This is a genomic window from Vibrio spartinae (assembly GCF_024347135.1).
GTDB classification, from domain to species: Bacteria; Pseudomonadota; Gammaproteobacteria; order Enterobacterales; family Vibrionaceae; genus Vibrio; species Vibrio spartinae.
On record NZ_AP024907.1, the window covers coordinates 2,879,674 to 2,937,344 of the forward strand.

Below are 57,671 nucleotides of genomic sequence, written 5' to 3' on the forward strand. Positions count from 1 at the left end.
ATCTACATGAAAATCGACCAATTTTTTGAGACTTCCGTAGTCTACTTCTCCATCGCTATCAAAAGGGGTAATTAGTGCGACTATACTTCCAGAAAACATGTCTTTCTCCATAAGTTGAATCTCACTGCATGGTACTGTAAGGATACTGAGAAACACAAGTGAATAAGTTCGCTTATTTGAGTAAAACAAGAGAATCTATCCAAATGATTTATCGGGGTTGTTGCTTGATGTTTCGGGGAATATTTGTCCGGATGAATCGAATTTCAGTTTTCGTGCAGTCTGACTTGAGTCTCTCTGACTCTCAGGGTATAAAAACCCGAGAATATTAGAGTGCGACGACTAGACAGTACCATTTGTTATTGATAAACAGACACACACTAACAATATAAAAACGCACAAAACAGGACGTAGCTAACGATACGACCTAACCATACGGTGCCATATCACTTAAATTGAGAGAGTAAGGACAAAAATCATGACAATCGAAGCTGGACAAACTGCACCAGATTTCACCCTGAATGACCAAGACAACAACCCTGTGACGCTCTCCGAGCTGCAAGGAAAGAAGGTCTTGATCTACTTCTACCCACGCGCTTCAACACCTGGCTGTACCGTTCAGGCGCAAGGGCTGCGTGATACGAAAGCAGAGCTAGATGCCCACAACGTTATTATTCTTGGGGTCAGCCCAGACACACCGAAAAAGCTGACTAACTTTATCGACAAACAAGCGCTTAACTTCACCTTGCTCGCTGATGAAGATCATGCTGTTTGTGAAAAATACGGGGTTTGGCAACTCAAGAAGTTTATGGGCCGTGAAAACATGGGCGTCGTCAGAACAAGCTTCTTGATCAATGAATCAGGTGAACTTGAGCATGTATTTAACAAGTTCAAGACGAAAGATCACCATCAAGTCGTATTGGATTACCTCAATAGCAAATAATCGTCCATCCGCTTTTAACGGTCTGCTGACCGACTTGAATGCAGACTTGTTGGTGCATTCAAGTCGCAGGTTTACTTATGATTCACGGGGGCGGCATCAGTTTTACTCCCCCAAATTACCATTAGGTTATATTGGATTATCGGGTCTGAATCCGATGTAAAAATGCCAGCCTGACGGCTGGCATTATGCTTGGCAAATCTCATCATTCAATCAAGATCAAACAATAAACTGGTTCAACAGTTTTTCCTGTTGATGAACCTTATCAACCTGTAACTGCGTGGCATTGCTTGCCCCTTTGGCAGAGTCAGCAACGTCACCACTGATATCTTTAATTTTCACCATGTTATTGTTGATTTCTTCAGCAACTAGACTTTGCTCTTCCGCTGCCGAAGCGATCTGCATATTCATATCACTAATCTGTTGAATAGCTTGACTGATGCGCTGTAATGCCTGATTGGCAATATGCGATTTATCAACCGCTTCAGCCGCCTTCCCTTTACTCTCGCTCATCGCGGCAGATACAGAAGACGCACCGGATTGCAATTGCTCAATCATGGTTCGAATCTCGGTTGTTGATTTCTGCGTCCGCTGTGCCAGCGTGCGCACTTCGTCAGCAACAACAGCAAATCCACGTCCGGAGTCTCCCGCTCTGGCCGCCTCAATCGCAGCATTCAATGCCAACAGATTGGTTTGATCCGCAATCTCATTAATCACTTCCAGAATCGTTTCAATATTCGTTGTCGCAGACTCCAATTGTGTGACTTCTTCAACTGCTTGATCAATTCTTGCTGAGAGTTCATTAATGGACTGCGTGGTATAGCTGACAACCTCAGCCCCTTCATTTGACGCATCATCTGCTTCTTTTGCTGCCGTCGCTGCATTTTGTGCGTTATGAGCAACTTCAGACGCGGTTGCAGCCATCTCATTCATCGCTGTTGCAAGCTGATCCACTTCCAGCATCTGGGATTGCATACCTTCAGCTGAGTGACTCGAATGAGTGGCAATCGTTTTGATACCATCGAGAATATCACTACTAATTTCTTTCGACTGGCTGATTTGATGCTGTAGCTTTTCGGTAAACTTGTTGAAACCAATCGCTAACGTCGCAAATTCATGATCCAAATCGGTTTCCAGTCGTTTGGTTAAATCGCCCTCACCGGAAGCAATATCGTCAATTGCTGTATTCAGGATACCGAGTGGACGAATGAGTCGTTTAATCAGAAGGGATAGCAAGATCAAGCTGATAATCACACCAGCCAGCGTATATAGAATAGAGCTGTTTCTTAATGAAGAAAGTGTACTAAAAGCGATAGATTCATCAATCACAGCACCAACATACCAATGCTCACTCGGCACTTCAGTAAAGTTAATCAGGTAATTTTTACCATCAATTTCCACACGCTGCATACCAGTTTTCAACTGGGCACCGGGTAGATAATCGGTAAATTTCTTCCCATTATATTCTCGGTTCGGATGGGCAATAGTTTCCCCTTTTTCAGTCACAATAAACAGGTGACCGGCATCGAAAAGGTTGACGGAGTTCACCACATTCGAGAGACCTGAGAGGTCCAGATCATAATACATCCCGCCAACCCACTGACCATTTTTATAAATAGGTGTCGCGATAGAAATAATGATTTTCTTCGACGTGAAGTCTATATAAGGTTCGGTGACGTACATTTTCCCTTGTTTTTTAACATCAACGTACCAAGGCCGTTTCCTCGGATCATAATCCGGTGTTGGTTCCCAGTTATCATCGTTCTCGATCACTGCACCGTCATCGGCATACCCCACTCCAACAGCGACGAAATCTGATTTGAGCGTGGGGGTTTCTAACACATTCTTGACGTAATCCCGATTATTGGGATCCAATTGAATAATTTCTGTCATTGAATGAGCCATTGCTTCTTTCGCTCGCATATCAGTCGTGATGCTACTCTTCACGCCTGAAACTAACTCTTGTAAACTGCTGTAAACTAAGGACTCAAAGCTACTTCTAACCGTTCTTAATTGTTGCAAGGACAACAACAAAATCGTCACGATCAAGAGTAACGATGACGCTGCTACTATCTTTTGGCTAAACCTCATAGCAAACCTCTCTGACACCATAATAAAAAACCACATTTATCAACACGACAAATGTGAAAACAAATCTTAAATATCCAAAAAATACGGTCTCTTTAATTATTATATGTATAAATACCGATTTTTATAATTTTATGACACAGTTTGTGAAGGTTCATCCTCTAATTCACCAGAGGGTAAGGCATGCCAAACTGCTTTCACTAAAGTCGCCAGAGGGATGGCAAAGAACACACCCCAAAAACCCCACATCCCACCAAAAACCAGCACTGCGACGATAATCGCAACCGGATGAAGATTAACCGCTTCAGAAAACAAAACCGGAACAAGCACATTACCGTCAAGCGTCTGAATCACACCGTAAACAACCAATAACCAATAAAATGGTGGTGTAAACCCCCATTGAAAAATACCGACAATCGCAACCGGGATCGTCACAGCGGCCGCACCGATATAGGGAATAAGCACAGAAAAACCGACAGCTACAGAAAGTAGTACAGAGTACCGTAAATCCAAAATGGCAAACGCAATGTAGCTCACTCCACCAACAATCAGGATTTCCAGCACTTTGCCACGAATATAATTCGAAATTTGTTCATTCATTTCGAGCCAGACTTTGGTTACCAATTTCCGATTTCTGGGCATGATATTGCTGGCCGTGTTGAGCATCTCACCCTTATCTTTCAGGAGAAAGAAAATCAGCAGCGGGACTAATATCAGGTACACCGCTAATGTCGCAATACTCACCAAAGAGGCCAACGAACCTTTAACGACACTTTCACCAAAATGCAGAGCTTGATTCTTAATGTTGTCCATCATCGGTTCGACAATCGCCAGATCAGCCAGCTCCGGGTATTTTTCCGGCACGGTACTGATCAGATGTTGTAACTGACTATACATGTTCGGAATATCATTAATCAGGTTGCCGACTTGGTTCCAAATCGTTGGAATCAGCACGAAGACAGCGACCAACATCAAACTAACGAAGACAGCAATCACCAGAATCACACTCAACGTTCTTGGTATCCCCAGCCGAACCATCTGCATGATTGGCCACTCCAGCAGATAAGCCAGCACAATGGCAACCAGAAGCGGCGCAATTAAATGCCCCATAAAATAGATAATCAGAAACCCGAAGAATAACATCGCAAAAAGGCTAACGGCATGAGGATCAGAAAAGCGCCGTTTGTACCACCGATTCAACATATCGAACATGTAATGACGTCCTTTTTATTACTTGAAGTTGAGAATAATCATCGAATTTCTTATATTCCGCGGATATATGCACATAGGCCAATGTGATCTGAGAATATTCTAAGCTGTTTTTTTATTGATATTATCAGATATAAGAAAGCCAGCTTCATCACTAAAGTATTGCTTTCTGGCATTGATGTTAAACCATAAAACAAAGAAGATAAGGCTGCACTATGTGTGTCAATCGGAAGGAAATAGCGTTTCATGCTTTCACTTGATGCTTACTATAGGGTTGTTATTGTATAGTGTTTTACAACGTATGCCACCGTTAATCATGCCGTAGAATAGGAAAATGGATCGCATAAAATCGGTCTGCTGCCGATATCGGCACGTCGGGGAAACCAATAACGGAAGAAAAGGTCCTATAGTCAGGACTGCAAAGGAAAAATAGTATTAATATGATGAGTCTACCAATCAGAAGTTTACTCTGTTCATGCCTGTCTGTATCGATATTGTTATCTGCATCAGTCTCGGCTGATACCAATGATCTTCCTGATATCGGCACGGTCGCTGGTGCGACACTGAGTATTGATCAGGAAGAACAATATGGCGACGCTTACATGCGGATTCTCCGTAGCAGACAACCCATTATCAATGACCCAGTGTTAAATGAATACATTAATACACTGGGACACCGCTTGGTTTCACATGCCAATGATGTGAAAACGCCATTTACTTTTTTCCTGATTCGCAACCGCGAAATCAATGCGTTTGCTTTCTTCGGCGGCCACGTTGCTCTGCATTCAGGACTATTTTTACATACCCGGACAGAAAGTGAGCTAGCCTCGGTCATGGCGCATGAAATTGCCCACATCACCCAGCGCCATCTCGCCAGAAGCATGGAAGCAGAAGCCAAACGCTCTCCGGCAACCATTGCGGCACTTGCAGGCTCGCTCTTATTAGCGATTGCTGCTCCCGAAGCGGGGATCGCGGCAATCACAGCGACAACTGCGGGCTCAGTTCAGAGTCAGATCAACTATACCCGGGCAAATGAAAAAGAAGCCGATCGTTTTGGCATTGAAACCTTGGCAAAATCGGGATTTGATCCCTACGCCATGCCACGATTTTTTGGCAAATTATCCGCAGAATATCAATACTCCAGCCATCCGCCTGCCATGCTGCTGACTCACCCTTTACCGGATAGCCGGATCACCGACAGCCGAGCCAGAGCACAACACTATAAACATGCGAATCTCCCTTACGCGAAGGACTATCAATTAGCCCGCGCCAGAGTCGTCGTGCGCTATGCGGGAATCGACGACAAAGCAGCACTGGATTGGTTACAACGCCAACGGAAAAAGAACGACCCGGTTATTCAAGCTGCCTGTGATTACGGTACCGCACTGGTCTATCTCGACAATAAACAGTACGATAAAGCGGCGCCTATTCTGGAACGCCTGCTCAAGGCCGATCCGCAAAATAACTTTTATCTTGATGCCGCATCCGATCTCTATATCGGGCAGGGAAAAGCCAAGCAATCGATTCAATTACTCGCACAAGCACTGAAACAGTCGCCTCACAATTCCGTCCTGACGATTAACGATGCCAATGCTTTAATGGCGGACAAACAATATCAGCGTGCAGTACAGACACTACAACGCTATACCCACAATCATCCAGATGATCCGAATGGCTGGTCTATACTCTCACAAGCCAGTAATCATGTGGGGAATCAACAGGAAGAATACGCAGCTCGCGCTGAATTGTTTGCGCTGAAAGCAAACTGGGATCAAGCGATCCAGTATTATACCCGGGCCAGCCAACTCGCCAAATTAGGCAGTTTGGAGCAAGCCCGCTACGATGCAAGAATCGACCAACTCATTACCCAGCGGGAACAATTCCTCGCTTTACAAAAATAATCCGTTCAAGGAGTCATTATGTCAGTCGTTATTTATCATAACCCCAAGTGCTCAAAAAGCCGGGAAACGCTTGTCCTTTTGGAAAGTAAAGGGATTCAACCTCAGGTCATCAAATATCTGGAAACCGAACTCACGCCCGCTCTCCTGAAAACGCTTTATGCGCAACTCGGCGTTGACAGTGTCAGAGACATGATGAGAACCAAAGAAAGTATTTATAAAGAACTCGATTTAGCCCGCGACTCACTCAGTGATGATGACTTGTTTCTGGCAATGATCGAACATCCGAAACTCATTGAACGCCCGATCGTCGTTGCCAACGGCAAAGCCCGTCACGGCCGCCCGCCCGAGCAGGTACTCGATATTCTATGAACCATAGAATTATTGTGCTTTATTACAGCCGCCATGGTTCCACGCTGGCTCTGGCGAGACAAATCGCACGGGGAGTCAATGCGGTTTCTGGCTGTGAAGCATTACTGAGAACCGTCCCAGATATTCCACCGTCAGCAGAACCGCCATCTGATCCTTATCTGACATATGATGAATTAAAAGAGTGTGATGGTTTGGCAATGGGAAGTCCGGTCTGGTTCGGGAATATGGCCGCGCCACTCAAACACTTTTGGGACGCAACCACCCCCCTCTGGATCAGTGGTGCATTGATAGATAAGCCAGCGTGTGTCTTTACGTCGTCGTCGTCGCTACACGGTGGTCAGGAGTCAACACTGCAAACGATGCAATTGCCCTTGCTCCATCATGGGATGCTTATTGTCGGCATTCCCTACAGTGAACCGGCATTACATACCACTCAAAGCGGGGGCACACCATACGGTGCCAGCCATCATGCCGCGGTATCCGGTCAATTGAGCGCAGAAGAAAAAACACTGGCGCAACGACTTGGTCAGCGTCTTGCCGCATTATCGATTCGACTCAATCCTGCCACAACAAATACATAAACCGTCGCGTTCAAAAAAATAAGGGCCTGAATAGCCCTTGTTTTCACATCTATTTTAATGACATATATCGTTACGGTGTATCTTGAGGCATCTGACCCTGGGACACCGTATCTCCTGAAGCCTCTGCCTGAGAATCATCATCTGATTGCTCGGTCACAGGGTGCTGACGCCACTGATATTGCAATGAAGATCGGCCAAGGTTTACTGGCGGATTGACCATCACCTGAGAATCAACATCATTCACGGACTTATTTCCCGTCGAATTCTTAAGCGCGTCCCCTTCGGGCGATGGTTGAGATAGTGGTTGCTCAGACAATTTTTTCTCAGACAATGGTTGCTCAGGCAGCGCTTGGTCAGTCACTGTTCCGTTAACGGCTGTCTCTTCAGATAAAGAGTGTTGCTCCGCTTGAGAAGGCGTAGCGGGTTGTTCATCGAATCCCATCTCGCCATCGGGCTTAGGCAGTTGTTCAATCAAATTGAGTGAAGCAAGCTCTTGTTCAAATTCTTCCTGAGTGGTTAACAGATGAACCCGGAATGTTACCTCATCCCCTTGAATTTGGATGACATCGACACTCGCTACAGAGCTGAGCTGGTTGAGCGCTTGTTCCAGTTTGAAAAAATGAACGGCCCGGCTTAAATGTTTCACATTAAGAATCATCGAATGGGACGATTGCCCAGCAACCACCACCCGATTTTTCTTGGCATAATATTGCGTTAATTGATGAATCAACTGTGCGAGTTCATCGTTACCATTTAAACGCCCGCTCATTGGTGGCACCGAAATATCTAACAGTTTTTCTGGTGTTTGATCGTAGAGCTTCCAGTTCAGCGTGTCTGACTGAGCCCGAATAATCAAAATTGCATCCGGATGATAACGCTCACTCGCATCACGAATAGGCTGAAGAAACTCACCCCAGATATCCGATGCTTCAATACTGGTAATATCGTCAAAATCACCGACAGGGACGATAAGAGGCAACCCCCGTTTTTCAGCCAGTTGTTTCAATTGCTGAACATTCGCATTCGCAACGTTTTCCCATGCGATATTACGCTGAAAGTTTTGATCTTCAACATACCAGACGAGAATAGTGGCTCGTTTTACCGGCCAGAAAGGGAGTTGTGCCTGAGTCAGCAATGTCCGTATCTGCTTGGCACTAAACTGCATTTTGACTATCTTTTGATCATCTTTCTGACCATAGCTAATCTGAGACAAATAAAGACGATTTCGAGACAGCGCTTTCTTAACCACTGGGTTATTTACAGCGTCTTGCTCCCCGGTCGCCCGAATAATCACATTTTCCATGCCCTGAATTCGAGCCTGGGATTCATCTTGCTCTTGATCAAGCGTGACTTCCGAACGATAAATATTGACCTGAGTTGCCGCATAACCGGAAAAAGTCAGGCATAACAAAATCAGACAAGCGAAATTTCGCATAGTAATCCAAAATACATCAACAATCGTGTCCCGATCATAAGCAACTATTGGTTTCCCGGCAAGAAAACCCTGCCACAATGACAAATATTCCTGCTCCCCCCTGGCAAAAAATAGCATCCTTGAAGCATGGCAAACGTTTCAATAAGTGATAGAATCCTCAAAATTTGTCTTAATCAGGGAAAAAACATGAAAAATGCCATATTAGGCGTGCAGATGCTCTTTGTTGCATTCGGCGCGCTGGTTCTGGTTCCGCTACTCACGGGACTCGATCCAAACGTCGCTCTCTTTGGCGCCGGTATCGGAACCCTTCTTTTTCAACTTATCACCCGTCGCTCCGTCCCTATCTTCCTCGCTTCTTCTTTCGCTTTCATTGCACCAATCCTCTACGGCGTTCAAGCTTGGGGCATACCTGCCACAATGGGTGGCCTAGTTGCTGCCGGAATCGTCTATGTTTTGCTAGGCGGATTAATCCGAGTCAATGGCGCAGATTTTATCCATAAACTTCTGCCACCCGTTGTCATTGGCCCAATCATTATGGTGATTGGACTCGGGCTTGCCCCAACAGCCGTCAATATGGCACTGGGAAAAACTGGGGATGGTTCCATTCAATTAATTGATGGACAGGTGGCCCTCTGGATTTCATGTGTTTCGTTGTTTACAACAATTCTCATCAGTGTCTTTGCCCGCGGCATGTTTAAACTGCTCCCGATTTTCGGTGGCATTATTGCCGGTTATACACTGAGCCTGATTTTTGATGTGGTCAGTTTTGAAGCGGTTGAGAATGCGGCTTGGTTCTCACTCCCCCACTTCACCATGCCTGAATTTAATATTAATGCCATTCTGTTTATGATTCCGGTTGCCATTGCACCGGCCGTCGAACATGTGGGGGATATTCTTTCTATCTCCAATGTCACCGGCAAAAATTACCTGAAAAAACCGGGTCTGCACCGCACTATTGCCGGTGACGGCATTGCAACCATCGCAGCAGCAATGGTTGGAGCACCACCCAATACAACCTACAGTGAAGTCACTGGTGCAGTCATGCTCACCAAAGCGTTCAATCCCGTGATTATGACTTGGGCGGCCGTGACTGCCATTATTTTAGCGCTGGTCGGCAAACTCGGCGCTTTACTCCAAACCATCCCCGTACCAGTGATGGGCGGTATTATGATTTTGTTATTCGGCTCCATTGCTTCGGTCGGTTTGAATACCCTGATCAAGAATCATGTTGATCTGCACCGATCAAGAAATCTGGTGATTGTCTCGGTGACCTTGGTATTTGGTATTGGCGGTATGGCCTTCGGTATTGGTGAGTTCAGCTTGCAGGGGATCAGTCTCTGTGGTGTCGTTGCTATCTTATTAAATCTAATCTTGCCAAATGACTTGGGCGAAAACCATGTCGTTGACAATGCGCAGATGGAAGACTAATACACCGCATCTCCCATGAAAAATCCCGGGAGCGTTAACGCCCGGGATTTTTTATCCGCTTTGAAAATGTTGGTGGTTTATTGATGTTCCAACCCTGTAGATTCACTCTCTAAACACGATCCATTCTCTAAACACAGTGGTAAAAATTTTGCGCGGGTCAGATCCGCCAGATCCCGAGGGGCTAATTCAATTTCCAGCCCTCTCCTACCCGCACTGACGCAAATCGTTTCTTGGTTCTCAGCACTGGTGTGAATAAATGTCGGCAACATTTTCTTCTGACCGAGTGGGCTGATGCCACCAACCACATACCCCGTTATTTTCTGTGCAATGTCAGGATTTGCCATTTCCGCTTTTTTTACACCAGCCGCTTTTGCCGCCAGTTTTAAATTCAGCTTTTGCTCAACCGGAATAATCGCGACAGCCAACGCTTTAGGTTCTCCGTTCAGAGCGAACAGCAATGTCTTAAATACCTGCTTCGGATCCTGCCCGAGCACTTCAGCCGCTTCCAGCCCGAAACTGGTATGATTCGGATCATGTTCATACTGATGGATTATATGAGAAATTTTCTTTTTCTTTGCCAAACGAATTGCAGGAGTCATACGTCAGTCCTTTTTATCAATCAAGCAATGTGCCGCCTTCAGAAATGGAAAAGGCGGCAATTTTGCCGCCTCAAGTAAAAATCACTCGGGAATCCGAGTCAAACACTTTTTATTGATAGGTGATCTCACCTTGCGGCTGATATAACGAAGCATCAACAGGACTATGGGTCTGTAAATACTCTTTTAAAACATCAGCATCGACAAATCCGGTATTCACATAGCCGACATGCTCCGTCAGTTTTGGATACCCATCGCCACCAGCAGCATTAAAGCTTGGAATAGTAAACCGATAGGTTTGTGTCATCTGGATCGGCGCACCACCAATTTTCACATCAGACACACCAGCAGCACTGACCGTCATGGAAAGACCGGCAAACTGCGCATAGGCCCCCGAATCAACGGGTTTGGTCGCAACCTGATTCAGATAGTCGATCACTTCGGCACCAGACATATCGACATAGGTGATAATATTGGCAAAAGGTTGTACTTTCAGCACATCTTTATAAGTGACATCCCCGGATTCAATGGAATCCCGAACCCCACCGGAGTTCATCACAGCAAAGTCAGCGTTGACTTTATCCTGATGTGCCATGGCGATTAAATGACCCAGATTGGTTTGCTGGAAACGCACCACATTTCTGTCACCTTCCAGACGCCCTTGTACTGTGGCAATTTTTTGCTCTAATTTAGCCTTGCCTTTCTCTTCGTAAGGCGTCAAAAACTTCAGTAACGCTGGATCTTCTGGTATCTGTTCATCGACCAACACGCGCTGCTTCTTGCCATTGTGCATCACTTTTTTCTTAAGATTGACCGGTATCAGTTGATAACTGACCATCTTCAGCTGACCATTGCGGAACTCATAGTCTGCCCGACCGACATATTTGCCCCACTCATGCGCCTGAACAATGTACGTCCCGTTTTGCATATCCGGCTGACAATCATCCCCTGGTTGAAAATGTGTGTCCGCAACGTTCGGAGCTTCCATACAAACCGGCTCCTGAGAATGGCCGCCGACAATCATGTCCAAAGCTCCCGGCGCCAGGTAGCGAGCGAGGGCCACATCACCCGGTGCATTGATGCCATGTTGACCATTGACGTAATGCCCCATATGCGTCACAGCAAAAATCAAATCCGGCTGTTCCGTTTTTTTCAGCGTCGCAATCACTTTCTTTGCTTCAACTTTCGGATCCCTGAATTCAACATTGCCGATATATTCCGGATTACCGATTTTCGCGGTATCTTCTGTTGTCAAACCAATCACCGCGATACTAATCCCCTGCTCATCAAAGATTTTATACGGGCGGAACAGTCGTTTACCGGTAGTCTTGTCATAAATATTGGCTGAGAGCATCGGGAAATTAGCCCATAGGCGCTGTTTGAATAACACGGCCAATGGGTTATCAAACTCGTGGTTGCCAACCGCCATGGCATCGTATCCGATAATATTCATCCCTTTAAAATCGGGCTCGGCATCCTGCAAATCTGATTCCGGGACACCGGTGTTGATATCCCCGCCAGAAAATAGCAGCATACTGCCGCCTTCGGCTGCCACTTCCTGACGAATCTGATCAATCAGTGTTTTTCGGGCAGACATACCATATTCATCATATTTGTTCTTCCAGAACCGACCATGATGATCATTGGTGTGAAGTACCGTCAGATGGTACGTTTCATCCTGATGCCACTGTTTTTGAGGGGTTGTGGTACATCCCCACAACAATACAAGTAGCAGCGCGCTAAAAATGGTTTTCGAATGACGCCATTGCGTTGAAAACAATTGAGTTAAAATAAGTGGTAATCGCATAATATTCCTGCCAATTCTGATCCCTGACATGACTGTCCGTTGCTATTCAGGCCACCTTGATAGACCTGAATATAAGTTAGCCCTATACATTAACTGATAAACAATACTATAAAATTATGAACTTAAGGTCACAAATATTTGATGATGTGATCACACGTCAGATACCCATTCGCCAGAGCCCGTATCACATTGATTGACTGTCAGGCCAGCATTCAGCCCCCAACAACAGATATAAAAAAACCATCGCATAAGACGATGGTTTCTATTGTTTTGATGAGTCATGTCTTTATCTGTAAAACAATTTACTCAATATCGATATCCGCAAAACTTTTAATCAAGTCATCCAGAGCTTTCATCTGAGCCAAGAATGGCTCCAGTTTATCCAGAGGTAGCGCTGAAGGACCATCGCATTTCGCCTGTGCCGGATTCGGGTGCGCTTCAATGAATAATCCGCCAATTCCGGTTGCCAGACCCGCTTTGGCCAGTTCAACCGTTTGCTCACGACGACCACCGGAGGCGGCACCGGTCGGGTCACGCATTTGCAGCGAATGGGTCACATCAAAAATAATCGGGCTCCCCTGAGAAGCACGCTTCATCACGCCAAAACCGAGCATATCGACAACAAGGTTATCATAACCATGGCATGAACCTCGTTCACACAGGATAATTTTATCATTACCACACTCGGCAAATTTTTCGACAATATTGCCGACCTGTCCCGGACTCATGAACTGAGGTTTCTTCACATTAATCACCGCGCCGGTTTTTGCCATCGCTTCCACTAAATCAGTCTGGCGGGCAAGAAATGCTGGCAGCTGAATCACATCAACCACATCCGCGACAGGCTGCGCTTGCGCTTGTGTGTGTACATCAGTGATGATCTTGACACCGAAGGTCTGTTTCAACTCCTGAAAAATCTTCATCCCTTCATCAAGTCCCGGGCCACGATATGAATGAACAGAACTACGGTTCGCCTTATCAAATGAGGCCTTGAATACATAAGGAATGCCTAACTTTTCTGTCACTTTGACATAATGCTCGCAAACCTGCATCGCAAGATCGCGTGATTCCAAGACATTCATACCGGCAAACAAAGTAAACGGGCGGTCATTGGCAACCTCAATATCACCAACTTTTACAACTTTCTGTTCCATCGTATTCTCTCTATAAACCCAATATTAGTGGATTGTTACGGCTGTACTACGCAACAAATTCACCTGATTTTTCAATAATTCAGCGGCGGGATCATTCGGGCAATGCTCAATAAAATACTGATAATCCGAAAGCGCCACCTGATGACATTCCAGTTGTTGATATATAAATCCACGGTCACGAATTTCATAAGGATCATCAGGGACAAACGTCAATGCCAGATCGGTACACTTCAACGCCAAAGTATAACGTTCTTCACGCATCAACGCACTTTTCAGTAATGCCAGCCAGCGTCCGATGATCGTCGGGTGATCGCTCACCTGAAGGTGTTTCGGCTTTAATTTGGCAAGTGGTCCTTTGCTACCAATCAACCAAGCTTGTAACGTATGCTTCGACACATATTCGCCAGAAAATGGATTCAAATACACAAGCTCTTCATCGGACCAGGCAACCTGAATCAAAAACTGGGTCGGAAACATCACCGGCTTCAGCGGAAATCCGAGTCGATGACTAAAGTACAACAACAGTGCGCCCAAGCTGACAGGAATGCCTTTGCGATGCTCCAGCACCTGATCAATGAATGCATTACGAGACTCAAAATAAGCCTCGTGATCACCGGAAAATCCCCAATCCTGGTAGAATAGTTGTAAAAAAGCGGCAAACCGTGCTTTGGGCTCGGCATCATCATCCAGATACGCTTCAGCTTCATGAGCCATCTTCACTAATGTCTGTTCTGCCCACGCAACCCGAGTCTCAGGATTAATGGCCTGATTCAGTACCAGTGCACCGTCCACCAGCGCCATCGCATCAAAATCTTCGTCAAATAATTCAATCATAGACATATCGGCCCAGTATTAATGCATCAATATCGGTAACTTGGTCCAAGAAATGTTTGCAGCCATGGCAACCCAGCCGAGCGCACCAAGGAATGCTAAACTCCGCAGCAGCTTACCCCGACCTAGTTTCAAGGTAAAAACGCCTAATGCGATATAAGCCAGCATACACATGAGTTTTTCAGTCAACCAAGCGGCCTCTGGCGTAAAAGGAATAAAGCCGGTCACCACGCACAATGCAACACCGGATAACAGCAGTAATGTATCTATCACATGCGGTGCGACTTTCAAAAAACGATGATGAAGCGCTTGAGAATTCATCATCATCAGCCCGTAGCGAAGACAAAATAAAGCGATACTGGTCACAATGGTGAATAGGTGAAAATATTTTAATCCCAGATACATAAACGTCCTCTTATGGGCACTCTTTTAGCAAAAATAAAACTAGGGCAGAAAGCAACCGACTGTCACGCGATCATTGCCAGAATCATCTTGCTCAGTGCGGACAGACTGATAACCCAGAGATTGCAGTAATCCTCTGACTAATTCAGCTTGCTCATAACCGTGTTCAAACAGCAGCCATCCCTGAGGTTGCAGGTATTGCTTTGCCGCGACTGCAATGGTTCTGATATCCGCCAGCCCCTGCTCTTCTGCAACCAAGGCAGACAGCGGTTCAAAACGAACATCTCCACGTTGTAAATGCGGGTCGTCCGCATCAATATAAGGTGGATTTGAGACAATTAAAGCAAATTTCGTACCTGCATCAACACCATCAAACCAATTTGCCTGATGAAACCGCACATTAGTGATACCCAACTGAGCCGCATTCGCCTTCGCTAACTCGCAGGCTTCCGGCTGAATATCAACCCCGGTCACATTGATATCGGGTAACTCAGAAGCCAGAGCCAAAGCAATAGCGCCAGTACCAGTGCCCAAGTCCAAGATAGGCCCTGTGACTTCCCGCGCCTTTTCCAAAGCAATAATCACCAGACATTCGGTATCCGGACGTGGAATCAACGTGGCCGAGGAGACTTGTAGCGGCAAAGACCAGAATTCTCGTTGTCCAAGAATGTATGCAATCGGCTCACCGTTCTGACGGCGAGTCAATAATTTAGCAAACCCGTTGAGCTGAGATTCAGTGAGCGTTTTCTCGGGCCATGTCAGTAAATATGAACGGGGTTTGTCCAGAACGTGGCAAAGTAATACCGCGGCATCAATCGCAGGCGAAGGACTGCCGCTTTCCGATAACACGGCAGTGCTGTAACGGGTTAATTCGTCGATTCGACTTGGAAGAGACATCATCGATTAGCGTTGCTCAGCCAAGGCTGCCAAGAGATCAGCCTGATGTTCTTGAATAATCGGACCGATCAAGCCATCCAACTCTCCATCCATCACTTCTGAAAGACGGTACAGCGTCAGATTGATCCGGTGATCAGAGACCCGCCCTTGCGGATAATTGTAAGTTCGGATACGGTCACTGCGATCACCACTGCCTAGCAAATTACGCCGGGTATCTGAGACTTCAGCTGCCCGTTTCGCTTCTTCAGCCTGAGCTAACCGAGCCGCCAGTACAGACATCGCTTTGGCTTTGTTTTTATGCTGAGAACGTTCATCCTGACACTCAACGACCACGCCTGTCGGCAAGTGAGTAATCCGAATGGCAGAATCAGTGGTGTTGACGTGCTGACCACCAGCGCCCGAAGAACGGAAGGTGTCGATTTTTAGATCACTGGCTTTAATCTCGGGTAACTCTGCTTCCGGTATTTCCGGCATAATAGCGACCGTACAAGCGGAGGTATGAACCCTTCCCTGTGATTCCGTTGCCGGAACTCGCTGAACCCGGTGACCACCAGATTCGAATTTCAACGTCCCGTAAATGTCTTCGCCACTGACTTTCGCAATCATCTCTTTATAGCCACCATGTTCAGCTTCACTGAATGACATGACTTCAATACGCCATCCTTTTCTTTCAGCAAAACGGCTATACATGCGGAACAGATCACCCGCAAAAATACCCGCTTCATCGCCCCCGGCACCGGCACGAATCTCAAGAAAACAATTCCGCTCATCATTTGGGTCTTTCGGTAGCAATAATATCTGTAGTGTATCGGTGAGTTGCTCAATCGATGCTTGTGCTGCCTCAATCTCTTCCTGAGCCATTTCTCGCATCTCTGCGTCATCTTCTTTCGCCATTTCTTCGGCAGCAACTAAATCTTCTTGCGCCTGCTGATACGCTTGAAAACATTGAGTCACTTCTTCAAGTTGAGAATACTCTTTTGATAACGCACGGAATCGATTTTGATCCCCAATAATGTCAGGATCACCGAGCAGGTGCTGAACTTCCTCATAGCGCTCAGCGAGCGTTTCAAGCTTTTGTAAAATTGACGCTTTCATAGTTTCTTCTTTATACGGAAATAATATCGAAATTAAAGATTATCAAGCCCCAGACTCTGTCTGATTATAGCCAACTTCGCAGGTTCTCCCTGCTCGGCAGCTTGCTGTAATGCACGGGTCGGCGCATGAATTAATTTGTTGGTTAACTTATAACTGAGTTCCTGAAGGATTTTCTCTGGATCGCCCCCCGACGCGAGCGCCTGAAGACTTTTATGCACCAGCTCTTCACGAAGATGATTCGCACTGTCACGGTAATCGCGGATACTATCAACAGCCTGTAATGACCGCATCCAGCTCATGAACGCTGCGCTTTCTTCACTGACAATCGCTTCAGCCTGAATCGCTTCAACCTTTCTCTGTTCGATATTGCTGTCAACAATCGACTGCAAATCATCGACACTATACAGGTAAGCATCACCAATCTCGCTAACTTCCGCCTCAACATCTCTCGGCACTGCAATATCAACCAGTAACATGGGTTGATGACGCCGGGCTTTAAGGGCTTTCTCCACCATCCCTTTGCCGATTATCGGCAAAGGACTGGCGGTCGAGCTAATCACAATATCAGCTTTGGCAAGGTGTTCCGGGATCTCTTGTAAACGAATCACCTGCGCATCGAATTGCGCCGCCAATCCCATCGCCCTTTCCCGGGTGCGATTCGCCACTATAATTTTCTGACAACCATTGGCAGCGAGATGCTTTGCCACTAACTCGATGGTCTCTCCGGCACCGACTAATAATACGGTAGCATGGGTCAAAGATTCGAAAATATGTTTTGCCAGCGTACAGGCCGCATAAGCCACAGAGACAGCATTGCCACCGATATCCGTTTCAGTCCGGACTCTTTTGGCAACTGAGAATGCTTTCTGAAAGAGTTTCTCTGTCGCGGCATCAACGGATGCCAGCTCCTTCGATTCTGAATACGCTTGCTTAACCTGCCCGAGAATTTGAGGCTCCCCTAAAACCAAAGAATCGAGGCCACAACAGACCCGCATTAAATGGCGGATTGCGGCTTGCTCTTCATGAATATAAATGCTCGGTTTTAACTCTTGAGGATTAACACGGTGAAACTCAGACAACCAATCGATCAAACGTCCTTTACTCGTTGGTTTTATCTCACAGTACACTTCTGTACGGTTACAGGTCGAAAGTATCACACTCCCTTTAACATCCGCATATTCCTGAAGCTGACTCAGCGCTTCAGGAAGCTTCTCTGGCCCAAACGCAACTTTTTCACGCAGTTCCAGAGGCGCTGTTTGATGATTTATTCCAATGGCAAGTAAGGACATCGACTGGAGGTACTCTGATCACATCTTTAAGGGGTAAGACAGGAATTTTACTGTATGCCCTTATTGAAGAAAAGACTTTAACGGATTTGTTTTTATAACTTCGTGATATCAATGCTATAGTATTTTTGTTTTAAAGAACCCATTTTTCGACCAAAAAAAGCCGTATTTATGACTTATCGTATCCTCCAAGTATTTCTGACTATCATCATTTTAGCTGGCTGTAGCAGCGTTCAGACACCACTTCAACCCGTGGAATGGCAATCACATCAGCAGCGTCTCCAACAGATCAGCACTTATCAAATCGCGGGGAAACTTGGCTACATATCGCCACAAGAACGTCGCTCGCTCAATTTTCAATGGCAGAAATCCGACCATCATAGTCAACTGCGTCTAACCACATTTCTGGGGCAAACCGTATTGAAGATGGATATTGATTCGCAACGCGCAGAAGCCGAGACCTATGAGGGACAACATTATACAGCGCAGACACCGGAATTATTACTGCATCAACTGACCGGACTGAATATTCCCCTGAGCTCGCTCAGCCAATGGATTCTGGGCCGACCGGCCTTTGCGGATACATTTTCTCTCAAGCCGGATAACACGCTGGATAGTCTAGAGAAAAAACTCGCCAATCAACAGTGGCGAGTACAGTATAAAACATACACTGCCGTGATCTTCAAAGGTCAGCAACTTCCGCTTCCCGAGCGTTTATTCCTGCAACAAGGGCCAACCAAAATCAATATCCATATCTCGCAATGGAAAGTCACACAATGAATACATCAGATATTATCAATACCGGCCAAACCGTCTGGCCATCACCAGCCAAACTAAATTTGTTTCTCTACATCACTGGTCAACGGGATGATGGTTATCATGAGTTGCAAACACTTTTCCAGTTTCTCGATTACGGGGATGAGCTGACGATCCGAGTCAATACGAGCGGTGACATCTCAGTCTCTCCGGCAATTGATGGCGTACCGTTGCATGATAATCTGATCTGGAAAGCCGCCCGACAACTTCAGCACAACACACAAACATCGTTGGGTGCGGATATTCACTTACATAAAATATTACCGATGGGTGGCGGGATCGGGGGAGGGTCATCCAATGCAGCGACGGCCTTAGTCGCACTCAATCATCTTTGGCAATGCGGGTTATCCCAAAGTCAACTGGCTGAAATCGGATTGCAACTCGGTGCTGATGTGCCCGTTTTCGTCGAAGGCCATGCAGCATACGCAGAAGGTGTCGGAGAAAAGCTGACACGCGTCACCCCGCAAGAAAAATGGTACCTGGTTGTCAGACCCGATGTCAGTATTTCAACTGCCGCCATTTTTTCGCATCCCAAATTAACTAGAAACACGCTCAAGCGAGATCTGGCAACGCTTTTGCAAACTCCGTACGAAAACGATTGCGAAAAAATTGTCCGAAAGCTCTACCCAGAGGTTGATAAGCAACTTTCATGGCTGCTACAATACGCGCCGTCGAGATTGACCGGGACTGGGTCATGTGTTTTTGCTGAATTTACGAACAAAAATGAAGCACAACATGTTCTTTCCCGTTTGCCGGATGGAGTTTCTGCTTTTGTAGCAAAAGGATCTAATATTTCGCCGCTGAAAGAAACTTTAACAGGCTATACTCATTGTTGTGAAGACAACCCTTGTTAAGATGGAAAGTGACACTAGGTCAGTTCACCATCATGGCAGAGTATGATCAATCGGCCCACACCCAACCTAAATTTAAATACTGGACGCAACCCTGAGGTTTCCACCGTGCCTGATATGAAGCTATTTGCCGGTAACGCTACCCCTGAACTAGCCCAACGTATTGCTGATCGCTTGTATATTTCTCTTGGAGATGCTGCTGTTTCCCGTTTTTCAGACGGTGAAGTTGCAGTACAAATCAACGAGAATGTGCGAGGAAGCGACGTATTTCTCATTCAATCAACCTGTGCACCAACCAACGACAACCTGATGGAACTCGTGGTGATGATTGATGCGATGCGCCGTGCTTCAGCAGGCCGTATTACCGCTGTTATCCCTTATTTTGGATATGCTCGCCAAGACCGTCGTGTCCGTTCTGCCCGTGTACCAATTACCGCGAAAGTCGTCGCTGACTTTCTTTCGAACGTTGGTGTTGACCGCGTACTGACGATCGATCTACATGCTGAACAGATTCAAGGTTTCTTCGATGTTCCTGTTGATAACATTTTTGGAACACCCGTTTTACTTGAAGATATGAAAGCAAGAAGTCTGGAAGACCCAGTCGTCGTATCACCTGATCTGGGTGGTGTTGTCCGCGCACGCGCAACAGCGAAAGCACTCGGGGATATTGATATTGCGATTGTTGATAAACGCCGTCCTCGCGCTAACGTGTCTGAAGTGATGAACCTTATTGGTGATGTTGAAGGCCGTGACTGTGTCATCGTCGATGATATGATCGATACCGGTGGCACACTCTGTAAAGCCGCTGAAGCTTTAAAAGCACGTGGGGCAAAACGCGTTTTTGCTTACGCGACTCATGCCGTATTCTCAGGTAATGCAGCGAAGAATATTAAGAACTCCGTTCTTGATCAGGTCATTATCACCGATTCCATAAAGCTTTCGAAAGAAATGGAAGCAACAGGTCGTGTGACTCAGTTGACCCTCTCAACCATGCTCGCCGAAGCCATTCGCCGTATCAGTAACGAAGAGTCAATCTCAGCGATGTTCAATTAATTGCTCATTTCTGTTTTAAAAAGCATCTCCCCGGAGATGCTTTTTTATTTCCTCAATGTTTCGCCATTAACTTTGATTCCCTAAAAACCGGTTGCTGCATTAATCATCACAATTTATGCCGTTTCTCAGGAAGTTTGGGGATAAAAAATTCTGTGCTATCATACCGCGCTTTTCATTGTAGACATCAGGGGAGCCTGACTGTGAGTCAACCCATAAAACTACTTGTTGGGCTAGCCAATCCAGGCCCAGAGTACGCAAGAACAAGACATAACGCAGGAGCATGGGTCATTGAAGAACTCGCCCGTGTTCACCATACAGTGTTAAAAAATGAGCCCAAATTTTTTGGCCTGACGGGTCGAATGACCATTCAAGGCCAGGATTTACGTTTACTGATTCCGACAACGTATATGAACTTATCCGGAAAAGCCGTATCCGCTCTGGCAAAGTTTTATCAGATCCAGCCGGAAGAGATTATGGTCGCTCACGATGAGCTCGACTTACCGCCAGGTGTTGCTAAATTTAAACAGGGTGGCAGTCATGGCGGTCATAATGGCTTGAAAGATACCATCAGTAAGCTGGGCAATAACAAAGAATTCTACCGTCTCCGGATAGGCATTGGTCATCCGGGACATAAAGATAAAGTTACAGGTTATGTGTTAGGTAAGGCACCTGAAAAAGAACAGGAATGCCTCGATGCCGCTGTAGACGAGTCTGTCCGCTGTTTGGACATACTGCTCAAAGAAGGTCTTACGAAAGCACAAAATCGTTTACACACATTCAAAGCTGAATAAGGTTATAGTCATGGGGTTTAAATGTGGCATTGTTGGTTTACCAAACGTTGGCAAATCAACACTTTTTAACGCTTTAACCAAAGCAGGAATTGAAGCGGCAAATTTTCCGTTTTGTACGATCGAACCAAATACAGGTATCGTTCCGGTTCCGGATTTGCGTCTTGATGCGCTCGCTAAAATTGTAAACCCTCAACGGGTATTGCCGACAACCATGGAGTTCGTCGATATTGCCGGTTTAGTTGCCGGAGCATCGAAAGGTGAAGGGCTGGGCAACAAATTTTTAGCCAATATTCGGGAAACAGATGCAATTGGCCATGTGGTTCGTTGTTTCGAAAACGAAAACATTGTGCACGTCTCTGGCAAAGTGTCTCCGATCGAAGATATCGAAGTCATTAACTTAGAACTGGCTTTGGCCGATTTAGACACTTGTGAACGAGCAATTCAACGCCAAGCCAAACGCGCTAAAGGTGGTGATAAAGCGGCAAAATTTGAAATTTCCGTACTGGAAAAAATTCTCCCCGTGCTCACCGAAGGCGGGATGGCTCGTAGTGTAACACTAGCAAAAGAAGAATTGACAGCCATTGGTTATCTCAATTTCCTTACCCTCAAGCCAACCATGTATATCGCGAACGTGAATGAAGATGGTTTTGAAAATAACCCTTATCTGGATGCCGTTCGAGAATTTGCGACACAAGAAAACAATGTTGTCGTTGCTGTATGTGCTGCTATTGAGTCAGAACTCTCCGAGTTGGATGATGATGAACGAGATGAGTTCCTTGCCGATCTGGGCATTGAAGAACCGGGATTGAACCGTGTGATTCGTTCAGGTTACGAACTCCTCGAACTGCATACCTATTTTACGGCTGGTGTGAAAGAAGTCAGAGCTTGGACAATCCCGATTGGTTCAACAGGCCCACAAGCGGCCGGAAAAATTCATACAGACTTCGAACGTGGTTTCATCCGCGCTGAAGTCGTTGGTTATGATGATTTCATTCAGTACAATGGTGAGAGTGGCGCAAAAGAAGCAGGCAAGTGGCGTCTGGAAGGGAAAGATTATATTGTCAAAGATGGCGATGTGATCCATTTCCGCTTCAACGTCTAATCCGACTGCAAATATTCGCTGAAAATAAGGCTTTCAATAGAGGGCCTTATGTTGTACCCCTCCATTATTTCATCTTTTGAAACATCAATCCTGAATCGCTCATCATCACTCTCAGCCAATTGATTTGCGAGTTATTTTGTCTATAAACAGCGCGGTTTGACTAAAAAAAAAACGAACAGTTGTTTTTCATCGATTTATTCAAAAAAACTATTGACGCTCTCAAGCCATATCCGCATAATGCGCTCCGTTCGCAGGATTATGGCTTTCCTGTTCTGGGGTTTGTGGCTACGTAGCTCAGCTGGTTAGAGCACATCACTCATAATGATGGGGTCACAGGTTCGAATCCCGTCGTAGCCACCATTTCCTAAGTACTTTTAACATGAAAAGTCTTTAGGAAAGAAATGCGGAAGTGGCGAAATTGGTAGACGCACCAGATTTAGGTTCTGGCGCCGCAAGGTGTGAGAGTTCAAGTCTCTCCTTCCGCACCATATTTAAGATGACTTTTTTAAGCGAAGTTATCACAACAGGTCTATAGCCAAGTGGTAAGGCAACGGGTTTTGATCCCGTCATCCCCTGGTTCGAATCCAGGTAGACCTGCCATATATTATTTGTCTCAATCTGGGAAAAAGAGATTGAAACAAATCGCGGGATTGATTATATTGTCTCGCTCAAAAATGAGGCTACGTAGCTCAGCTGGTTAGAGCACATCACTCATAATGATGGGGTCACAGGTTCGAATCCCGTCGTAGCCACCATATTAAATTCTTTTGCTACTGATATGCGGTGGTGGCGGAATTGGTAGACGCGCTAGCTTCAGGTGCTAGTGTCCGTTAGGACGTGAGGGTTCAAGTCCCTCCCTCCGCACCAAGCAAAAGAATATTACAGGTCTATAGCCAAGTGGTAAGGCAACGGGTTTTGATCCCGTCATTCCCTGGTTCGAGTCCAGGTAGACCTGCCATATCAAGTGACTTTGAACAATATGTTGAAAGTCAGAGCGAAAGCTCAACAATGAACAATGCGGAAGTGGCGAAATTGGTAGACGCACCAGATTTAGGTTCTGGCGCCGCAAGGTGTGAGAGTTCAAGTCTCTCCTTCCGCACCATAGTTAAGATAACGTCTTTAAGCGAAGTTATCACAATAGGTCTATAGCCAAGTGGTAAGGCAACGGGTTTTGATCCCGTCATCCCCTGGTTCGAATCCAGGTAGACCTGCCAATATTAAATGACTTTGGACAACACGTTGAAAGTCAGAGCGAAAGCTCAACAATAAACAATGCGGAAGTGGCGAAATTGGTAGACGCACCAGATTTAGGTTCTGGCGCCGCAAGGTGTGAGAGTTCAAGTCTCTCCTTCCGCACCACGGTTTTGTTATCACACAGATAACTGATATGGCTACGTAGCTCAGCTGGTTAGAGCACATCACTCATAATGATGGGGTCACAGGTTCAAATCCCGTCGTAGCCACCATATTAAATTCTTTTGCTACTGATATGCGGTGGTGGCGGAATTGGTAGACGCGCTAGCTTCAGGTGCTAGTGTCCGTTAGGACGTGAGGGTTCAAGTCCCTCCCTCCGCACCAAGCAAAAGAATATTACAGGTCTATAGCCAAGTGGTAAGGCAACGGGTTTTGATCCCGTCATTCCCTGGTTCGAGTCCAGGTAGACCTGCCATATCAAGTGATTTTGAACAATATGTTGAAAGTCAGAGCGAAAGCTCAACAATAAACAATGCGGAAGTGGCGAAATTGGTAGACGCACCAGATTTAGGTTCTGGCGCCGCAAGGTGTGAGAGTTCAAGTCTCTCCTTCCGCACCATGACTCTAACCCAGACAAATGTCTGGGTTTTCTTTTATCTGAACCGCGTAAATCACGTCTGATGACAACCGATTGTAGTACTTGTTTTGATTAGAATATCCGGATGAATAGGCTGGAATCGGCATACGATAAAGGTGTTGATATCCTTGTTTTTCTTGTTTGAGAAAACAGGGATGGTGATTTGTGAGGTGCTATCAATTCAGCGCCGACTTGGTTCCATTTGCTAGGCATAAAAAAATCCAGCCGTAGCTGGATTTTTGCTCGTAAGGATAAAATAAATTATCCAAGTAATCCTAATGCAGCACTTGGTGCTTGTTTCGCTTGTGCCAAAACAGAGCTTGATGCCTGAGAAAGGATTTGGGACTTCGTCAATGCTGTGGTTTCTTTCGCAAAATCGGTATCTTTGATCCGGCTCTTTGAAGCATTCACATTCTCATTGATGTTATCCAAGTTACTGATCGCATGTCCAAAACGGTTTTGGAATGCGCCAAGTTCAGCACGATGACTATCCACATACTTCAGTGCAGCATCAACGACAGCAACCGATTGTTGAGAACCGCCAACCGAAGTTACATCAATACTACTAACGGTTGTCGCTTTACCTTCACCGATACCAAGCTCACCAGCAAGACTGCCACCGAAGCTCACTGAACCATCCACTTTATTACTATCCGTGAATAACTGCAGTTTACCTTCATCATCAACAGACGCTTTCACCATGTCAGTCTGACCATTGATATAGGTCGCCAACTCTTCAATATCATCACCCGCTTTGGCATTGATATTAATGGTTTGCTCGCCATTGAGTTTGTCATTGACTGTAATGGACAGATCGTTGGCACCATTTTGTACTTGCCAGTTTTTCCCCTTACCATTCTCAGCAATATAAGACATACCGCCCATCATGCTATTGTCGCTACGCATATCTTTCAGGTGGAGCATGACAGCTTCACCGCTGTCAGAACCAATCTGGAAAGATTTGGTCTCGAAAGTACCATTGAGAAGCTTATTACCGCCGAATGATGTTGTTTCCGCAACACGGTTTAATTCATCATTCAATGCTGTAATTTCTTCCTGAATCGCAACACGATCCGATTTCGAGTTAGAACCATTCGAAGATTGAAGAGACAAGTCTCTCATCCGTTGCAGAATGCTGGTTGTTTCATTCATTGCCCCTTCCGCAGTCTGAGCAATTGAAATACCGTCATTCGCGTTACGAACAGCAACACCCAATCCTCGGCTTTGAACACTCAAACGATTTGAGATTTGAAGGCCAGCCGAATCATCCTTAGCACTGTTGATTCGATATCCTGAGGATAAGCGTTCCATTGATGAGTTCATCGACTGCGTAGCACTGTTAAGATAGCGCTGTGCCGTCATCGCAGAAACGTTCGTGTTAACATTAACCGCCATAGTGGTTTCTCCTATTGATTTTCCGACGTCGCGGAAATTCTTGACTGTTTTCCGACGTCTCGGAAAACTATAGTTCTCTCAAAGTTCGATCTTTTAGCGACTCAAAATGAATTTCCTTTAGAAAAAAGAAGGGGTTTTCGTAGTGAAGGGATCGTCCAGAAGAGAAAATGAGAGAGACAACACAAATCTCATATAAAACTCGGAAAAGACTCAAGTTTTTCCTCATGGTGCCGAGGGGTAGGAATTGATGCTGCCGATTAACGGCTCACAATAGCGCTGAAGTCATTTGATTTGGAGATAAGGAATTGATATGACGGGAAAAGAAAAAGCCCCTTATCTTTGAGAGAACCGGGGCTATTAGTGGTAGTCAATCATGTGGAGATCAAGAGAAATGAACACATCATGACTAACCGGGTGTATGATGAGGAATGAATATAAAACAGGTGTAAAACTTGAGAGCGCTTTATACCATCCACAAATCACACTTTACCAAAAAAGCTTTATCACATACCCACGTCTGAGCTGCATGATAAAGCTCTGCTACTACTGCAATAGTGACATTGCAGAGTTTGGTAACTGTTTTGCCTGAGCAAGTATTGAAGTACCTGCCTGTTGCAATATTTGAGCTTTTGTCATCTGCGTCGTTTCTTTCGCAAAGTCGGTATCTTTAATCCGGCTCTTCGACGCTTCAACATTTTCCTGTATGTTCGACAAATTATTGATACTGTGGCTTAAACGGTTCTGTTTTGCCCCTAAATCTGCACGTTGAGAGTCAACATACTGAAGCGCAGCATCAAGCACACCGACCGAGTTCTGCGAACTACCAACATCCATAATATTAGTGCTCTGAACCGTCGTATTCTGTCCAGGCCCGCCGTTCAGACCCAACTCAGAGGCCAACCCGCCAGAAACGGAGAGATTACCCTGAAGGTTAGACTCCGCCATAAAGAGCTGGAGGTGTCCTTCATCATCCACAGAAGCGGTGACATCATCTACCTGCCCATTGAGGTAAGTTGCCAACTCTTCGATGTCATCACCAGATTTCGCCATGACATCCACTGAAACCTGTTCGCCATTTTTCTTGGTAAACTCGAATTTCAGATCCCGAGCATTCTCGGGAACCCCCCAATGCATGTCTTTCGGTTGTTCGGACACAAATGTCTGACCGCCCATACGGAAATCATCAGCACGAATACTGGTGAGACCAACAATGATCGCTTCACCGGAGCTGGCACCAATCTGGAAAGCTGACTCACCAAACGTACCGTTCAACAGTTTCCGACCACCGAATGAGGTTGTTTCTGCGATTCGGTTCAATTCATCCTGAAGGGCCGTATACTCTTCATTCAGCGCCTTACGCTCAGATGGGGAGTTCGTCCCGTTTGCAGACTGGAGTGACAAATCTCGCATCCGTTGCAATATACTGGTTGACTCATTCATTGCCCCTTCAGCAGTCTGTGCAATCGAAATACCATCATTGGCATTTCGCATCGCGACATCCAACCCTCGGGACTGAGCAGTCAACCGGTTTGAAATCTGAAGACCTGCCGCATCATCTTTCGCACTGTTAATCCGGTTTCCCGAAGACAGGCGCTCCATTGAGGTGTTTAACTCACCCGTTGCCTTATTCAGGTAACGCTGAGCGGTCATCGCTGACACATTGGTATTGACTGTGATGGTCATAGTTTGCTCTCCTATTGAGTCCGCAAGCTTTCTGCGAAGCGGTCAGCTTTAACTCTTATTTGGAAGCACTGACCGTAAATAACTTGCCACATCTGCAACATTGCCGGTTCCAAACCGATAACTTGCGCTCTGATAGATTTAATTCAATTACTGTGCCAACTTTAAAATAAAAATTATTATCAAATTAAATCAACAGGTTAAATCAAATCAAACCATGCAATAACGTGTTTGGTTTTCTCTGCAATCCTGTTTTATTTCCGCTTTGCCGCTTCGTTGCCGCTCTATTGCCTCAGCAATAACGACATTGACATCCGCAACAGACAAAGCCTTAGCTTTCTTATTAACCCGCACCTCAAATCAGAGTGCTCGTCTCAACGAAGAACAATATTCAACACAACTCCTTTCGCGACTTATGGCATGGCACATAAGGCAAGTGAAAGTTAGATATAGTTGAACAGTGTTAAATCCTTCGTTTTACTGAAAGCCTTCTGAGATGCCTGAAGTGCACGCGTATTTTCGCTAAACTCGATCACGGCATCCGCATAATCAAGATCCTCAAAACTACTTTTGGATTTTGCCAATGTCAGTTTGAAGTCTTCATGTTCTTGTTCCTGAATATCCAATGTATTCAGTCGCGCACCGATATCCGTTCTCACTTTCGTTAAGTGGATAAAGGCCGCGTGAAACTCTCTGGTCACTTGATGGAGCTTAGCGGTCGCTGATCCATCGGCAACGGAGTCGCGTGAATATTCCATTGCCTTCTTAAAACTGTCAAAAATGTTGAATGTCTTTCTGGGAGACAGCTCGATGACATCTCCCGGAGAAATCTGGCCTTTCAGCTCAATATTGACACCTTCGTAATTGATACCGGTTTTGGGATCAAATTCTCCGGCCTGAACAGCACTGCCATCCTGTTCCAACTGATAGCCATATTTACCGTTCCCCATATCGACAAAAGTAACCGTATATTTCGATTGATCTTGAGGATCGGTATTGGTTGCTTTTTCTAGTAATAGCTCAGAGCCTTCCTGCAACCGATAATCGGGTTCATAGTCACCAAAAGGATTATCGATTTGCATAAATACTTTACTGCCGGGATTGTTGAACGGCATTTCCAGACTATTGGAGATTTTCATCTTGCGTTGATAATCATCACCGGCATAAGTCACATTGCCTTCTTTATCACGAAAGAAGGGCTGCTTATCCGGTTTAGTCCCGGAAAAAATGTAGTTCCCCAGTTCATCCTGAACATTCGCCAGATTCAAAAAGTTATCAGCCAGCTCTTCCAACTCTCGCTCTTTCGCCTGGCGATCTTCTGGTGATAAAGAACCATTGATCATCTCCATGACGGTTCGCTTTGCCTCATCGGCATAATCTTCCGCATTGGAGATAATGACTTCTTGATGTCCAAGTCGGTTACGCACCAAGACGATCGAATCAAGGTATTGGCGCAATTGCTCTTCTTGCTGACCCACATTCTGAATGTAATGAGTTGCCAGTGGATTATCACTGGGAGACATCAACTTTTTGCCCGATGCCAATTGAGCCTGATTGTGATAAATCTTGGCTTCTTGACGGCGAATATCATTCTGAACAGCCTGATAGTTATGGAAGCTTGAAATACGACCAACCATAAGATCCTCCTCCCTATCTCAACTGTAAAATGGTATTAAAGGTGTCATTGGCCACCTGCATAACCCGCGAAGATGCCATATATGCCTGCTGAAATTTCATCATGTTGGCGGCTTCTTCATCCAGATTCACACCGGATACAGAAGCAATCCGTTCTTGGGCTGCTTCTTTCTCAAGTCGGGCCACATCAGTCAGTCGAGACGCAGTGGACATTCTCAGACCGACATTGGTATTCAGATTGTGGTAAACATCCAGAATCGTGGACTCATTATTGTCCAGCTTCTTCTCTGTCTGAATATCCTGCATTTTTCTCAGGTTGCCGTTATCCCCAGCAGAGGGCACCAGGTTCGCGGTAAATTTATCTTTTGGCAAAGCACCGGCAGACAGTTCAAATGTCGTTCCCATCACGGTCACAGGGCCAGACGGTGGATAAGCTTGATTCTCTGCAACAATATTGCCGTCTTTATCTTTAACCGTGAAGGTATCTCCCAGCTCAGAGACATCGATTTCAAACTCGCGCAAATCACCGGCCTGTTCTATTTTAAAAGTGGCACTTCCCTGAGCGAAGGTGGTTGAAGCTTCATAACTCTGAGCGGCAATTTTTGCCGGATCGTTCATTTCCATTTTGATGGTTGCCGCACCGGAACGAGTTGGCCGGACGAGCACTCGCTCACCCGCTTTCGGTTCATTGCGAATTTCAATTCTCATCCCGTCGAGGTGGATTTCTCCACGACTGGGAGAAAGCACTTGCTGCTCACCATTTGGTAAAATCGCAATGTAGTCACTCCCATCATAAAGTAGTGAATATTCACCACCTTTCAGTTGTGAAACATCTTCGATATAGGCCGCCATATCGGCTTCAGAGTCACTACTGGTAATCACCCGTTCTTTGGCAATCCGCTCATCATTCACATCGGTAAACATCAAGTCACCGATATCACCATTCAGATCGAGGCCCTGCCGCTGCAATTTATTCACATCATAAGAGAAGCTGGTCGCAAGGCGGCCAATCTCATCAAGTACGTTGGGAATTTCGTTATCACGCATATTAAATAATGCCCCGATCTTGCCCCCCATATCTTTCGATGTAATCGCTTTAATCCCCTTTCCTTCAACCATCGCCAGACGCCATTGATGCGTATCAGGATAACCATCGATCATCTTCAATTGACTGGCTTCTGTGCCAGAAACCAAGGTGTGCCCGTTACCGATATGAATATTGAACCCTTCGGCATTTTTTCGCGGTGTTACGGTCACTTTGGTGTACTCTGAGAGCTCTTTGACTAACTTTTCATGTTGGTCCATCAGATCATTATGTGGCCCGGGAGTCCGCATCATTAAACGCTGTAAGTCTCTAATTTCTAAAGCGAGTTGGTTAATTCTCTTGATGCCGAGATCTAACCCTTTATTGACCGTCTCATACTGGCGACGAATCGTTTCATGAAAATCATTCAGGTTCTGGGTCATTAACTGGGATTTTTCCAGCACAACTTTCCGTGCTCCCATATCATTCGGGCTATCAGCGAGCGTTTTTAGCGCGTCAAACCACTCATTCATGTTTTCCGGGATTTTCTTAGAAGCAACGGAAGAAAGCATCTTGGATAACATATCCAGATTTTGTTCAGTATCATGCTTGTAGGAGTAATCTGTTGTGGCAATATTTAGCTCTTTGACGGCAAACTGATCCCATGAGCGGCGAACATTTTCCACATGGACACCCATGCCATAGGTCTGACCACCGTACATGCGCGGGGCATTCACGCCCTGAATCACAGATTGACGACTGTAACCTTCTGTATTTACGTTAGATATATTGTGACCGGTTGTATTGAGCTGTCTTTGAGATGTTAAGACACTCTGAGCCCCAATATTCAATAAATCAGACGCCATACCGCCCCCACAAGATAAAAATCATCAGTAAAAAACTGAACCTTCCATCAACATGAAGCAATATGTATGCCATTAAATTAATCAGATAAAATACAATGAGTTATTAAGATGCCGGAAGGAAATTTCCGCCCGACAGAAGAAGAGAGGAAGTGAACTAATCCATTTGCTGAATTTGAGAACGAACCCGCAGAACTTTGTTCGCGTAATCCGGGTCGGTTGCATACCCTGCCTGATGAATCCCCTCAATAAAAGAAGTCGGATTCCCCTGATGGTTATTCAGCGCAGTCATGTAACGCGGATTCTTTTTCAAGAATTGAACATAATCGTCAAAACTGTCTTGATACGAGTCATAAGATCGGAATGAAGCTTTTTCAACAACCGGTGTCTGGTCATAATATTCAAGGGTCTGAGTCGCCATTTTGTCACCCTGCCAGCTTCGATCTGCTTTGATATTAAACAAGTTATGGCTGTTTCCGCGGGCATTCGCGACCACTTTAGTCCCCCACCCCGTTTCCAGTGCGGCCTGAGCCAACAATACCGATGCATCAACCCCCAACACGCGAGCTGCTTTTTCGGCATAAGGCTTCAATGTACGGATAAAAGATTCGGGAGAGTCGAATCGACGCGGCTCCGTCACAGCAGCAGACTGACGAACATCCGTCATACTTCCCTGTTCAGAAGCTTGCTGTTGATGCGCCCGGACACGAGCCAATGCCTGTAATAAAGGATCAGGTTGAGATGACTTTTGATCGGTTTGAGAAGTCTGCCCATCAATACTGGTAGAAAGCTGAGCGACGATCATATCTGCGAGCCCTAACCGACCTGAAGAACTCAGTTGGCTCGCCATCTGTTCATCCAACATTTCGCGGTAAAAATCTTCCGTTTTACTATGTAACAGATCAGATTCAAAACCGGAGTTCGCTTTACGCATCGACTTGAAAAGCATCGATGTAAACACCGCCTCAAATTGTTTGGCTGCGGCCGTTAATGCTGATTTCTCACTCGTTTTATCACCGCTGACCGCTTGCTTACGCAGTTGGTCCAGTTGGGTAATATCCTGTACAAAGCCGATATCTTTTACATCATTGACCATCGTGCTTCCCCTTAAATGATAATCAGCTGGCCTTCAATCGCACCGGCCTGTTTGAGTGCCTGTAAAATAGCCATCAAGTCAGATGGCGCTGCACCGACCTCATTCACAGCACGGACGAGATCATCAAGCGTGACTCCCGTCTGGAAATTAAACATTTTTCCTTTCTTCTCTTTCACAGAGATATCGGAATCCGGTACCACAGCCGTTTGACCATTTGAAAATGGTTTGGGCTGACTCACACCCAGTTTTTCTTTGATAGCAACAGTCATGCCACCATGTGTAACAGCTGCCGGCTTTAACCGCACATACTGACCAACCACGATCGTCCCAGTCCGCGAATTGACAATAATTTTCGCGGCACCGACAGCGGTGTTAAATTCCAGATTTTCAACCGCAGAGAGAAACGCGACACGCTGTCCTGCATCTCGTGGGGCCCGGACTTGTACTGATGTCGCGTCAATTGCTGTCGCCATTTGAGGGCCAAGAAACTGATTGACGGTATCTGCCATACGCTGGGCGGTGGTGAAGTCTGAATCAATCAAATTAAAAGTGATGTAATCACCCCGGGCAAATGGGGTCGGAACTTCACGTTCAACACTGGCACCATTGGAAATGATACCGACGGTGGGGTTATTGCCCACGACTTTGGAACCATCAGCACCATCGGCACTGAACCCACTGACCACGAGATTGCCCTGTGCAATCGCATAAACCTGACCATCCAGACCTTTGAGAAACGTCTGCATAAGTGTGCCACCGCGTAAACTTTTTGCCGAACCAATCGAAGAAACGGTGACATCAATGGTCTGTCCCTGCTTGGAGAATGCCGGCAACTCGGCTGTGACAATCACAGCGGCAATATTTTTAGTCTTCGGCTTTGTTCCTCGCGGCAATTGAATGCCGAAATTCTGCAACATAGCATTGAAACTTTGATCGGTAAATGGCGTCGATTCGCCGGTTCCCGGCAACCCCGTGACTAAACCATAGCCCACTAACTGGTTACTACGCACCCCGGCCACTTGTGCGACATCTTTAATTCTTGCCGCCTGTCCCTGCAAGGAAACAAACAGTGTCGCCAGCAAAAAAAGTGTTAACTTTTTCATTCAATTTACCTTGTGCTTCTCTACCATGCACGTCATCTTCTCTGCCAAAAAAACGACGTTTAAACTTAGCTTATAAAGCAATATTGAAGAATCGTGCCAAAAAGCCGGGTTCTTGCATATCTTGATTGTTTCCGGTGCCTGAGTACTGAATTCTGGCATTCGAAATCCGATTCGACGAGATAGTATTATCAAAGTCAATGTCATCTGGGCGAACCGTACCACTTAAACGAATATATTCATCACCGGTGTTCAATGTCAGCCACTTTTCACCACGAATCACGAGGTTGCCATTGGCAAGCACATCAATAACTTCAACAGTGATTGAACCGGAAATACTATTACTCTGGTTGGCTGCGGCACTGCCAGAGAATTTATTATCATTGCCGAGTTTGTATGAAAAGTTGTAATCACCAATTTTCATTTCCTGACCGCCCACTTCCAACGGATCCATCGAAGCATCATTCTTTTTCGATAAATCTGCATCAGCACTTTTTGCTGCTTTGGTGCTTTCATTCAATGTCACGGTGATGATATCGCCAACTTGTCTGGGCTTTGAATCATTATATAAGCTAGTGGCGGCACTAAGATTAAACAAAGAACCGGTTTCCGCGGCATAATGCTTCGGACGATGATTGGGATGAATTGGTGCCCAGGCTGGATCATCGGCAACCGGATCAGCACGCCGGGTTAATCCATCCAATAATCCCTGACCGCTTGTATCGTCAGATTTATCACCTTCGACCGCATCAACCAAGGTTGTACCACTCTCGTCTTGCTCTTCCGAGGTTCCCTGTGGCATGAGCGAGCAGCCCGATAAGAAACAGATGAATCCCAAAATGAATAAGCGTTTCATCGAATACCTCTCATAATCCCAATTAGAGCTGTTGGTTCACGTAGCTCATCATTTTATCTACCGCAGAAATGACTTTGGAGTTCATTTCATACACTCGCTGCGCTTCGATCAGATTCACTAATTCTTCAGTGACATTCACATTTGAACTTTCCAACATCGACTGACGAATATTTCCCAAACCATCTAACCCGGGCACCCCTTCTTGCGGATCACCACTAGCACCGGTGGGTAAATACAAGTTCTGGCCGACAGGCTCCAAACCACCGGGGTTGATAAAATCAACCGTCGTAATCTGACCAACGACCTGATTATTTTGCTGACCACGAATTCGCACGGAGACCTGACCATCGTTGCCGACCGTGACAGAGACGGCATCTTGCGGCACCACAATTTCAGGTTGTAATGGATACCCGGAACCGGATGTTACAATGGTACCTTCGGCATTTAAGGTAAACTGCCCGTTCCGAGAGTAACCCATATTGCCGTCCGGCATCATAATCTGGAAGAAACCGTCACCTTCAATCATCATATCCATACTGTTATTGGTGGTTTGTACATTACCGTTGGTATGAACTTTCTGAGTCGCGACGACTTTGGAGCCGGCACCAAGCATCAACCCGCTTGGCAATTCGGTATTCTGTGAAGACTGACCACCGGGTTGATTGATATTCTGATAAAAAAGATCTTCAAACACAGCGCGGCTTTTCTTAAAGCCGACTGTGGAGGCGTTCGCAAGGTTGTTCGAAATCGTCGCAATATTAGTCTGTTGCGCATCTAAACCTGTTTTACTTACCCATAGAGCTGGATGCATGTTCTTTTCCTCTCACTCATTAACCGGTGCGCAACAGAGAATTGGACGCTTTATCCATTTCTTCTGCTGTACTCATCATTTTGACTTGCATTTCAAACTGACGCTGTAGGTCAATGAGATTGGTCATTTCTCCAACAGCATTGACATTACTTCCTTCCAAAGCACCGGTAAGTAAAGCCACACTCGCGTCGGCATTAAATACTGTGTTCGGGGCTTTGGCCCGAAACAGGCCTACCGAATCTTTGTATAGCGTCTGATTATCAGGGCGGACCAATTTAATTCGTCCGACAACTTCCATCGCGTCAGCCGGTGCACCTTGAGGAATGACGGACACGGTACCATCTTTACCGATCTCAATTTTACTCAGTGGAATGGGCAAGGTAATCGGTGCATCATTGTCACCCAGAACCAGATGTCCAGAGCCACTCGTGAGTAAACCATTGACATCGATCTGGAAATTCCCGTTGCGGGTCAGGCCTTCTGTGCCGGTATCATCCAGCACAGAAATCCATCCATCACCCTGAATAGTGACATCCAAATCTCTGCCTGTGGTCATGACGCTGCCTTGAGCAAAATTATTTCCCGGACGTTCCGTCATACTGAATACACGGGTTGGTAGCCCGTCACCATAGCTCTGCATCGCGCGAGCCTGAGCGAGATCAGCTCGAAAGCCCGTTGTGCTCACATTGGCTAAGTTGTTCGCTCTGAGCTGCATTTCCTGCATATTCTGCTTTGCGCCACTCATTGCCAGAAACAATGCACGGTCCATAATCCACTCCTATCATCGTCATACGATAGATATAAAGCAATTGGTGTGCCAAGTAATAATGGTTATATAATTCAAATGATTAGCAGCAGAAATAAAAACAAAGAGGTTGTTTTTGCCGCAAGATTGCCGGAGGGAGGAAAAAGTCAGACCGACTTTGCCGTCGGTCTGAGTCAAACATTATTATTAGCGGATTTGTAGAATCGTCTGTTGGGTCTGATTATGAACTTCCAATGCACGAGAGTTCGCCTGAAAGTTCCGTTGTGCAGAAATCAAATCAACCAACTCTTGTGTCATATCAATATTGGATTGCTCTAATGTCCCACTATTAATTGTCCCAAATGATCCTTTATTGGATTCACCCCAGATCTTATCACCAGAAGCATTGGTCGAATCCCACTGAGTCCCGCCTTTCTTATCCAGCCCTTGTTCATTGGGAACCCGGACTAAAGCGACACGACCCAAGGTCACATTCTCACCGTTTGAGTATGTTCCGAGAATGCTGCCTTCTTCATTGACATCGACTTTGGTCAAAAATCCTGTTGTCGCGCCATCTTCATCAAACTTAGTTAACTCAAATGGTGCCGCGAACTGAGTTGAAGAATCCAGACCGAATGAAAGCACTTGGTTAACATCCGCACCATTGAGGTTGATTGGGTTTGCCCCGGTACCTAACGGTTCAGATACAACATTTTGTCCGTTGTTTATACTCGCCAAAGTCCCGTCATTATTAAATTTCAAGGTATGGCCGACATGTCCTGTCGGTGTCGCAGCATCACCACCGACGATGTTGATCGGTTTTTCCCCCGCAGAATCGGTCATCGTATAGTAGACCTGCCAAGTATTTGGCTGAGTCTGATCCTTGAGGTAATAAGTCGTCATTTTGTAGGCTTGACCCATTGAGTCATAGATCGTCGATGACGTCGAACGGTTATATGTTTCCGGATCCTCAAAATCGAACAGCGCAGGATCTTTCAAGTCACCATTTGCCGGTAGGTTAACACCAACATCAATATTGGAGGTCTGCTTCGGTTTACCGAACTCAGCAGGAATATTGATTGGTGACGACTCATAAGACAATACATCACCAGTTTCCGGATTCACTTTATACCCGAGCAGGTATTCGTCATTCGAGGTGACGAGATAATTATCATGGTTAATGTGAAAAGCACCATTCCGTGTCAACTCACTCTGTTGCGGTACCAGACGGTCTTTTGCCACAGCAAAAAAACCTGTTCCGGAAATCCGCAAATCCATGGGGTTGTTGGTATAAACACTCGATCCTTCATGAAACTGTTGAGCGACCTTATTTATTTGTACCCCTTTCCCCGGGGTTGTTTTCGCATTGGTAAACAATGAATTGGAATATACATCACCAAATTCTGCACGCGATTCTTTAAAACCATAGGTATTCGCGTTGGCAATATTGTTACTGGTGGTATTGAGGTCAAGCTGAGCGGCCGATAAACCACTTAATGATACATATGACATCCTGAATTCTCCTATCTAGCTAGCATATTACGCTTTGCCTACTTCCAGTACCTCAGCAAGTCGAACTGGCGAATCAAAGCCAGCCAGATTGAGTAGTACGTTACCATCACCTTTGCCAAGAAGAACGCTGTTGACGTTCGCATAAGTTGAAACATCAAATTCTTTGCTCTTCCCGTCTACGAGACCTGAAGCTTTAACTTTATATTTGCCTCCCGGTAAAGGGCTGCCGTTTTGATCTTTGCCGTCCCATTCAATCCGGTTATCACCGCCAGATTTTGCCCCGACATCAAATGTTCTTACCAGCTGTCCGGCAGCATCTTCAATCCGGACAAGTAAATTATCGACAGGCGCAGGAAGTTTCACCATTGCCGCCATGTTGCCTTGATCTTTCTTCACACCGCTGGCTCCGGGAACCAGTACGTCCCGGCCGACTAATGAAGAGGCCTGCAACGCTTGATTCGACGTCATCGAAGAGTTAAGACTCTCAAACTGGGTGTTCATCTTCCCGATACCATCAACCGTCGCAAATGATGCCATTTGAGCAATCATCTGATCATTACTGACTGGCTTAAATGGATCTTGCTGTGACAGTTGTTTGGTGAGCAATGACAAAAAGTCTTCCTGTTTCAGATCCTGTTTACCAGTGACCTCATCAGGCTTTTTTTGCTCTTGAAGTTTTTTGAGTTGATCGATATAGGACAAACTGCCATTTTGACCAACATTATCTATTCCGGCCATATGTTATCTCCTATACCTCACTGACCCATCTGCAATGTTCTGAGCAACATCTGCTTACTTGCTTCTGCCAACTGAACATTGGTTTCATATGCTCGTGAAGCTGAAATCATATTTGCCATTTCTTCCATCACATTCACATTCGGCTTATAAATATAACCATCAGCATTTGCCAGAGGATGGTCAGGATTATATTCCGCAACTAATGGTTTATTACTTTCCAAGACCCCTAAGACCTTCACCGGTACGGTATAGTCATCTTTCGATTTTGCCCGGTTTAACTCAGCGGCAAATATCGGATGACGCGCCTTATAAGTGTCCTTTGCAGAACTACTCACACTATCAGCATTCGCCAAATTACTTGAGGTCGTATTTAGACGAACAGACTCAGCACTCATGGCAGAACCTGTAACATTGAATACGTTAAATAGACTCATCTAATTTACTCCCCTTTAATCGCTTTGGTCATTCCTTTGAACTTTCCACCCAGAAAGTCAAGGGAAGCCTGATGACGAAGCTGATTTTGCATAAAAAGATTTCGCTCTAAATCGACATCAACCGTGTTGCCGTCACCGGTATCTGGTTGCGTCGGGATGCGGTAAAGCGTTTCCCCCACCACTGCCATGGAGGCAGGAATATGCCGTCCATTGGTTCGAGTCAGACTAATACTTGCCCCCGAACTTGCCGCTTGTAGTGCTTTGTCAAAATCTAAAGCTTTTGCCTTATATCCCGGCGTATTCGCTTGTGCGATATTGCTGGAAATCATCTCTGCATTACGCTCACGAACACCGACAGTGTACTGGTGAATGCCTAACGCTTTATCAAATGAGATTGCCATATACGCCTCTTCATGGATATATTGATTGCCACACCATAACTTTTAGCAATTTGTGTACCAACTTTAACTCTTATCGCTCATCCTGAGATAATCATAGTGAACATATCATCACGTAACTTCACCATGGCTTTTCCTTATCATCAGGCAAATTTCAGACCAATGTTGTGATGGCAGAAAAGAAAAACCCGGCATTGCCGGGTTTAAAAAGAGAATAACGTTATTTATTTAAGCTTATAGATAATACCGGGGTTACAACGCACCATCTCAAAACGGTCCGTCAGGCCAGTCAACGATTCTGACGCTCCCAATAACAGGTATCCGTTCGGATTCAAGTTATTAGCCATTTGATTGAGAACTTTCGACTTCATATCGGCTGAAAAATAAATTAAAACATTCCGACAAAAAATAATGTCAAACTTACCCAGCATTGAATAACTTTCCATCAAATTCTGAGGTTTAAAACTCACCAAACGCTTTACATTATCTTTGATCTTCATTCTGCCATCTCCGGCATCTTCAAAGAAAGTGCGGCGGCGTTCAGGGGATAAACCACGTCCCAGCGCCAGGTTATCATAACTACCGATACGGCAAATATCTAACATCGTTGAAGAGATATCCGTCGCGGTAATCGAACAATTCGTTAATAATCCAGGTTTCTTCTGCTGTGTTTCTAGAATCGTCATCGCAATCGAATAAGGTTCTTGGCCAGAAGAACTCGCTGCAGACCAAATTTTAATCGGTCGGCGATTCGCTGCCAATTCAGGTAGCAATCGTTCTGACAGGACTGTAAAAGGGTAGCTATCACGAAACCACAAGGTTTCATTGGTTGTCATGGCATCGACAGCGGCAATTCTTAGATCTCGACTGACACCTCTCACCACTTCTTTCAGTAATGTCGATAAAGAATCCATCTTAAATTTTGTAACTAACGGACTAAGACGGCTTCGAACTAGATATTGCTTACTATCCCCAAGTACAATCCCACATTGAGACTCTAAAAAGCGGCAAAAATCTTTATATTCTTGTTCGCTGATCGTTATTGCAGTCATTCACTTCTCTTTAGCTCAGTGTCAACCAATGCAGCTTTTACCGCATTACCAAGTTCATCAGGATTAAACTTCGCGATGAATGTATTTGCGCCTACTCTTTCTACCATAGCCTGATTAAATACACCACTTAATGATGAGTGGAGAATAACATAAAGATCTTTCAGCTTCGGATTACGCCGAATTTCCGCAGTAAGGGTATATCCATCCATCTCCGGCATTTCGATATCTGAAATAACCAATGAAATATGGTTAAAAATATTATCCGTGTCAGAAAGCTCAACCAATTTTTCATAAGCTTCCTTACCATCTTTTACTGCAATGACTTCAAACCCGATTGACTCCACGGCACGCTGTACCTGCTTACGGGCTACGGTTGAATCATCAGCAATCAAGATGCGACGAACAAATTCCTGTTCCTTATTTTCTTCGGCATGAGCAATATCTTCTGCAATGGTTGAATCCATCGTTTCATCAATCGGCGCGATTTCCGCTAAGATTTTCTCAACGTCAATAATCTCAACCAGTTCGTTCTCTATGTTGGTGACGGCCGTCAGATAGTTTGCTTTCCCGGCCCCTTCAGGCGGTGGTAAAATCTCTTCCCAACGCATATTCACAATACGTTCAACAGATGCAACGAGAAACGCTTGAATGGTGCGGTTAAATTCAGCAATGACCACAAAACTTTTCTCAACATCAGTCGTTGCCCGACCGCCAATCGCTAAGCTTAAATCAATGACAGATACGGTTTGTCCACGGATGTGAGCAACACCTTTCACTAAACGATGTAGATTTGGCATTGCAGTCAGCTTTGGGCACTGCAACACTTCTTTTACTTTAAATACATTAATGCCGTAACGCTGGCGACCATTCAACCGGAATGTCAACAATTCTAAGCGGTTCTGCCCAACGAGTTGTGTACGCTGATTCACAGAATCAAGAATACCCGTCATAACCCCATCTCCATCTCTCAAACCTTTGCTATAAAAAAGTGATAGTCTACAACAAGCGATGAATAAATTAAGGGAACCAGAATCATGTTCAAGAAACTGTGCTTATCCCCTCTGCCTTTTACTAAGTGTAGAGCTTTCTTTAAACTTTTTTATAGCATTATCGTCATTTTATCTGTTTTCTTTAATATTTCGACTCAGGCAGCAACTCAAGAACAACTTGATCATATTAGAGAAACCGCAGAGAAATACGCTACCACTGTTATCGAGCATCCAACAGGTGGGAAAATAGTTGCCACAGCGGCACCTCTTGATAATCGGATACAAGCATCCGATTGTCCAACAGGATTAAAGGCTTTTTCCTCATCAAGAAATGGTTCTGCAAGCCATATCACTGTTCTTGTTGAATGTCCGACAGATAATTGGCGGATTTATGTTCCCGTTCGATTGAATATCACAGTCCCTGCCGTGCTCGCTACCACCCCACTAAATCGAGGACAAATCATTACTCAACAAGATGTTAGTTTGGGTATGGTAGATCTGCTTCGCTTCCGACAGCAAGGATTTTCGACAATTGATCAAGTGATCGGAGCAAAAGTTAAAAGAAATATTCCACTAAACGATATTATTAGTGACCGAGATATTTGTATTGTCTGTCGTAATGAAACCGTGACAATCAAAGCAATTAAAAATGGTTTATCCATCATTACGCAAGGAACAGCACTGTCAGACGGTGACTTGGGGGAGCAAATTCGGGTTAAAAACAATAAATCCAACCGAATCATTGATGCACAGGTCTCCGGGATTGGTGAAGTGACCGTCCGGTTTTAACATTTCTAACCATGCCGCATAAAAAAACATCATTTTTGGCAAAGAAAATGCTAAAGTAAGATGTAGGTCTGTCGATATTGACGGTACAGGTATTTAATTTTGATAAAAAGGCTCAATTATGGCAAGCATTGATAATGTGCGTTCTGGCCAGTCTCTGACGAATACGAGTCGGAATTCGACCCGTACAGAGCACAATACATCAAATTCAGAGAAGATAAATCACACTTCATCATCGGATAAGAAAGATGCGGTGTCCCTGAGTTCACAGAGTAAAGCGATGGGTGACATTCATAGCAAACTTGCATCAAGTCCTGCTTTTGATAGTGCGAAAGTCGAGGCAATTAAAGAAGCCATCGCGAATGGTTCTTATCGTGTTGATGCAGACAAACTCGCAGACAACATGATCAAATTTGAAAAAGAGCTGGATGGTCTGCAATAATCGAACGATTGTTATCGGTCGATATCACAGACATCTGTGCCAAGAAATCAGGTAATTAAGTCATGGCAGCACTACAAGACCTACTTGAGTTTCAGTTGAACAACGCCCAGTCTCTCTCCGAACTTTTAGAGCAGGAGAAGGTGGTCATTACGCAACGTAATTCATCACAAATCGAAGCCATTGCTAAACAGAAAATTACTTTGATTAGTCAGCTCAACGAGACTGACCGACGGATTGAATCACATTCTCATGTATCGAGCCTACAAGAGGATGAGACATTGAAAAGTCTGGTCGAACAAGTTAAGTCCATCATTTGGGATTGCCAACAAGCAAACAATATTAATGGCGAAGCTCTCAATCGAGCACAAATGAGTTTTCATAAACTAAATAATCTGATGCAACAGAGTCAGGGGAAAATGGGCATGACTTACACAGCTGAAGGGCAAACACGTTCCATTTCTACTTTGGGCACAAATATCAAAGCTTAATATCGCTCCCTTCATTTATTCGCTCTCTACACTCCCATAGATTTCAATATAAATTCAATATAAAAAAGCGGCAATGATTGCCGCTTTTTTATATTCTGGGGAGAAAGAACTTGCCGCTCATGTGGCAATAACACCGTCAATCACGACAGATTAAAATAAGGTCTGCTGCCGCTTATCAGGAACCTGCTGGACTTCCCCATAGTCCCTCAGTCTTTCCATCTTATCTACATTCAAACGCAGTTCCGTCACATAACTATCACCGACTTTATAGCTTCTTACGACTTCGGCCCCGCGAATAACCCCGTCAACAGCACCAGATGTCGCTTCCGTTCCAAGTCGTTGATCCATGAGTTCCGCTCGTCCACTAACTCGCATACCATACACTTGCTCAGCCAACTCACGATAAGCATCAATTTTAGATGCTCGCATGGCACGAACTTGCTTCTCTTCTACATTGCGACCTTTTTGTTCACTAATCGAAGCATAACCGACCGCGGTCAGCCATTCTTGTTTATTCATGGTCTGTAATGGCTGGCATCCGACCAACAATAAAAATATAGCGCTCATTAACCAAACTTTCATCAGCAACTCCTAAGGACGCAGAATAACAGTGTAAGGCTGAGTCATTGTTGGATCAGAACGAATCAACACCCCATCTTCAGTCCGGACCGCATTCAATGTATCCAAATCCCGGCCAATTCGATCCGCGGGCAAGAATCCCTGAGCCGTCGCAACCACCACCCGGGATTGCATCCCAACCACTCTAGCATTGACCAGTACCCCACCTTCCTGACGCAACATTGTCCCGGTCAACACATATTGAATTTCCTGCTGTTGGGCCAGATCTTTCCAATCTCGACTGAAGGCAAAATCCCCTTGATGGGTTACCTGAATGGAACCTGTTGTTTTGAAATCAACAACTTGGAATCCTCGTTGTTGCAGCTGGTGAATAAATCCTTCAGTGACTGAATTCCCTAACCAGTTGGTGGTATCCATATTTTGCAAATCGACGAATGAAGTGACTGCAATCGGTGTTCTCGCCGTCACGCTGGTATTCGACTTCATTAAATCTTCAGTCATGCTCTCCACGAAAAAATCTAAAGTGTGACGAGGACTTTCTAATAACATAAACTGGGAGCCTTTATAGGGCTCTTTACCATTATATATCGGGGCATAGGAACACGCTGTTAAAAATAACGCGGGCACTAACAATAGCCATTTTTTCATTTTCCGCTCTCCAGATAGCTCGGACATTCAAGCGTCCAGTTTTTGACGCAAAAGTGGAACACTCTTTGCTTTCTCTGCTATTCATCACCAAGAAAGCTTTGCCGATAACTGCTCTTATCACCGTTATCAGAATAACAAGCAAATTTTATACCTGATTGGTAGGTAAATATGAAAAATGTAGGAACCATCCTCTTATCACTTTCTTTGTTCATATTCGGTACAGTACCGGCAACGGCCTCATGGTATGAAGTCACTGGTAGTGCAGCGGTCGTTTCATCGGAAACTCAGGCAAAACTGTATGCACTTGAAGATGCCGTATATAAAGCGATCAGTTTTTCCGGAGCGGATATCGGTAGCATCAGTAACCTCTACCCATTACTGGATGCTCAGCGTACTGAGTTTCAGTTTACCAATCATGAGGTCCGCTACATTCTGGTCGAAGAACAAACGGTCAAAAACAACGTTGTCTATGTCAAAGTCCGAATCGATATTTATCCATCCGCGTCAGGTTGTCAGGTAGAACAATATAAGAAAACCGTATTGGTGAGTAATATCACGCTTGCTTCCCCACAACAGGCAGTGATGGGGCAAATTTACAAGATTGGCGATGACTTTTCCCAAGTATTAAATAAGCAATTGGATAAGGAATCACATAGTTTTATCTCGGTAGGTACAACAGATTATGAGATTGATAAAAATTCTCCCACTCGACTCAAGATGATTGCTGAAGATAATAATGCCCAATACATTATTGCCGGCAATATCACTGACCTCACAGCAACCATCGCTGCACAACCATCAGGAGATGAAGTCATTAATCGTCAATTTGCAATGGATCTGAGTGTCTTTGATGGCGAAACAGGAAATGCAATCATCAGTCGTAATTATCGTGAAATCGCGCGTTGGCCATTTCCAAGAACCAGTCAGGTCGATACCAAAAGCGCTCGCTTCTGGGCTTCAACCTATGGTGAAATGCTGCTCCGTCTCAGCCGCCATGTGATGTTAGATCTTGAATCAGAGCTATCGTGTAAAATCACCTTGCCGGAGGTCATCTCTAAATCAGACCATATCGTCATGATGAATTTAGGCAGAATTCACGGTGTTCAAAAAGGAGATAAGCTTCAATTATGGCATACAGGGTCCTTTATCGATCAAAGAGGATTAGCGCGCAATAAAGTCACTCAAAGTGATATCACACTCACGGTTAATCGTGTTTATGAAACGGAAGCCGAACTGTCAGTTGATCAAGTCGAGTTAGCTGACAGCATTCAAATTGGCGACGTAATGCACAAACAGCTCATAAAATGAAATCAAGACTTAACTTATCTTATTTAAATCAGTAATATATAAGCATATTGCTGTACAGTTTTCCGACTGTGCAGCAAATACCGATGTCCCCTTAGTTCAGTTGGATAGAACAAGGACCTCCTAAGTCTTAGACGTGAGTTCAAATCTCGCAGGGGACGCCACATCTTCCTATGGTATATTCTTCATAATCGCTTGAACAACATGACTTCTGCCGCGATGCATCACCCCCTCGTAGATCTCCCTTTCTTTCTCTTCAATATACCAAGGGGATAACGTCGGAAGCTCCTGAACTAAAACTTGCCGTGATAACATCATATCAGTCTCAGGAGGACCACCCGTTTTATATTTCAACTGCTCCGGTGTATACCCTTCAACCAGATAAATCCCATTGGCTTTGAGACTTCTCGGTAATGCCTGATGCAGTTTTTGCCGCACAACCGGTGGAAGATGGCAAAAGACCGCCACAACCGCTTGCCACTGTTCGAGCCCTAAATCGAACTCATCCAGATCAGCCTGAATAAAATTTACAGACACACGATGCTCAGCTGCAAACCGACGGGCTTTGTCAATCGCAACAACAGATAAGTCAACAGCTGTCACATCATAACCACATTTCGCCAGATAAACAGAATTCCGTCCTTCACCATCCGCCAAACACAAAACCGATCCTAACGGAAGGTATTGACGTTTCACACTATCACGCAAGAAATCATTCGGCTCTTTACCGTAGATATATGTATCGACCTGATATCGGTCATCCCACATCACATTGTCCTACCCATTAAATTAGATAATTCTAATTTACAAAAAACGAGCGGTCATTTCAAGAGACAAGCAATTTAAACCCTCGCCCTTCAACCGCTCAGCACAAACGAAAAAGGCAGCTTGATAAGCTGCCTTAAGTCCATATAAAAATGGGAGAGTCTAAAACTTATAACCACCAGAAATCATCACGATGACTGGATCAATATGCACGTCAGTAGATTTTTCAGCGCCATTGAACTTATAGGTTGCCGTAGAATCAATGTCGGCATACCAGACTGAAGCATTCACAAACCAATTTTCATCGAGTTTATAATCAACACCGGCATTCACAGCCAATCCCCAAGAGTCATCCAAACTCAGATCACTCAAGCCGGCAGCAGCACCATTACCATTAATTTTTTCATCAAAGAATGTGGTGTAGTTGATACCAGCCCCAACATAAGGTCGAAATTGTGAATCTGACTGACCAAAGTAGTACTCAAACATAAATGTTGGTGGCAGATGCTTTGTCTCACCAATCTCACCTAAATTTAAAAGTGGTGTTGAAATATCATGAGAAAACGGTGTCGCAGCCAAAACTTCAAAGCTGACATTATCCGTAATCATATAACCTAGCGTTAAACCAAGTTGAGTATTTGTATTGACTTCCAACTCTTCCTGACTGCCTAAAATTTTATCACTGCTGTCATTTGGGATAACCGATGCAATCCCTGCTCGCACGATAAAATCACCCTCTTGGTGAGCAAAAGCACCAGCAGAAACGAAGGCGGTCATGATGGCTAATCCACAAAGTGTCTTTTTCATTATATTTTTCCTTGTCATTGGGCGAAAAGACTTTACTGGAGCGCACGGTAGCACATAAAAACCACACTGTTTTGATGGAAATCAATTTGTAAAATTTATAAACAAAAATTGTATTGTTATGTTAAAAAAATCACATTTTCCATGAAATATAATGTTGAAAAACTTAAAAAGATCATTCACAGCCATATAAAAAATGCCATCTAAACATTGATTTATATCAATTTATAAGTATGTTTTGATTTAGTTTTCGGAACGAGTTCTACACTTATAGAGCGTTCGAGGATGCTAAACAGGAGGATTGTGATGAGTTTAATTCCACGAGACTCATGGTCTGATTTTTATCATTTATTTGATCATGCTTTTCCGTCGATTCGGCCAAGCTTCAATATTGAATCTTTTTCTCCGCGGGTTGATGTACTGGATAAAGAAACTGCATTTGAAATTATCGCGGATTTACCCGGGGTCGAAAAAGATGATATATCAGTGAGCTGTCAACATGGCACGTTGACTATCGAAGCATCGACCTTAAAAAATGAACAGAAAACCGATGGGGATAAAGTCATTCATAGAGAGCGCTATCAAGGCAAAATGGTACGCAGCTTTACTTTAGGTGACAATATCAACGCGAAAGAAATTTATGCAGAGTATCAAGATGGTGTACTGGTGGTTGTCGTGCCGAAGATAGAAATGAAGCCAGACGAAACTGCTCAGCATATTAAAATCAACTGATGTTGAAAAAGCAAATGACTAAAAAGCGGTGTATCTCACCGCTTTTTCTGTTTCATCCCTCAGAAAATTTTAGTTACTTCCCTGAGAGTGGCTGAAGACGATTCTTTGATGCATTTCGGTACTTCTGATAACTTTTCACAAACTGTGGGAATAAAGACATCACAATCATACCAGCCATCAGACTATATTGTATCGGCGTATAAGATTCACCCACCAACAGCAGACCACACAGAATCCCTGCAACAGGATTGGCAACCCCAGCAAAAGTAAATTCAACCACTGAAAGCTGTCTGAGTGCCCAAACATAAAGAGAATATGCAACCGCAGTATTCATGATACAGAGCCAAAACAGTCCTAATACGTTTTTACCTGACAAATGCTGCCATGCGTTGAGATAGAGAGCCGGCTCGTAGCTCAAGTGAACCAAGACAATCAATAATAATGCCAAACCACCCAGAATCAGTTGCCAAGTCAACACACACCACCACGCCAATTTCTGGTTCAACATTTGAGTCAATGTGCTCCCGCAAATCATACATAAGATTCCAATCAACATGGCAGAAAGCCCAAACAAGCTCAGATCCAAACGACCGGGGTCAAATAGTAACGCAGCGAATCCAAACAGCGCCAAACCAGAAACCATCTGAATCACTGATGGCCGCTTTCTCATCACTATCCATTGGATCAGCATGGCAAATACAGGCACAGACATCATTCCAACACTGGATATCGCTGAAGGTAAGGTCAGTGCCATCACAAATATACAACCGAAAAATATAGCAATGTTCAGCAAACCGGTGGTGAGTAACACCTTCCAAGTCCCCTTATCAGGAAAAGTTGGCTTAATTGCGAAAAGGATAATACCTGCCGGTAAAGCTCGTAATACACCGAGCAGCAACGGTGGCCACCCCGGTAATGTTGCCTGAGTGACGGCATAAGTTGTTCCCCACAAAAATGTAGCCACCATCGCTAGTATTATATTCATATAAAGTATCTTTACATTGAGATTTTATTAATCATAAAAAAGTAATTTATCTTTGTAAAGAATCTTTATGTTAAGATATTATTATCATCGTTTAATCAGGTATATATGACTATGGATATTCTTGACAGGATCGTCACTCAATGGGCGGCAGAAAAACCAGAACTGAATACACTCCCCATGAGTATTTTTGGTCGGATACTACATTTGACTAAACATTTAGAGCAGGAAATCGCCAGTATTCATAAGCAATATGATCTCAAACTGGGAGAGTTTGACGTACTCGCAACATTACTCCGCTCTGGCGCACCTTATCAGTTAACTCCTTCAGCGTTAATCAGCACCGCGATGCTGACTTCAGGTGCGATGACAAATCGGCTCGATAAGTTGGAGCGAAAAAATTTAATTACCCGTATTCATAGCAACGTTGACCGTCGGAGTATTTCTGTGCAATTAACCGAACAAGGCTACCAACTCATCAATCAAGCATTGACAGAACATGTTCAGGCTCAGGAAAGATTGATCAGCGTCTTAAACCAAACAGAACAATCACAGCTTTCAGCTCTGCTTAAGTCTTGGCTATCGTCATTTAACCCGAACACCCCGTCAGGCAGTGATATTGAGTAACAAAGCGTCCCCGTGTTACTTTTATTGCAATAAAAATTGAATGGAATTCTCGAATATTGTCACAATTGTTGTGTGTTATCTCAAACTAGCTCAAAATACCGAAAGTGTTGCTCATGACGTGAATCTGTCTAAATCCTTATCTGGATTGAAAGGGAGAGCAAGACACGCTAAATCATAACAGCCATGAACTGTATTCTCTGCCGCATGACTCATGACTGAAGTGAACGGAACCACTTCACCTTAGTGGTAATTTGATCTATTATTGTTAATAATAAAAATATAGATAACAAACGGATGAAGAAGAGTAATCTTGAAACCAATACTGGCCATCGCTTTATTTCTAAAGCGAAAACAGCTTACAAAATTCACATACATACGCCAGATGATAAAGTTTTACACCGCTCTGTTGGTTTCATTCGTATTGGTGAAAAAAAAGGGCTAAAAAAAGCGATTCTGCTTCGTAATGAGCTCGGTCGTCAAATGTGGGGCAAGCACTGGCGAATGCTCCTCAAAGATCCTTATCTGATGACTCGGCTCCCCCACAGCCTTGAACCTAAAATCATCTATAAACCTCGTCCTACCAAAGACAATCCAAGCTATCGGGATGCTTGCTACATTGCAGCCTGGAGAACCTATGACGCTCAAGGAGAGTGCCACTTCAAGAGTGTGGTTTGTTCAATTAACAAGCATGGGAAACTGGCTGCATATACAAAAACCAAAAAGGCGCTTCTCGACGCGCATAAAGATTATCTCGATATTCTAATTTTTATGGGCCGATTAAATAGTATTGATCTGAAGTAGCCACACGCCCTACACATTGATCAATTCATTCGTATTGCCCATTCTCTCTCAGTACCATTTTCACAGCCACATACAAATAAAAACGCTGCGATATGCGAGCTTTAAACCCGCATATCGCAGCGTTAAATCAAGTTGGATCCGAAATAACCTCTTGCTTATTCTTTAATGACAACCTGATAAGTAAATGTCGGCACTTCGACCTCAACCCGTCGGTTTTGCTCCCGACCGTCTTTGGTATCGTTGGATGCGACAGGCTCAGATTCTCCCATACCACGCACGGTGATTCGATCCGCATCAATTCCCTGAGAAATGAGCTGATCCGCAACAGCCTGTGCTCTTTTCAACGACAGTGATTGGTTGTATTCCTTTGAGCCGGTTGAATCGGTATAACCCGTCACCATCGCTGTCGCTTGAGAATGACGAGACATCAATTCGATGACATCCTGAATATCAGCAACGCCCTGCTTGCTCAGTACCGCACTATCTAATGCAAAGCTACTGGCACTACTCAAGCTCTTTTTCACTGTTTTAATCACTTGCGTTTCAGCCGGCTCTGCCGGAACAGGTTCAGGGGTTTTTGCAACAACGGCTGGTTCAGCAACAGCTGGCCGAGGCTTGCTGGCAACGACAGGTGTAGACTCAGAACGACCAAAACGATAAGTAACGCCCAGCGTTGCCATATTGCCTTGAGCTCGTACAATATCATTATTTATATCAGTGAGCGCCTGATATTCCAGACGGACAGCCACATTGTCATTCGCACTCAATTCAAGACCTGCCGCTGCCAGATAAGACCAATCATCTTTAGAGCCATAGTCAACATAGGCGCCACCGAGCTTTGCATACAGATCAAGGTTTTGATAGAGAGGAAAATCAAACTTAGGCGCAATGGTCACCGCATTCACATGATCATTGACCATGCCTGCCCCGGTAAATTTTCCTAAGTGATCATATCCGGCCTCCAGTGCAACATGATCCCAAACCTGATATCCAAGAAAAGCACCGACTGCCGATGAATCGTCATCGCAGACATCGGTCGGACGACATGAATCATCCAGCCAAGACTTGCCAACTTTACCACCAACATAAACCTCGGCATGAATCATTGCGGAAACCATCCATGATGCTGCCGATACCACGATTATCATTTTATTCATGCTGCTCTCCTTTTTATTGTGAATTGCCCGAGCTTGCTTCAATACTGAACACATAGAATCAGGGTTACTCTATTGCATCACTGTAAAGAATAAGAGAAGGGGGTGTTAACTTACTGTCACCTTTACCGCTTTTGAAACATAACAACGGATTCAGCAGCACCAACTTTAATCAGTGCAATACCTTTTATATATAACCGAAATAGAAAAGCCGCAACCTAGGTTGCGGCTTCTCATTTATCTTTATGTTATTCGATGACGTTAGCCAGCATTTGCTTCACGCTGCTCAATAAACGCGATGGCCATTTGAATCCGCTTCATCACACGCGTTTTACCAATCAGCTGCATTGTGGCGTCGACAGATGGAGACTGTCCCCCGCCAGTCACAGCAACACGTAACGGCATCCCCACTTTCCCCATGCCGAGCTCAAGCGTCTCACATACATCAGCAATAACCTGATGCAGGCTCTCAGTGGTCCATGTCTCCAGCGCAGTTATTTTTTCCAAAGCCAGAACGAGAGGCGCTTTTGCAACCGGGCGCAAATGTTTTTTCGCGGCACCATCATCAAACGCATCAAAGTCTTCATAGAAATAACGCGCCTGCTGTGCCAGCTCAACCAAGGTTTGTACCCGGTCAGCCAGCAGCTGAATGACTTCCGTTACCGCCGGGCCATTTTCTGGGTTGATTCCCTGATGATCCAAGTGCCATTGCAGATGCCCGGCAACGTATTCAGGATCCGAGCTTTTGATATAGTGATGGTTTAACCATAACAATTTATCAGTATTAAATGCAGATGCTGACTTGCTAATCGCATTCAGACTAAAGTGCTCAATCATTTCATCACGAGAGAAGATTTCCTGATCACCATGAGACCAACCAAGCCGTACTAAATAGTTATTTAATGCTTCTGGCAGGTAGCCCTCATCGCGATATTGCATCACCGAAACAGCGCCATGACGCTTCGAGAGTTTGGCACCATCATCCCCTAAAATCATCGCACAATGAGCAAACGTTGGCACCGTGGCTCCCAGCGCTTCATAGATATTGATTTGACGCGCAGTGTTGTTGATATGGTCTTCTCCCCGCACAACATGAGTGATACCCATATCCCAGTCATCAACAACCACACAGAAATTATACGTAGGAGAACCGTCCGTCCGGCGGATGATTAAATCATCGAGTTGATCATTACGAATTTCGATCCGTCCACGAATCTGATCGTCAAAAACGGCACTCCCCTCTTTCGGGTTACGGAAGCGCACAACAAAAGCATCACCATCTTTTGCCGCATCATTCACCGCTTTGATCTTCGGATGATTAGCGTCATAGCGAGGATTTTCCTTGTTGGCTTCCTGCTCTGCACGAACTTCATCCAACAGTGCTTTGGATGCGTAACACTTATACGCTTTTCCTGCTGCAAGTAACTGCTCAACCACTTCATCATAACGATCAAAACGTTTCGTCTGATAATAAGGGCCTTCATCCCAATCCAACCCTAACCAGCTCATGCCTTCCAGAATTGCATCGACCGCTTCCTGCGTTGAACGCTCTAAATCAGTATCTTCAATTCTTAATACAAATTCCCCGCCCTGATGTTTTGCATAGAGCCAAGAATACAATGCCGTACGGGCACCACCGACATGAAGAAACCCTGTAGGGCTTGGAGCAAAACGCGTTTTAACCGTCATGAGATTTACCTTTATTCTGATCGAGTTTAACAACTTCGGATCTAGCTGTATCAGCCAAAATTTGCCCAGTATTCTAGCACCTGAGTATCAATCACGACAATGACCCTTTACCCTGAATTTTCAGTCATGTCAGTGGATAGCGCGTCACGTTCAGCAGAAAGAACCAGAAATGGCGAAATGCCTTGACCTTCCCCTTGCGTCAAGGTTTATGTTGAGCAAAATGGGATAGAGAAAGAAGCGAACATGCATCATTTAAAACTACCGTTATCAGGCTTGCATTGTATGGGCTGCGCCCGGAAAGTAGAACGTCAGCTCAAAGCGAATTTGAATGTCGAAATTTGCCATCTCTCCCCGTCTCTTATTGAGATGGACACCGATGCCTCCATCAATGAAATTGTCGAAAATATCGAGTCTCTCGGATATCAGGTTGGTAAAAGACAACACTACACGTTGCAGGGTTTACACTGTGGCAAGTGTGTCCAAAAACTCACCAACCTACTGAGTGAAAGTGAACAGATTCAAGATTTGAATGTGACCAAAGCGACACTCTCACTGGTCACAACCTTGCCGGAACAAGCCATTCTCGATCAAGTTGCATCACTTGGCTATCAAGCCTTTACAGAGTCATCATCCCCAGACAGTAATCATATCCCCCAAACCCCAGATACAGATACAGATACAAAAAGACAAACAGAATCAACATCAGCGACAACACCATCTCGTCAACAACATCAAATGGACGTCACGACCAATTTACTTGTCAAAGGGATGACTTGTGCCAGTTGCGTCGCTTCCGTAGAAAAAGCGCTGTTATCCGTCTCTGGTATTGAGGGGGCACAAATTAATTTATCAGAACAGAGTGCCGCTGCATTTTCCGCACAACAGCCGGATCAACAACAGTTAATTGCAGCAATACGCTCTGCCGGATATGACGCTGAAATTATCGATGATCCGGCACAGCAACAGGAAAAACAGCAAGCCCATTTAACGACGACACTCAAATACCATCGTCGTCATGCCGTCATGGGGTTGCTACTGGGGATTCCGATTATGGCATGGGGCGTTTTCGGTGGCAGTATGCTGATCCAAACACAGCAACAACAGCTGAGCTGGGGGATCGTCGGCCTCTTATGTTTAGGGCTACTGTGTACTGCAGGTCGAGGTTTCTATCAAAGTGCATGGCAGGCACTTCAGCACAAAAGAGCCACCATGGATACACTGGTCGCGTTAGGAACGGGGGTCGCATGGCTTTACTCAATCATGGTTGTCATCGCACCACACTGGTTTCCCATCCAAGCCCGTCATGTCTATTTCGAAGCCAGTGCCATGATCATCGGTCTTATTTCTTTGGGGCACGCCATTGAATCAAAAGCCAAAGCTAAAACAACACAATCGCTCCAAGCGTTGATTCAGCTCCAGCCCCAACAAGCAACACTCATGACCGAAAGTGACGATCAAAGCATTCCTGTCTCACAGATTGAAAAAGGTATGCATCTGAGAATTAAACCCGGAGATAAACTCCCTGTTGACGGGGTTGTCATGCAAGGAGAATCCTATCTGGATGAATCCATGCTGACCGGAGAACCAATTCCCACGCTGAAACGTCCCGGAGATACCGTCTCCGCAGGAACCATCAATCATGATGGCAGTCTGGAGATTGAAGCAACCGGCGTCGGCAGTGAAACCATGCTTTCCCGTATTATTCAGATGGTCAGGAGAGCACAAAGCAGTAAACCGCCTATTGCGAAACTCGCCGATCAGATTTCTGCTGTGTTTGTCCCTGTTGTCGTGGCTATCGCTATCATGGCCGCATTGGTCTGGTTCTGGTTCGGCCCCGAGCCCAAAGTCAGCTATATGCTTGTCGTTGCAACCACAGTTCTGATTATTGCCTGCCCCTGTGCATTGGGACTCGCAACCCCGCTATCGGTAACGGTTGGTGTCGGCAAGGCTGCAGAAATGGGTATCCTTATCCGCGATGCCGAAGTGCTCCAAACCACCAGCCACATCGATACGGTTGTCTTTGACAAGACTGGTACATTGACGGAAGGCAGGCCACAGGTTCAAGCGATTGAAAGCTTCCAGCGGGAACAACACGAGTTGTTATCCATCGCCTACGCACTAGAGCAACAATCTGAACACCCGTTAGCCAAAGCCGTATGTGAGTACGCACGGTCAAAAAAAATCTCAGCAGCTCAAATTTCATCATTTCAAAATCTGCGTGGACGCGGGGTCAAAGCCGCTTACGACGGTCACGCTGTTTATATCGGTTCTGTGCATTACATGACATCTTTGGGGGTCTCATTCAGCCAAATACAAACCTCGCTTGATCATGTCCTTAAGCAGGCATGGACACCAATTCTGATTGCGATTGATCAGGACATTCAAGGCGTGATTGCAGTGGCAGACCCGATTAAAGCTGATGCGGCAGAAGCCATTCAAGCACTCAATACGCTAGGCATCAAAACCGTGATGTTAACCGGAGATCACCATACTGTCGCCCAAGGTATTGCCAACCAGTTAGGGATTCAGGAGGTTATAGCTCAGGTTCTCCCCGATCAAAAAGCAGCACACATCATTGAATACCAGCAAGCTGGACATAAAGTCGCGATGGTCGGTGATGGCATTAATGATGCGCCAGCGCTAGCGCAAGCTGATCTCGGCATTGCAATGGGAAGTGGCAGTGATGTGGCCATCGAAAGTGCTCAGATGACATTTCTCAACAGCTCACCACTGTCGATTCTTAATGCCATTGCACTCTCCAAAGCAACGGTAAAAAATATCAGGCAGAACCTGCTCGGGGCATTTATTTACAATACCCTCGGCATTCCGGTCGCAGCCGGAGCATTGTATCCATGGTTTGGCTTTCTGCTCAGCCCTGTCATTGCCGGAGCAGCGATGGCTTTATCGTCGATTACCGTTGTCACAAACGCCAACCGATTACGGCTGTTCCGACATCAGCATCAGCCGCATGAGTCAGAACCAAAAGCTAAATGATTTTGAGTCATGAACAGTTGCTTATCAGTCACGACCCAATCTATGCTAGCGTTCAGATGAATGCCACAAGATAGGAAATCCACTTATGCAACTCACCCGTCTGCTTTCAGTCGGAGCCATCATACTCAGCTTCTATACAAATGCCGAGCCATTGTACTGGCTCGCCAGTAAGAATCAGACGCAACTGATGCTATTGGGCTCAGTCCATGTCGGACACCCGGATATGTACCCGTTACCCAAACCGGTGATGGACTTTCTTCGTGACAGTGATGGATTAATTGTCGAAGCCGATATCCGTCAGGCAAACAAGTTGCAATATCCGCCCGTCAAGTGGACCTCACAACAAGTACTCTCCGCTTCGGAGCTGGAAAAATTAGAGCATATCGCTGAACAGTTAAATCTCAATGTGCAACGTCTGAAAGCATCGCCACCATGGCAAACGGCTATCGGTTTACAAATGCAGGCAATCAATCGGCTAGGGTATCGCGCCGATCTCGGTGTTGATCAATATATGATTCAAAAAGCAGAGTCGGCATCCATTCCGATAATTGGCCTCGAATCACTCCAGTCTCAAATCGATTTACTGGCAGGTATGAAGCAAAATGGTAAAGCGTTGCTGACGACCACACTGCAAGATTGGGGAGAAGATTCGCACGCAACCGAGTGTTTGGTGACAAGCTGGCATCAGGGCGATCCAGAACAATTGAAACAGTTGATTGATCATCATGACATGTCCCAAGAAATGTCTGAACAACTTGAAGTCAAAAGAAATCATCGCTGGTTAAAGCAACTGACGACCGCACCGATATTTACTGAACATCCTTCGAAATATCTCGTCGTCGTGGGTGCTTTACACTTAATCGGCCAGGAAAATTTAATTCAATTACTGACCAAGCAAGGATTCACCGTCACCCGGCAAAATACCATTGAGAAAAGGACGAGTCAGATGGATGAATGTCAATAAACGAAAAAAGCCTCAGCATATGCTGAGGCTTTTTTCTCAATGTGGTCGGTGAAGAGGGATTCGAACCCCCGACCCTCTGGTCCCAAACCAGATGCGCTACCAAACTGCGCTATTCACCGAGTCTTGGTTGGGCAGCTGCTAACAGCGCCTCAACGGGTGGCTATAATACGGATTCTTGTTATAGACGCAACTCATTTTCGCTAATTTTTCCAAAAAAATAATCAAGTGCTCAAAAGACATCCATCTCTGGCTATAAATGTGACAATGGACACATGAATTTCAACAAATACGTAACTTCACCAATACACTTGATCCAGATCATCACTTGATTGATTGACTCACTTTATGTTTAGTACGTCTTCGCAACTTTGAGGAAACATCGCTTAAAACTGAACATCAGGGTTTTGCTTTGGTCGATAAGTTTGTTTTTATAAACTGAGTGTTTTAACAAACTGAATGTTTTAACAAACTGAAATGTTTTAACAGACAAATTGCCACTGCGTAAACACGGTTTAGTCACAGTGTGCAGTTTCTTATCAACAAAGTCATGAATGACAAATCTCCTCACTAGATCGCTTAGCGCCTGTAAAAAACAGTGATAAGCTATGCACCGGAGCGGACCTTTTCCCACTCCGGTTTTTTATTTTTGTCTGCCATACATCTTTCCCATACTCACTTAAGCATAATTCTTCAGCAGCTCCCCTCATTTAACTGCAACACCATCCTTTGTCCTGTCCACCTTTCTTGTCCATCTTAAGTAAAGGAATCTTTAGTAAAGGAATGTTGCGAGAGTCTTGCATCTCAAAGTCACTTCGGTATATATAAAAAAATGACCTCAAGGTGCGTGATTGACAACAATTCGGAGGAATACGAATGTCTCAGAAAGATTTCGAGTTATTTCAGCAAATGATGGAAGATGTCCAGCCTCTGAAACACGATACAGCCGAACTCAAGAAAGATTTACAGATTACTGAGGCGCATCTTGCCCGGCAAGAAGCAGCGATGAAACTAGAACAGCATGAGTCTGATTATCTGTCTCTGGAACATGCACCACCAGTTAAACCCCATGATCTGATCGAATTTAAAAAAAGCGGGGTTCAGGACGGTGTTTACCGAAAACTCA

The 57,671-nt window shown here is 45.0% G+C and carries 54 protein-coding genes and 15 tRNA genes (2 of these 69 only partly in view); 34 read left to right on the forward strand and 35 right to left on the reverse strand.

All coding sequences use genetic code 11. The features are described 5' to 3' along the window. Positions 1-99 carry the start of a 4-hydroxy-tetrahydrodipicolinate synthase gene (dapA, locus tag OCU60_RS12840; protein WP_074371615.1) on the reverse strand. 780 nt of this gene lie to the left of the window's left edge, so only the first 99 of its 879 coding nucleotides appear in the window; the start codon lies at positions 97-99; the stop codon falls past the left edge of the window. Positions 100-475: 376 nt separating this feature from the next. Here dapA and bcp point away from each other — a divergent pair, with 376 nt between their 5' ends. Then, complete coding sequence (gene bcp / locus OCU60_RS12845) at positions 476-940, forward strand: thioredoxin-dependent thiol peroxidase (protein WP_074371616.1); 465 nt, start codon at positions 476-478, stop codon at positions 938-940. 216 nt (positions 941-1,156) lie between these two features. On the opposite strand, the gene OCU60_RS12850 is transcribed toward bcp, so the two are convergent. Next, positions 1,157-3,028, reverse strand: a complete 1,872-nt coding sequence (locus tag OCU60_RS12850) for a methyl-accepting chemotaxis protein (RefSeq protein WP_074371617.1) — start codon at positions 3,026-3,028, stop codon at positions 1,157-1,159. Positions 3,029-3,157: 129 nt separating this feature from the next. Then, complete coding sequence (locus tag OCU60_RS12855) at positions 3,158-4,237, reverse strand: AI-2E family transporter (protein WP_074371618.1); 1,080 nt, start codon at positions 4,235-4,237, stop codon at positions 3,158-3,160. 437 nt (positions 4,238-4,674) lie between these two features. Between OCU60_RS12855 and bepA the strand changes: the two genes are divergently transcribed. The 3 genes from bepA to wrbA are packed head-to-tail and all read left to right on the forward strand — an operon-like array spanning position 4,675 to position 7,085. Then, entirely contained in the window at positions 4,675-6,135 is a 1,461-nt protein-coding gene (gene bepA, locus OCU60_RS12860) for a beta-barrel assembly-enhancing protease (protein ID WP_370738660.1), read from the forward strand. Between the two features lie 18 nt (positions 6,136-6,153). Continuing rightward, a complete protein-coding gene (gene arsC / locus OCU60_RS12865; protein ID WP_074371619.1) occupies positions 6,154-6,504 on the forward strand; it encodes an arsenate reductase (glutaredoxin) in 351 nt (116 codons plus the stop codon). Continuing rightward, on the forward strand, positions 6,501-7,085 hold the full coding sequence (gene wrbA, locus OCU60_RS12870) for an NAD(P)H:quinone oxidoreductase (protein WP_074371620.1): 585 nt from the start codon (positions 6,501-6,503) through the stop codon (positions 7,083-7,085). The genes arsC and wrbA overlap by 4 nt, the downstream gene beginning before the upstream one ends. A gap of 70 nt (positions 7,086-7,155) precedes the next feature. Here wrbA and OCU60_RS12875 read toward each other — a convergent pair whose 3' ends face one another. Next, a complete protein-coding gene (locus OCU60_RS12875) occupies positions 7,156-8,520 on the reverse strand; it encodes a DUF2066 domain-containing protein (RefSeq protein ID WP_159439438.1) in 1,365 nt (454 codons plus the stop codon). A gap of 186 nt (positions 8,521-8,706) precedes the next feature. Here OCU60_RS12875 and OCU60_RS12880 point away from each other — a divergent pair, with 186 nt between their 5' ends. Further along, positions 8,707-9,948: a uracil-xanthine permease family protein gene (locus OCU60_RS12880; protein WP_074371622.1), complete on the forward strand. Its 1,242-nt coding sequence runs from the start codon at positions 8,707-8,709 to the stop codon at positions 9,946-9,948. A 77-nt stretch (positions 9,949-10,025) separates the two neighbouring features. Here the strand turns inward: OCU60_RS12880 and ybaK are convergent, their stop codons facing one another. The 8 genes from ybaK to hemA form a co-directional block, all read right to left on the reverse strand. Further along, complete coding sequence (gene ybaK, locus OCU60_RS12885; protein WP_074371623.1) at positions 10,026-10,547, reverse strand: Cys-tRNA(Pro) deacylase; 522 nt, start codon at positions 10,545-10,547, stop codon at positions 10,026-10,028. Positions 10,548-10,656: 109 nt separating this feature from the next. Continuing rightward, entirely contained in the window at positions 10,657-12,351 is a 1,695-nt protein-coding gene (ushA, locus tag OCU60_RS12890; protein WP_074371624.1) for a bifunctional UDP-sugar hydrolase/5'-nucleotidase UshA, read from the reverse strand. Between the two features lie 302 nt (positions 12,352-12,653). Then, complete coding sequence (gene kdsA / locus OCU60_RS12895; RefSeq protein WP_074371625.1) at positions 12,654-13,505, reverse strand: 3-deoxy-8-phosphooctulonate synthase; 852 nt, start codon at positions 13,503-13,505, stop codon at positions 12,654-12,656. A 24-nt stretch (positions 13,506-13,529) separates the two neighbouring features. After that, positions 13,530-14,339, reverse strand: a complete 810-nt coding sequence (locus OCU60_RS12900; protein ID WP_074371626.1) for a SirB1 family protein — start codon at positions 14,337-14,339, stop codon at positions 13,530-13,532. An 18-nt stretch (positions 14,340-14,357) separates the two neighbouring features. Then, positions 14,358-14,741 carry a SirB2 family protein gene (locus tag OCU60_RS12905; RefSeq protein WP_074371627.1) on the reverse strand — a complete coding sequence of 128 codons (384 nt, stop codon included), beginning with the start codon at positions 14,739-14,741 and terminating at the stop codon, positions 14,358-14,360. A gap of 39 nt (positions 14,742-14,780) precedes the next feature. Then, complete coding sequence (prmC, locus tag OCU60_RS12910; RefSeq protein ID WP_074371929.1) at positions 14,781-15,635, reverse strand: peptide chain release factor N(5)-glutamine methyltransferase; 855 nt, start codon at positions 15,633-15,635, stop codon at positions 14,781-14,783. Between the two features lie 6 nt (positions 15,636-15,641). Next, positions 15,642-16,730: a peptide chain release factor 1 gene (gene prfA / locus OCU60_RS12915; protein WP_074371628.1), complete on the reverse strand. Its 1,089-nt coding sequence runs from the start codon at positions 16,728-16,730 to the stop codon at positions 15,642-15,644. Positions 16,731-16,762: 32 nt separating this feature from the next. Next, the gene (gene hemA / locus OCU60_RS12920) at positions 16,763-18,019 is read right to left on the reverse strand and encodes a glutamyl-tRNA reductase (protein WP_074371629.1); all 1,257 of its coding nucleotides are present in this window, start codon (positions 18,017-18,019) and stop codon (positions 16,763-16,765) included. Between the two features lie 168 nt (positions 18,020-18,187). On the opposite strand from hemA, the gene lolB reads away from it, so the two are divergent. The 18 genes from lolB (at position 18,188) to OCU60_RS13010 (ending at position 24,442) form a co-directional block, all read left to right on the forward strand. Continuing rightward, positions 18,188-18,796, forward strand: a complete 609-nt coding sequence (gene lolB, locus OCU60_RS12925; protein ID WP_074371630.1) for a lipoprotein insertase outer membrane protein LolB — start codon at positions 18,188-18,190, stop codon at positions 18,794-18,796. After that, a complete protein-coding gene (gene ispE / locus OCU60_RS12930; protein WP_370738661.1) occupies positions 18,778-19,686 on the forward strand; it encodes a 4-(cytidine 5'-diphospho)-2-C-methyl-D-erythritol kinase in 909 nt (302 codons plus the stop codon). Before lolB ends, ispE begins: the two co-directional genes overlap by 19 nt. 105 nt (positions 19,687-19,791) lie before the next feature. Beyond that, complete coding sequence (locus OCU60_RS12935) at positions 19,792-20,736, forward strand: ribose-phosphate pyrophosphokinase (RefSeq protein ID WP_074371631.1); 945 nt, start codon at positions 19,792-19,794, stop codon at positions 20,734-20,736. A 200-nt stretch (positions 20,737-20,936) separates the two neighbouring features. Continuing rightward, the gene (gene pth / locus OCU60_RS12940) at positions 20,937-21,527 is read left to right on the forward strand and encodes an aminoacyl-tRNA hydrolase (RefSeq protein ID WP_074371632.1); all 591 of its coding nucleotides are present in this window, start codon (positions 20,937-20,939) and stop codon (positions 21,525-21,527) included. Positions 21,528-21,537: 10 nt separating this feature from the next. Continuing rightward, on the forward strand, positions 21,538-22,629 hold the full coding sequence (gene ychF / locus OCU60_RS12945) for a redox-regulated ATPase YchF (protein ID WP_074371633.1): 1,092 nt from the start codon (positions 21,538-21,540) through the stop codon (positions 22,627-22,629). Positions 22,630-22,912: 283 nt separating this feature from the next. Then, positions 22,913-22,989 (forward strand) — tRNA-Met (locus tag OCU60_RS12950). Positions 22,990-23,032: 43 nt separating this feature from the next. Beyond that, positions 23,033-23,117: transfer RNA gene (locus OCU60_RS12955), tRNA-Leu, on the forward strand. 37 nt (positions 23,118-23,154) lie between these two features. Continuing rightward, a tRNA-Gln gene (locus OCU60_RS12960) sits at positions 23,155-23,229 on the forward strand. Between the two features lie 78 nt (positions 23,230-23,307). Next, a tRNA-Met gene (locus OCU60_RS12965) sits at positions 23,308-23,384 on the forward strand. 25 nt (positions 23,385-23,409) lie between these two features. Then, a tRNA-Leu gene (locus OCU60_RS12970) sits at positions 23,410-23,496 on the forward strand. Positions 23,497-23,512: 16 nt separating this feature from the next. Then, positions 23,513-23,587 (forward strand) — tRNA-Gln (locus OCU60_RS12975). A 59-nt stretch (positions 23,588-23,646) separates the two neighbouring features. Further along, positions 23,647-23,731, forward strand: a tRNA-Leu gene (locus tag OCU60_RS12980). A gap of 37 nt (positions 23,732-23,768) precedes the next feature. Then, positions 23,769-23,843: transfer RNA gene (locus OCU60_RS12985), tRNA-Gln, on the forward strand. Positions 23,844-23,903: 60 nt separating this feature from the next. After that, positions 23,904-23,988 (forward strand) — tRNA-Leu (locus OCU60_RS12990). Between the two features lie 30 nt (positions 23,989-24,018). Beyond that, positions 24,019-24,095, forward strand: a tRNA-Met gene (locus OCU60_RS12995). Positions 24,096-24,120: 25 nt separating this feature from the next. Further along, positions 24,121-24,207, forward strand: a tRNA-Leu gene (locus OCU60_RS13000). Between the two features lie 16 nt (positions 24,208-24,223). Continuing rightward, positions 24,224-24,298, forward strand: a tRNA-Gln gene (locus OCU60_RS13005). A gap of 59 nt (positions 24,299-24,357) precedes the next feature. Then, a tRNA-Leu gene (locus OCU60_RS13010) sits at positions 24,358-24,442 on the forward strand. Between the two features lie 279 nt (positions 24,443-24,721). Here OCU60_RS13010 and OCU60_RS13015 read toward each other — a convergent pair. The 15 genes from OCU60_RS13015 to OCU60_RS13085 form a co-directional block, all read right to left on the reverse strand. Beyond that, complete coding sequence (locus OCU60_RS13015; protein ID WP_074371634.1) at positions 24,722-25,855, reverse strand: flagellin; 1,134 nt, start codon at positions 25,853-25,855, stop codon at positions 24,722-24,724. A 543-nt stretch (positions 25,856-26,398) separates the two neighbouring features. Continuing rightward, positions 26,399-27,538 carry a flagellin gene (locus tag OCU60_RS13020; protein WP_074371635.1) on the reverse strand — a complete coding sequence of 380 codons (1,140 nt, stop codon included), beginning with the start codon at positions 27,536-27,538 and terminating at the stop codon, positions 26,399-26,401. Between the two features lie 440 nt (positions 27,539-27,978). Beyond that, positions 27,979-29,172 carry a flagellar hook-associated protein FlgL gene (flgL, locus tag OCU60_RS13025; protein WP_074371636.1) on the reverse strand — a complete coding sequence of 398 codons (1,194 nt, stop codon included), beginning with the start codon at positions 29,170-29,172 and terminating at the stop codon, positions 27,979-27,981. A gap of 13 nt (positions 29,173-29,185) precedes the next feature. Beyond that, positions 29,186-31,060 carry a flagellar hook-associated protein FlgK gene (flgK, locus tag OCU60_RS13030; RefSeq protein ID WP_074371637.1) on the reverse strand — a complete coding sequence of 625 codons (1,875 nt, stop codon included), beginning with the start codon at positions 31,058-31,060 and terminating at the stop codon, positions 29,186-29,188. A gap of 154 nt (positions 31,061-31,214) precedes the next feature. After that, the gene (gene flgJ / locus OCU60_RS13035) at positions 31,215-32,153 is read right to left on the reverse strand and encodes a flagellar assembly peptidoglycan hydrolase FlgJ (RefSeq protein WP_074371638.1); all 939 of its coding nucleotides are present in this window, start codon (positions 32,151-32,153) and stop codon (positions 31,215-31,217) included. 11 nt (positions 32,154-32,164) lie between these two features. Further along, positions 32,165-33,256, reverse strand: coding sequence for a flagellar basal body P-ring protein FlgI (locus OCU60_RS13040; protein WP_074371639.1), 1,092 nt, complete (start codon positions 33,254-33,256; stop codon positions 32,165-32,167). A 70-nt stretch (positions 33,257-33,326) separates the two neighbouring features. Further along, positions 33,327-34,109, reverse strand: coding sequence for a flagellar basal body L-ring protein FlgH (flgH, locus tag OCU60_RS13045; protein WP_074371640.1), 783 nt, complete (start codon positions 34,107-34,109; stop codon positions 33,327-33,329). A 22-nt stretch (positions 34,110-34,131) separates the two neighbouring features. Next, complete coding sequence (flgG, locus tag OCU60_RS13050) at positions 34,132-34,920, reverse strand: flagellar basal-body rod protein FlgG (protein ID WP_074371641.1); 789 nt, start codon at positions 34,918-34,920, stop codon at positions 34,132-34,134. Positions 34,921-34,939: 19 nt separating this feature from the next. Continuing rightward, a complete protein-coding gene (locus OCU60_RS13055; RefSeq protein WP_074371642.1) occupies positions 34,940-35,689 on the reverse strand; it encodes a flagellar basal body rod protein FlgF in 750 nt (249 codons plus the stop codon). Between the two features lie 183 nt (positions 35,690-35,872). After that, the gene (flgE, locus tag OCU60_RS13060; protein ID WP_074371643.1) at positions 35,873-37,177 is read right to left on the reverse strand and encodes a flagellar hook protein FlgE; all 1,305 of its coding nucleotides are present in this window, start codon (positions 37,175-37,177) and stop codon (positions 35,873-35,875) included. A gap of 27 nt (positions 37,178-37,204) precedes the next feature. Further along, on the reverse strand, positions 37,205-37,915 hold the full coding sequence (gene flgD / locus OCU60_RS13065) for a flagellar hook assembly protein FlgD (protein ID WP_074371644.1): 711 nt from the start codon (positions 37,913-37,915) through the stop codon (positions 37,205-37,207). A 17-nt stretch (positions 37,916-37,932) separates the two neighbouring features. Beyond that, positions 37,933-38,349, reverse strand: a complete 417-nt coding sequence (flgC, locus tag OCU60_RS13070) for a flagellar basal body rod protein FlgC (protein WP_038183591.1) — start codon at positions 38,347-38,349, stop codon at positions 37,933-37,935. A gap of 5 nt (positions 38,350-38,354) precedes the next feature. Then, positions 38,355-38,750, reverse strand: coding sequence for a flagellar basal body rod protein FlgB (gene flgB / locus OCU60_RS13075; RefSeq protein WP_074371645.1), 396 nt, complete (start codon positions 38,748-38,750; stop codon positions 38,355-38,357). A 221-nt stretch (positions 38,751-38,971) separates the two neighbouring features. Further along, complete coding sequence (locus OCU60_RS13080; RefSeq protein WP_074371646.1) at positions 38,972-39,799, reverse strand: CheR family methyltransferase; 828 nt, start codon at positions 39,797-39,799, stop codon at positions 38,972-38,974. After that, positions 39,796-40,749, reverse strand: a complete 954-nt coding sequence (locus tag OCU60_RS13085; RefSeq protein WP_074371647.1) for a chemotaxis protein CheV — start codon at positions 40,747-40,749, stop codon at positions 39,796-39,798. Before OCU60_RS13085 ends, OCU60_RS13080 begins: the two co-directional genes overlap by 4 nt. 84 nt (positions 40,750-40,833) lie before the next feature. Here OCU60_RS13085 and flgA point away from each other — a divergent pair, with 84 nt between their 5' ends. The 3 genes from flgA (at position 40,834) to OCU60_RS13100 (ending at position 42,504) form a co-directional block, all read left to right on the forward strand. Further along, positions 40,834-41,577 carry a flagellar basal body P-ring formation chaperone FlgA gene (gene flgA, locus OCU60_RS13090; RefSeq protein ID WP_074371648.1) on the forward strand — a complete coding sequence of 248 codons (744 nt, stop codon included), beginning with the start codon at positions 40,834-40,836 and terminating at the stop codon, positions 41,575-41,577. Between the two features lie 118 nt (positions 41,578-41,695). After that, a complete protein-coding gene (gene flgM / locus OCU60_RS13095) occupies positions 41,696-42,016 on the forward strand; it encodes a flagellar biosynthesis anti-sigma factor FlgM (protein ID WP_074371649.1) in 321 nt (106 codons plus the stop codon). Positions 42,017-42,078: 62 nt separating this feature from the next. Then, positions 42,079-42,504 (forward strand): flagella synthesis protein FlgN, encoded by a 426-nt coding sequence (locus OCU60_RS13100; RefSeq protein WP_074371650.1) that lies wholly within the window; start codon positions 42,079-42,081, stop codon positions 42,502-42,504. A gap of 150 nt (positions 42,505-42,654) precedes the next feature. Here OCU60_RS13100 and flgP read toward each other — a convergent pair whose 3' ends face one another. Then, positions 42,655-43,086 carry a flagellar assembly lipoprotein FlgP gene (gene flgP / locus OCU60_RS13105; protein WP_074371651.1) on the reverse strand — a complete coding sequence of 144 codons (432 nt, stop codon included), beginning with the start codon at positions 43,084-43,086 and terminating at the stop codon, positions 42,655-42,657. Positions 43,087-43,095: 9 nt separating this feature from the next. After that, a complete protein-coding gene (locus OCU60_RS13110; RefSeq protein WP_074371652.1) occupies positions 43,096-43,731 on the reverse strand; it encodes a FlgO family outer membrane protein in 636 nt (211 codons plus the stop codon). Positions 43,732-43,899: 168 nt separating this feature from the next. Here OCU60_RS13110 and OCU60_RS13115 point away from each other — a divergent pair, with 168 nt between their 5' ends. Beyond that, on the forward strand, positions 43,900-45,039 hold the full coding sequence (locus tag OCU60_RS13115) for a flagellar assembly protein FlgT (protein ID WP_074371653.1): 1,140 nt from the start codon (positions 43,900-43,902) through the stop codon (positions 45,037-45,039). An 85-nt stretch (positions 45,040-45,124) separates the two neighbouring features. Beyond that, positions 45,125-45,200, forward strand: a tRNA-Arg gene (locus OCU60_RS13120). Between the two features lie 7 nt (positions 45,201-45,207). Here the strand turns inward: OCU60_RS13120 and OCU60_RS13125 are convergent. Beyond that, complete coding sequence (locus tag OCU60_RS13125) at positions 45,208-45,804, reverse strand: class I SAM-dependent methyltransferase (RefSeq protein WP_074371654.1); 597 nt, start codon at positions 45,802-45,804, stop codon at positions 45,208-45,210. 159 nt (positions 45,805-45,963) lie between these two features. Beyond that, on the reverse strand, positions 45,964-46,608 hold the full coding sequence (ompW, locus tag OCU60_RS13130; RefSeq protein WP_074371655.1) for an outer membrane protein OmpW: 645 nt from the start codon (positions 46,606-46,608) through the stop codon (positions 45,964-45,966). Positions 46,609-46,911: 303 nt separating this feature from the next. On the opposite strand from ompW, the gene OCU60_RS13135 reads away from it, so the two are divergent. Further along, positions 46,912-47,337 (forward strand): Hsp20/alpha crystallin family protein, encoded by a 426-nt coding sequence (locus tag OCU60_RS13135; protein WP_074371656.1) that lies wholly within the window; start codon positions 46,912-46,914, stop codon positions 47,335-47,337. Between the two features lie 73 nt (positions 47,338-47,410). On the opposite strand, the gene OCU60_RS13140 is transcribed toward OCU60_RS13135, so the two are convergent. Further along, positions 47,411-48,322: a DMT family transporter gene (locus OCU60_RS13140; RefSeq protein WP_074371657.1), complete on the reverse strand. Its 912-nt coding sequence runs from the start codon at positions 48,320-48,322 to the stop codon at positions 47,411-47,413. Between the two features lie 111 nt (positions 48,323-48,433). Here OCU60_RS13140 and OCU60_RS13145 point away from each other — a divergent pair, with 111 nt between their 5' ends. Together OCU60_RS13145 and OCU60_RS13150 are read left to right on the forward strand one after the other, a co-directional pair. Next, on the forward strand, positions 48,434-48,946 hold the full coding sequence (locus OCU60_RS13145; RefSeq protein WP_074371658.1) for a MarR family winged helix-turn-helix transcriptional regulator: 513 nt from the start codon (positions 48,434-48,436) through the stop codon (positions 48,944-48,946). A 294-nt stretch (positions 48,947-49,240) separates the two neighbouring features. Further along, complete coding sequence (locus OCU60_RS13150; protein WP_074371659.1) at positions 49,241-49,747, forward strand: Fe3+-citrate ABC transporter substrate-binding protein; 507 nt, start codon at positions 49,241-49,243, stop codon at positions 49,745-49,747. Between the two features lie 155 nt (positions 49,748-49,902). Here OCU60_RS13150 and OCU60_RS13155 read toward each other — a convergent pair whose 3' ends face one another. Then, positions 49,903-50,904, reverse strand: a complete 1,002-nt coding sequence (locus tag OCU60_RS13155; RefSeq protein ID WP_074371660.1) for an OmpA family protein — start codon at positions 50,902-50,904, stop codon at positions 49,903-49,905. A gap of 258 nt (positions 50,905-51,162) precedes the next feature. Further along, on the reverse strand, positions 51,163-52,590 hold the full coding sequence (gene gltX / locus OCU60_RS13160) for a glutamate--tRNA ligase (RefSeq protein ID WP_074371661.1): 1,428 nt from the start codon (positions 52,588-52,590) through the stop codon (positions 51,163-51,165). Between the two features lie 243 nt (positions 52,591-52,833). Between gltX and OCU60_RS13165 the strand changes: the two genes are divergently transcribed. Then, a complete protein-coding gene (locus OCU60_RS13165; protein WP_074371662.1) occupies positions 52,834-55,584 on the forward strand; it encodes a heavy metal translocating P-type ATPase in 2,751 nt (916 codons plus the stop codon). Between the two features lie 85 nt (positions 55,585-55,669). Next, the gene (locus OCU60_RS13170) at positions 55,670-56,548 is read left to right on the forward strand and encodes a TraB/GumN family protein (RefSeq protein WP_074371663.1); all 879 of its coding nucleotides are present in this window, start codon (positions 55,670-55,672) and stop codon (positions 56,546-56,548) included. A gap of 42 nt (positions 56,549-56,590) precedes the next feature. Here the strand turns inward: OCU60_RS13170 and OCU60_RS13175 are convergent. Further along, a tRNA-Pro gene (locus OCU60_RS13175) sits at positions 56,591-56,667 on the reverse strand. Positions 56,668-57,421: 754 nt separating this feature from the next. Between OCU60_RS13175 and smrA the strand changes: the two genes are divergently transcribed. Beyond that, positions 57,422-57,671 carry the beginning of a DNA endonuclease SmrA gene (smrA, locus tag OCU60_RS13180; RefSeq protein WP_074371664.1) on the forward strand. Its footprint extends 332 nt past the window's final position, so the window shows 250 of its 582 coding nt (coding positions 1-250); the start codon lies at positions 57,422-57,424; the stop codon falls past the right edge of the window.

Coding starts and splice junctions, on each gene's coding strand:
- bcp (WP_074371616.1), top strand. CDS start 476: ATGACAATCGAAGCTGGACAAACTGCACCAGATTTCACCCTGAATGAC.
- OCU60_RS12850 (WP_074371617.1), bottom strand. CDS start 3,028: ATGAGGTTTAGCCAAAAGATAGTAGCAGCGTCATCGTTACTCTTGATC.
- OCU60_RS12855 (WP_074371618.1), bottom strand. CDS start 4,237: ATGTTCGATATGTTGAATCGGTGGTACAAACGGCGCTTTTCTGATCCT.
- bepA (WP_370738660.1), top strand. CDS start 4,675: ATGATGAGTCTACCAATCAGAAGTTTACTCTGTTCATGCCTGTCTGTA.
- arsC (WP_074371619.1), top strand. CDS start 6,154: ATGTCAGTCGTTATTTATCATAACCCCAAGTGCTCAAAAAGCCGGGAA.
- wrbA (WP_074371620.1), top strand. CDS start 6,501: ATGAACCATAGAATTATTGTGCTTTATTACAGCCGCCATGGTTCCACG.
- OCU60_RS12875 (WP_159439438.1), bottom strand. CDS start 8,520: ATGCGAAATTTCGCTTGTCTGATTTTGTTATGCCTGACTTTTTCCGGT.
- OCU60_RS12880 (WP_074371622.1), top strand. CDS start 8,707: ATGAAAAATGCCATATTAGGCGTGCAGATGCTCTTTGTTGCATTCGGC.
- ybaK (WP_074371623.1), bottom strand. CDS start 10,547: ATGACTCCTGCAATTCGTTTGGCAAAGAAAAAGAAAATTTCTCATATA.
- ushA (WP_074371624.1), bottom strand. CDS start 12,351: ATGCGATTACCACTTATTTTAACTCAATTGTTTTCAACGCAATGGCGT.
- kdsA (WP_074371625.1), bottom strand. CDS start 13,505: ATGGAACAGAAAGTTGTAAAAGTTGGTGATATTGAGGTTGCCAATGAC.
- OCU60_RS12900 (WP_074371626.1), bottom strand. CDS start 14,339: ATGATTGAATTATTTGACGAAGATTTTGATGCGATGGCGCTGGTGGAC.
- OCU60_RS12905 (WP_074371627.1), bottom strand. CDS start 14,741: ATGTATCTGGGATTAAAATATTTTCACCTATTCACCATTGTGACCAGT.
- prmC (WP_074371929.1), bottom strand. CDS start 15,635: ATGTCTCTTCCAAGTCGAATCGACGAATTAACCCGTTACAGCACTGCC.
- prfA (WP_074371628.1), bottom strand. CDS start 16,730: ATGAAAGCGTCAATTTTACAAAAGCTTGAAACGCTCGCTGAGCGCTAT.
- hemA (WP_074371629.1), bottom strand. CDS start 18,019: ATGTCCTTACTTGCCATTGGAATAAATCATCAAACAGCGCCTCTGGAA.
- lolB (WP_074371630.1), top strand. CDS start 18,188: ATGACTTATCGTATCCTCCAAGTATTTCTGACTATCATCATTTTAGCT.
- ispE (WP_370738661.1), top strand. CDS start 18,778: ATGGAAAGTCACACAATGAATACATCAGATATTATCAATACCGGCCAA.
- ychF (WP_074371633.1), top strand. CDS start 21,538: ATGGGGTTTAAATGTGGCATTGTTGGTTTACCAAACGTTGGCAAATCA.
- OCU60_RS13015 (WP_074371634.1), bottom strand. CDS start 25,855: ATGGCGGTTAATGTTAACACGAACGTTTCTGCGATGACGGCACAGCGC.
- OCU60_RS13020 (WP_074371635.1), bottom strand. CDS start 27,538: ATGACCATCACAGTCAATACCAATGTGTCAGCGATGACCGCTCAGCGT.
- flgL (WP_074371636.1), bottom strand. CDS start 29,172: ATGGTTGGTCGTATTTCAAGCTTCCATAACTATCAGGCTGTTCAGAAT.
- flgK (WP_074371637.1), bottom strand. CDS start 31,060: ATGGCGTCTGATTTATTGAATATTGGGGCTCAGAGTGTCTTAACATCT.
- flgJ (WP_074371638.1), bottom strand. CDS start 32,153: ATGGTCAATGATGTAAAAGATATCGGCTTTGTACAGGATATTACCCAA.
- OCU60_RS13040 (WP_074371639.1), bottom strand. CDS start 33,256: ATGAAAAAGTTAACACTTTTTTTGCTGGCGACACTGTTTGTTTCCTTG.
- flgH (WP_074371640.1), bottom strand. CDS start 34,109: ATGAAACGCTTATTCATTTTGGGATTCATCTGTTTCTTATCGGGCTGC.
- flgG (WP_074371641.1), bottom strand. CDS start 34,920: ATGCATCCAGCTCTATGGGTAAGTAAAACAGGTTTAGATGCGCAACAG.
- OCU60_RS13055 (WP_074371642.1), bottom strand. CDS start 35,689: ATGGACCGTGCATTGTTTCTGGCAATGAGTGGCGCAAAGCAGAATATG.
- flgE (WP_074371643.1), bottom strand. CDS start 37,177: ATGTCATATGTATCATTAAGTGGTTTATCGGCCGCTCAGCTTGACCTC.
- flgD (WP_074371644.1), bottom strand. CDS start 37,915: ATGGCCGGAATAGATAATGTTGGTCAAAATGGCAGTTTGTCCTATATC.
- flgC (WP_038183591.1), bottom strand. CDS start 38,349: ATGAGTCTATTTAACGTATTCAATGTTACAGGTTCTGCCATGAGTGCT.
- flgB (WP_074371645.1), bottom strand. CDS start 38,750: ATGGCAATCTCATTTGATAAAGCGTTAGGCATTCACCAGTACACTGTC.
- OCU60_RS13080 (WP_074371646.1), bottom strand. CDS start 39,799: ATGACTGCAATAACGATCAGCGAACAAGAATATAAAGATTTTTGCCGC.
- OCU60_RS13085 (WP_074371647.1), bottom strand. CDS start 40,749: ATGACGGGTATTCTTGATTCTGTGAATCAGCGTACACAACTCGTTGGG.
- flgA (WP_074371648.1), top strand. CDS start 40,834: ATGTTCAAGAAACTGTGCTTATCCCCTCTGCCTTTTACTAAGTGTAGA.
- flgM (WP_074371649.1), top strand. CDS start 41,696: ATGGCAAGCATTGATAATGTGCGTTCTGGCCAGTCTCTGACGAATACG.
- OCU60_RS13100 (WP_074371650.1), top strand. CDS start 42,079: ATGGCAGCACTACAAGACCTACTTGAGTTTCAGTTGAACAACGCCCAG.
- flgP (WP_074371651.1), bottom strand. CDS start 43,086: ATGAAAGTTTGGTTAATGAGCGCTATATTTTTATTGTTGGTCGGATGC.
- OCU60_RS13110 (WP_074371652.1), bottom strand. CDS start 43,731: ATGAAAAAATGGCTATTGTTAGTGCCCGCGTTATTTTTAACAGCGTGT.
- OCU60_RS13115 (WP_074371653.1), top strand. CDS start 43,900: ATGAAAAATGTAGGAACCATCCTCTTATCACTTTCTTTGTTCATATTC.
- OCU60_RS13125 (WP_074371654.1), bottom strand. CDS start 45,804: ATGTGGGATGACCGATATCAGGTCGATACATATATCTACGGTAAAGAG.
- ompW (WP_074371655.1), bottom strand. CDS start 46,608: ATGAAAAAGACACTTTGTGGATTAGCCATCATGACCGCCTTCGTTTCT.
- OCU60_RS13135 (WP_074371656.1), top strand. CDS start 46,912: ATGAGTTTAATTCCACGAGACTCATGGTCTGATTTTTATCATTTATTT.
- OCU60_RS13140 (WP_074371657.1), bottom strand. CDS start 48,322: ATGAATATAATACTAGCGATGGTGGCTACATTTTTGTGGGGAACAACT.
- OCU60_RS13145 (WP_074371658.1), top strand. CDS start 48,434: ATGGATATTCTTGACAGGATCGTCACTCAATGGGCGGCAGAAAAACCA.
- OCU60_RS13150 (WP_074371659.1), top strand. CDS start 49,241: ATGAAGAAGAGTAATCTTGAAACCAATACTGGCCATCGCTTTATTTCT.
- OCU60_RS13155 (WP_074371660.1), bottom strand. CDS start 50,904: ATGAATAAAATGATAATCGTGGTATCGGCAGCATCATGGATGGTTTCC.
- gltX (WP_074371661.1), bottom strand. CDS start 52,590: ATGACGGTTAAAACGCGTTTTGCTCCAAGCCCTACAGGGTTTCTTCAT.
- OCU60_RS13165 (WP_074371662.1), top strand. CDS start 52,834: ATGCATCATTTAAAACTACCGTTATCAGGCTTGCATTGTATGGGCTGC.
- OCU60_RS13170 (WP_074371663.1), top strand. CDS start 55,670: ATGCAACTCACCCGTCTGCTTTCAGTCGGAGCCATCATACTCAGCTTC.